The sequence below is a fragment of the Saccharothrix sp. NRRL B-16348 genome (genome assembly GCF_001280085.1).
Lineage (GTDB): Bacteria > Actinomycetota > Actinomycetes > Mycobacteriales > Pseudonocardiaceae > Actinosynnema.
This window is the reverse complement of record NZ_LGED01000195.1, coordinates 57,672-115,342: the sequence shown is the minus strand read 5'-3', so window position 1 is coordinate 115,342 and position 57,671 is coordinate 57,672. Positions and strand designations below refer to the sequence as shown.

The window sequence follows — 57,671 nt, the reverse complement described above, 5'->3', positions numbered from 1 at the left end:
CGGTCCGGGCACACCGGACAGCGCTTCACCCCGCCACAACCCGTGTGCCTGCTCCAACTCGGCCAGGGCGAGCGCCGGGTCGCGGTCGGCCAGCTCCCTGGCCCGTTCGCGGTGGCGTTCGAACCGGTGGACGTCCACGCCGTCCACGGGCACGCGCAGGCAGTACCCGGACCCGGCGGAGGTGAGCACCACCCCGGCGGACCGCTTGGCCCGTTCCGGTTCCAGCGCCCGGCGCAGGCCGGAGATGTAGGTGTGCAGGCCGGCGCCGGCCGTCGCGGGTGGCGAGTCGCCCCACACGCCGTCGATCAGCTCGTCCTTGGACACGGCCTGCCCGGCGCGGAGGGCGAGCAGGACGAACACCGCGCGCCGCCGAGCCGTCCCGAGGTCGACCTCGACCCCGTTCCGCCATGCCCGGACCGCGCCCAGCAGTTCCACCCGGACGGGGACTGGGGCAGCTGTCACCGGTTCCGCCCGCCGCGGCCGGGAGTTGGTGCCGTGGGGCGGACTGTGCGTTGTCGCGGGTGGTGATCACGCGCGCCGCGCCGGGTCGTCACGACACCCGCGCGGACCCGCCACCGGCGCCGAGGGCGGGACGGCGTGCCGCATTCCACACGACCGGGAATGGCGTCCGCCGCGCAGTCGACCGCCGACATCGGATCACCAAACCCCCTCGCCCTTCCGAACCGCGGCAATCGGCCCACGCACCGAACCGACACGATTCCCCACTTCCAACATAACCACAGGGAGCCACTCCTGGTCGCCAACAGTAGCGGTAAACACCGACACGTCCGGAGAGCGAACGGCGGCCACGCGGGTCCGCCGCGACGGCAAGCCGGGCTGCCTGACGTTTCCGACCACCACCCGTTTCGGGCGGGTGGTGAAACCGCGGTGAAACCGCCGTGATCCGGCCCGGCGGCACTGTCGTCGGCATGACCAACAACCCCACTGAGCCCGCGATCGCGGTGACCGGTCTGCGCCGGTCGTACGGCAGTCAGGTGGTGCTCGACGGCATCGACCTGCACGTGCCCGAAGGCACCGTCTTCGCGCTGCTCGGCCCCAACGGCGCGGGCAAGACCACGCTGGTCCGGATCCTGTCGACCCTGCTCCGCGCCGACGCGGGCGAGGCTCGCGTCGACGGGCACGACGTGGCGCGCGAGCCGGACCTGGTGCGGGCCGCCATCGGCGTCACCGGCCAGTTCGCCGCGGTGGACGACTTCCTCACCGGCGAGGAGAACCTGCTGCTCATGGCCGACCTGCACCACCTGGGCCGGGCCGAGGGACGGCGACGCACGGCGGAGCTGGTCGAGCGGTTCGGCCTGCGTGAGGCGGCGAAGAGGGCGGGCGCGACGTACTCGGGCGGCATGCGGCGTCGGCTCGACCTCGCCATGGGCCTCGTCGGCGACCCGCGGGTGATCTTCCTCGACGAGCCGACCACCGGGCTCGACCCGCGCAGCAGGCGCGACCTGTGGCAGATCGTGCGCGACCTGGTCGCCCAGGGCGTGACGATCTTCCTCACCACCCAGTACCTCGAGGAGGCGGACCAGCTCGCCGACCGGATCGCCCTGCTGGACCACGGCAGGGTCGTCGCCGAGGGCACACCGGCCGAGCTGAAGCGGCTGGTGCCGGGCGGGCACGTCGAGCTGCGGTTCGCCGACGAACGCGCCCTGGTCGCCGCCGCCGCGGTCCTGGACGTCGCGCCGGACCCGGCCGACGGGTCGCCGGTCCTGCGGGTGCCCGGCGACGGCGGCGTCCGCTCGCTCAAGGCCCTGCTCGACCGCCTCGACGCGGCCTCCGTCGACGTCGACGGGCTGGCCGTGCGGACACCCGACCTCGACGACGTGTTCTTCGCCGTGACGGGCCGGCCCGCTACCACCACCGCTCCGGAAGTGACCGCCCGATGACCAAGATCACCCTCGCCGTCCGCGACTCGACCACGATGCTGCGCCGCCAACTGCGGCACATGTCCCGCGCCTGGTCCATGACGCTGATGCTGCTCGCCGTGCCGATCGTCTTCCTGCTGCTGTTCGTCTACGTGCTCGGCGGCACGCTCGGCGACGGTCTCGGCGGCGGGGCGGGCGGTCGCGGCGCGTACGCCGACTACGTCACGCCCGGCATCCTGCTCATCACCATCGCCGGCACCGTGCAGGGCACCGCGATCTCGGTCGCCATCGACATGACGACAGGGATCATCGCGCGGTTCCGGACGATGGCCATCGCGCGGGTGTCGGTGCTGACCGGGCACGTGCTCGGCAGCGTGCTGCACACCCTGTTCAGCCTCGCGGTCGTGCTCGGCGTGGCCCTGCTCGTCGGGTTCCGGCCGAACGCCACCGCGGTCGAGTGGTCGGCGGTCGCCGGCCTGCTCACGGCGACGACGTTCGCCCTGGTGTGGTTGGCCGTCGCCATGGGGCTGGTGACGAAGACCGTCGCGGCGGCGAGCAACCTGTCCATGCCGCTGACGCTGCTGCCGCTCGTCGGCAGCGGGTTCGTGCCGACCGACTCGCTGCCGGCCGGGCTGCGGTGGTTCGCCGAGCACCAGCCGTTCACGCCGATCATGGAGACGCTGCGCGGGTTGCTCCTCGGCACGCCGATCGGCGACAACGCCGTGCTCGCGCTCGGCTGGTGCGCCGTGATCGCGCTGGTCGGGTACGGCTGGGCGAAGCGGCTCTACAACCGGGACCGCACCCGCTGACCGGTCCGCCCGCCTCAGCCGCCGATCGGGCGCTCACGCACCAGGTCGAGCGCCGCCGCGCGGACACCGGCCCGGTCCAGGGCGGCGTACGACGACACCGCTTCGTGGTACGCCGCCCGGTCGGCCCGCTCGGCGTCCGCCCGGACCGACGCGGCGGACATGGTCGGCTGGAAGTCGCGCGGGAACGGGAACCGCTCGGCCAGCGTGAGCATCCGCACCGCCGACCGCGCGAGGCACGCGTCACCGGTCCGGCGGGCGCGGGCGAGGTCCGCCATGGCGACGGCCACCAGCAGTGCCCCGCAGATCGCCTGCTCGACCAGGTGCGGTGGCGGCTTGACCAGCGGATGGGTCAGCAGGCGCGCCAACAGTCCGGGCAACGCGTCCGCGACCTCCGCCACCAGCTCCAGCCGCCCGTGCCGTGCGTGCGCGACCACAGCCACCGACCACGCCTGCACCGCCCACGGATCCAGGTCGAACGGGACGCCGGCGAGGACACCCGTGTCGCGCACCCGGTCCACCGCACCGCGCCACAGCCGCAGACCGGCTTCCACCTCGCCGCGCGCGAGCCGCACCTCCGCCCGGATGCCGAGGTCGTAGCCGGCCGACTCCGCCGCCTCCTCCTCGTCGAGCGCGACGTGCGCGAGACCGTCCAGCCACCGCTCGGCCTCGGCGGTGTCACCGAGCTGGAGGTTGGCCAGCACCAGCCACGCCCGCACGCCGACCGCGTCGACCCGCGCGCCGAGCCGCTGGAGCAGCGGCAGCGCGGCGAGCAGGTGGTCGCGGGCCTCCGCGCCCCGCCCCACGCGCAGGCAGATCTCGGCGACCCGACCGTGGCCGAACGAACGCGGCCACGGCAGGTCGCGGTCGGTGAACACGTCGAGCGCCAGCCGGGCCGCCCGCAACGCCGCGTCGACGTCGCCGACGGATTCCCAGTGGTAGCAGGCGAAAGCGTTCGCGACCGCGGCCACCAGCGGTTCGGTGCTGTCGCACAGGCGGCGCACCTCCGGCGGGTCGCCGAGCGCGCCGACCACCCAGCCGATCGCCCGGACCACGGTGTCCGGCCGCCCCAGGCCGAGGCGGCGCAGCGCCACGACCGTCCGCAACGACCCCTGCCCCTCGGCGCCGAACGTGTACGCCACGGCCACCGTCAGCGCGGTCCTGGTCACCTCGACGAACGCGGGCTCCGGCCGGTAGCGCGACAGCGGCCGGGAGGTCTGCCGGATCAGCGCGGTGAGCCGCGGGTAGTTCGACTCCAGGCTCCACCCGCCGCCCAGGACCGCGGTGACGGCCGCGACGGTGGGCCGGTCGTCGCGACCGAGAGCCGACCGGAGCGCCTGGACCAGGTTCTCCTGCTCCGCCTTGACCGCGGCGGCCGTGGCGTAGGGGTCGGCGTCGAACAGGTTCGCGTGCTCGGCCATCCCGAACGCCCGCGCCCACCCCAGGAACGCCGCCGTCACGTCGTCCGCCTCACCCGCCGCCGACCGGCGCGCGGCGCTGAAGTCCCGGACCGTCTCCAGCATCCGCAGCCGGGTCCCCGACGGGGTGTCGGACACCTTGACCAGCGAGTGGTCGACCAGGTGCTCCAGCACCGCGTCCACGTCACGCGTGGTCGACGGCAGCGCGTCGAGCAGCACGCGCGCGGCGTCGGCGGTGAACCCGTCGGTGAACACCGACAGCGCGCGCATCGCCGCCTGACCGGCCGGGTCCAGCAGGTTCCAGCTCCAGTCGACGACGGCGTGCAGCGTGTGGTGGCGTCGCGGCGCGTCCCGGGCGCCGCCGCGCAGCAGGGCGAACCGGTCGTCCAGGCGCCGGGCCAGTTCCCCCACGGACATGGTCCGCACCCGCGCGGCGGCCAGCTCGATCGCGAGCGGCAGCCCGTCGAGGTGGCGGCACAGCTCCCGCACGGCCGCCGCGGGCAGGTCGACGCCGGGCCGCGCCGCCCGCGCCCGCTGCCCGAACAGCTCAACGCTCGTGGTCAGGCTCAGCTCCGGCAGCGGGTGGACCGACTCCGACGACAGGCCGAGCGGTGTCCGGCCGGTGGTGAGGACGCGGACGTCGGCGGTCAGCGCCACGAGGGTGCGGACCAGGTCGGCGACGCCCGCGACGACGTGCTCGCAGTTGTCCAGCACCAGCAGGGACGGGCCGCCGGCGAGCTTGGCCGCGATGGCCGCGGCGACGTCACCCGTCACGTGCCCGCCCCGGTGCTCGCCCGCGCCGAGCACCGTCGCCACCTCGTGCGCCACGTCGTCGTCCGCGCCGAGGGCGGCGAGCGGCACGACGGTGACCACCGGCGCCTCGGCACGGCGGGCGACGGCGTGGGCGAGCCGGGTCTTGCCCAGCCCGCCCGGCCCGACGATCGACGTCACGCGGGACGCGCGGAGCAGCGCCTCCACCGCGGCGACGTCCTCGTCCCGCCCCAGCAACGGATTCGGCTCGTGCGCGACACCGTGCCGGACCACGGGCACGACACCCTGGAGCAGCCGCCGGTGCTCGGCTCGCAGCGCCGGGCCGGGATCGGCGCCGAGCTCCTCGCGCAACGCCCGCCGGTACGCGTCGTAACGGGCCAGCGCCGTGGCCGGGCCGACCGTCGCCGCCTCGCACCGCAGCAGCTCGACCAGCACCTCCTCGTCACGCGGGCTCGCCGCGGCCAGTTCCGCCAACGCGTCCACCGCCTCGGCGGGCCGGCCGAGCCGGGCCAGGGCGAGCGCACGGGCCCGCACCAGCGTGCGGCAGGTGGCCGACCGCTCCGCGCGCAACGCGGTCACGGGCCCGGCGTCGTCACCTGGTTCGACGCCTCCCCACAGGGCCAAGCCCGCGTCGGCGTGCGCGAGGGCGGCGGCGTGGTCGCCTTCCCGCGAGCACCGCGCGGACGCCTCCGCCCGGACCAGCACCTCCGCGCTGTCGACCTGCTCCTCGGCCAGGGTCAGCCGGTAGCCGGTCGGGGTCCGGGCGATGACGTCGGCGCCGAGCGCGGACCGTGCCCGGGACACGAGGACCTGCAGGGCCTTGGCGGGGTTCTCCGGCCGCTCGTCCGGCCACAGCGCGTCGATCAACCGCCCGGTGCCGCAGCCGCCGCGCAGGTCGCCGGCGAGCAGCGCGATCAGGCCGCGCAGCCGCGGGCCCGCGATCTCGCGGCCGCGGAACGACACCCCGGACAGCAGGACGAGATCGGGGGCCACAACGCCAGCGTAACGACCCGGGACCGCCGGCTACGACACCCGGCTCGTCACGCGCATCCGCAGCCGGCGCGGCCGGATCACGGCGGCCGCGGCGGGTCGGACGTCCTCCTCGCCGGGCAGGTGCGCCAGCCGCCACCGGGTGACGATGGACGCCAGCGCCAACGTCGCCTCCATCAGGCTGAACTTGTCGCCGATGCACTTGCGGGCGCCGTTGGCGAACGGCACGAACGCGTGGCGCGCCGGTTTGCGGGCCGGGTCCCAGCGGTCGGGGTCGAAGCGGTGCGGGTCCGGGTGCAGGTCGGCGTCGTGGTGGATGGGGTACGGGCTGTAGGCCAGCACGGTGCCCGCCGCGAGCGGGTGCCCGCCGAGTTCGGTGTCGGCGGTGACCTGGCGGGTGAGGATGTACACCGGCGAGCGCAGGCGCAGGGTCTCGGTGATCACGCGGCCGGTCAGCTCCAACGCGGCCAGGTCGTCGGTCGTCGCGGTCCGCCCGGCCAGCACGGCGTCCACTTCGGCGTGCAGGCGGCGTTCGACGTCGGGGTGGCGGGCGATCAGGTGCAGCGCCCACGCGAGCGTGACGGCGGTCGTCTCGCTGCCCGCGAGGTGGAAGGTGAGCATCTGGTCCACGACCTCGTGGTCCGACAGGGTCCGGTCCGCGCCGGTGGACTCCTCGTCGTACCCGGCGAGGAGCGCGGACAGCAGGTCGCCCCGGTCGCCGCCCTCCGCCCGCCGGGCCGTGACGATGGCCTCGACCTTCCCCCTGATCCGGGCGTGCGCCCGCGCGAACCGCACGTTCACCGGCAGCGGCAGCTTCGTGAGCGCCCTCGGCATCATCATGCGCGGCAGGATGTCGGTGGCGAGCACGTCCGCGTCTTCCTGCGACTGCTTCAGCTCCGCGGGCGACAGCGTGTCGGAGAACATGGTCGCGGTGAGCACGTTCGTGGCGAGCATGCCCATCTCCGCGGGCACGTCGAGCACCTGACCGTCCCGCCACGCGTCGACCCGGTCGGCGATCTGCGCGGCCATCGTGCGCCCGTACGCGTCGAACCTGCCGACGTGGAACGCGGGCTGCAGCAGCCGCCGCTGCCTGCGGTGCTCGTGGTGCGGGCAGGTGGACAGGTTGTTGCCCACCACGTCCCGCACCCGGTCGACGAACGGACCGCCCTTGTCGAACGTGCGGTCGTCGCGGAACACCTGCTGCGCCAGCCCGGCGTCGCAGACGACGACCGCCTTCACCGGGCCGAACGCGATGCGGACCAGCGGTCCCTGGCGGGCGAGGGAACCGAGGAAGCCCAACGGGTCGCGCATCATCGGCCAGGCGTGCCCGACGACCGGCAGCCGACCTCGTGCCATGGGAATCCGCGTTGCCGGGTCCACTGGACGCACCTCCCGCGCTCCACCCCATGGTGGTGGCGGCACGGCGGTCCGTCGAGTACGGATTGCCGATCGGGGCGTTCACACAGTGCGGGTCGACCGTTCGGCCGAGCAGCCCGGCGCCACGGTCAGCGCAGGCGCTGCAGGTAGTCGTTGTCCAGCAACCACATCACGTTCAGCCGCTCCGGCGCACCCGGCACGAGCGCCCCCCGCAGCTGGTACTGGACGCCGCCGCCGGACTGGGCGAACCACGACGCGATGGGGCCCGCGTCCACGTCGAAGTCCCTGATGACGAGGTAGACGTGGTAGTTGCACTGCTCCGCGGGCGTGCCGACGAGGTTCTGCGGCGGGATGGAACGGGTGGTGTACGGCAGGCCCTCGGGCGCGAGGAACGCGCCGTACTCGCTGCCGTAGCGGTCGATCCGCTCGCCCTCGTCCAGGGTCTCCTGCCACTTGACCGGGGCGCCGGACCCGTCGAGCTGGTACCCGTCCGCGGGCGGGTAGCGCCACGAGCCCGCTTCGTCGTCGTAGTAGGTGTCGAGGAACGTCTCCTCGGAGAGGTCACCGGTGCGGCTGTACCCGACGAGCTGCCGACCGACCTCGCCCGCCACGGGCAGGCGCTCGGGCCCGAGCCTGCGGTCGCCGTGGTACAGCTCGGCGGAGCACTCGGTGGGATCGGTCTGCGCCGCGTGGGCGGGTGGGGCGGCGGCCAGGACCGACGCCAGCAGGATTGACGACAAGGCAGTGGCGAACTTGGCGAACCCGCGCATCCGACGACCTCCTGGTGCTCGACGCTCGGGACGCTAGTGCCGTCCCGTGCCCCGGTGGAGGGGTCGACGGCGCGGTTCACCCGATCCATCACGCCATGTGGTCCGGTCGAGTGCACCGTGCCGCTGCGTAGCGGGTGCTGGTCGTGCCGGGCGCCGGCCGCGATGATGGGGGTGTGAGCGAGGTCGAGCAGGCGGTCGTCGCGTCGGGCGCCTCGGTCGTCTTCCAGGCGGCCGGTGACGTGACCGTGCACGGTGACGTCACGGCCGGACGTGGTGCGCCGGCCATGGAGTCGGTGTCGCCGCCACCCGGCGTGGGTCGTGCCCCGCTGGTCTCCGGGCCGTTCGTCGGCCGCGACGACGAGCTGGGACGGCTGGACGAGGCCGTGTCCGGGTCGGGTCGGGCCGCCGTGGTGGCGGTGCACGGGCTCGGCGGGGTGGGCAAGTCGACGTTGGCGGCGCGGTTCGCGCAGGTGCGCGCGGACCGGTTCGCGTTCGTCTGGTGGGTGGTCGCCGACTCGCCCGCCGCGGTGAACGCCGGGTTGGCGGAGCTGGCGGTCGCGGTGGCGCCCGACGCGGCGCGCGTGCCGTTGGAGGAACGCGTCGGGCTGGGTGTGCGGTGGTTGGCCACGCACGACGACTGGCTGCTGGTCCTGGACAACCTGACCGGCCCCGAGGACGCGAAGTGGCTGCTGGAACGCGTGCGCACGGGCACGATCGTGATCACCTCGCGCAAGCGCCTCGGCTGGGGCGCGGTGGCGACCGTCGCGGTGGACGTGCTGCCGGCGGACCAGGCGGTGGAGCTGCTGTCGCGGCTGGTGCGCGCCGAGTGGCCGGAAGCGGACCTCGCGGGCGCCGACGTGCTCTGCACGGAGCTGGGGTGGTTGCCCCTCGCGATCGAGCAGGCCGCCGCCTACATCGCCCAGACCCGCATCACCGTCGCGGAGTACCTGGACTCGCTGGCGAGGTTCCCGGCGCGGATGTTCACCGCGACCGCCGAGGGAGGTGACGCGCAGCGCACGATGGCGAGGGTCTGGCACGTCACCCTCGAACGGCTCGCCGACACCCCGCTCGCGGTGCGGGTGCTGCGCCTGCTGGCCTGGTACGCCCCCGACGCCGTGCCGCGCGCGTTCCTCAGCGGGTCGGCCGACGAACCCGACCTGCGCGAGGCCCTCGGCAAGCTCTCCGCCTACAGCATGGTGACGCTCACCGGCACGACCGTCGGCGTCCACCGCCTCGTCCAGGCCGTCGCCCGCACGCCGGACGCCGACGACCCGTTCCGCCTGCCCGCCGACGTCGCGGAGGCACGCCGGACCGCGACCTCGGTCATCGCGCGCGCCGTCGACGGCCTGGACCACCGCCTCCCGGCGTCCTGGCCGGTCTACGAAGCCGTGCTGCCGCACGCGATGGCGTTGTTCGACCACACCGCGCACGACGACGACACCGCCGCCACCTGCCGCCTGTTCGGCGCGTTGGGCCAGTTCCTGCGGAACCAGGGCGCGGTCAGGGACGCCATCGCCCTGTGCACGCGCGCGGCCCGCGCGGCCGGACGACTGCACGGTCCGCGGCACGTCGAGACGCTCGGCTGCCTGAACAACCTGGCCGGCGCCTACGTGGACAAGGGGGAGGTCAGCCGCGGTGTCGCGCTGTTCGGGGCGGTGCTGCGCCAGTGCGAGGAGGAGCTGGGCGACGACGACGTCGTCACGCTCACCGTCCGCGGCAACCTCGCCAACGCCTGCCGGGTCGCGGGCGACCTGGCCACGGCGATCGAGCTGGAACGCCGCACCCTCGCCGACCGCGAGCGCGTCCTGGGCCCGGACGACCCCCAGACGCTGTCGGCCCGCGGCAACCTGGCCGGCACCTACGAGTCGGCGGGCGATCTCGAGTCCGCGATCCCCCTGTACGAAACGACTCTCGCCGACCGGGAGCGCGTGCTCGGGCCGGACCACCCCCACACGTTGAACTCCCGCAACAACCTCGCCAACGCCTACCACGCGGCGGGCGAGGTGGGCAAAGCGCTCGCGCTGCACCGGGCGACGCTCGCCGACCGCGAACGCGTGCTGGGCGACGACCACCCGCACACGCTCACGTCCCGGGCGAACCTGGCCGACAAGCTCCTGTCCACCGGCGACCTCGCGTCCGCCATCCCGTTGTACGAAGCCACTCTCGCCGACCGCGAACGGGTGCTGGGGCCGGACCACCCCGACACCCTCGTCTCCCGCGGCGACCTCGCCGACGCCTACCTGTCGGCGGGGAGACTCGCCCTGGCGATCCCCCTGCACCGCAAGACCCTCGCCGACCGGGAACGGATGTTCGGTCCCGACCACCCCGCCACGCTCATCTCCCGCGCCCGGGTGGCGAGCACGTACCTGATCGCGGGCGACGTGGCGCGGGCGATCAGTGTGCACGAGGAGGTGGTCGCGGGGTTCGAGCGCGCGTTCGGCCCCGGTCACCCGGACACCCTCGCGGCACGCGGGAACCTCGCCCGCGCCCACAGGTCGGCGGGACACCTGGCGCACGCCGCACGGCTGTACCGCGAGACCCTGACCGGCATGGAGGACGCGGTCGGGCCCGAACACCCCCGCACGGTCTCCGTCCGCGGCGAACTCGCCGGCGTGCACATGGACGTCGGCGACCTCACGTCGGCCATCCCGTTGTACGAAGCCACCTTCGCCACCTGCACGCGGCAGCTCGGCCCCGACCACATCGACACCCTCTCCCACGCGAGCAACCTCGCCGGCGCCTACGAGGCGGCGGGCGACCTGGCCCGCGCCGTCCCGCTGCACGAGCAGACCTACCGGACCGCCCTGACCGCGCTCGGACCGGACCACCCGAGCACCCTCACGCTCCGCAACAACCTCGCCAACGTCCACGAGACAGCGGGAGACCGTTCCCGGGCCATCGCGCTGCACGAGGTCAACCTCGCCGAACGCGACCGGCTGCTGGGCCCCGACCACCCCGACACGTTGAGCTCGCGGCACAACCTCGCCAACGCCCACCTGTCCGCCGGCGATTTCCGCCGGGCGGCGCCCGAGATCGCGGCCGTCGCGGCGGACCGGGAACGCGTGCTCGGCCCCGACCACCCCGACACCCTCGTCTCGCTCGACACGCTGGCCGGGGCACGCCACGCGCTCGGCGACCTGCCCACCGCCCGCGCCCTGTACGAAGCCGTCCTCGCCGCCCGCAGCCGGATCCTCGGCGACGGCCACCCGGACACCCTCATCTCCCGGGTCCGCGTCGCGCACGCCCACCACTCCGCCGGCCACCACGACCTGGCCACCACCCTGTTCGACGCCGCCCTGACCGACTGCCGACGGGCGCTGGGCGAGGATCACCCGATCACCCGGGCGTTCGTGACGAGCTGGCGAGCCGTCACCGGGACCTGACGGGCGTCGGGAGGGCGAGCGAGGCTTGACGCCGGCACTCGCGCACTGCCAGCATTGGGCGCGATGTTTGCGTAAACATTGCGTGCGCACGGAGTCGCCCACGCCGGTTTCTCCTCCCTGTGGTGGGCCCGGACAAAGGAGTCCAGATGTCCCGCTTGTCCCCGAGGCGGTGGCGTGCGGCGCTGACCGCCGCGGCCGTCGGTTTGGCCACCCTGCTGCTGCCCGGCGGCACGGCGAACGCCGCGCCCGTGACCGTCGACGTGGGCGTGCAGTTCACCGACACCGGCGGCAACCTCGTCCAGGCGCACGGCGGTGGCGTGATCAAGGTCGGCAGCTACTACTACTGGTTCGGCGAGAACCGGCACCCGGACAACCTGTTCCGCGCCGTCTCCGTCTACCGGTCGACCGACCTGAAGAACTGGGAGTTCCGCAACAACGTCCTCACCCAGAACAGCCACTCGGAGCTGCGGACCTCCTGGGTGGAACGGCCGAAGGTCATCTACAACGCGTCCACGGGCCAGTACGTGATGTGGATGCACTGGGAGAACGGGCAGCACTACGGCGAGGCGCGGGCGGCGGTGGCCTACTCGTCCACTGTGGACGGCAACTACACCTACCAGGGCAGCTTCCGGCCGCTCGGGCAGCACATGTCGCGCGACATCACGCTGTACAAGGACGACGACGGCACGGCGTACATGATCTCGGCCGCGCGGGAGAACTACGACCTGCACATCTACCGCCTCAACGCCGACTACCGGAACGTCGCGCAACTGGTCGCCAACCCGTGGCCGGGCGGGCACCGCGAGGCGCCGGCGTTGTTCAAGCGCAACGGCGTGTACTTCATGCTCACCTCCGGCGCCACGGGCTGGTCGCCGAACCAGGCGAAGTACGCCACCGCCACCAGCGTCTCCGGCCCGTGGAGCGCGATGCGCAACGTGGGCGACTCCACCACGTACCGCTCGCAACCGGCGTACGTGCTGCCGATCCAGGGCACGCAGACGACCTCGTACCTCTACATGGGCGACCGCTGGGCCGGCGCGTGGAACGGGCCCGTGAGCGACTCCAGCTACGTCTGGCTGCCGATCACGTTCTCCGACAACACCACCATGAACCTGTCGAACGCCGGCCAACTCGTCATCGACACCGCGACCGGCACGATCAACACCGTCGCCCTGGCGTACAACCGGATCACCGTGCGGCACTCCGGCAAGTGCCTCGACGTCGCCAACGCGAGCGGGGCCGACGGCGCGGCGCTGATGCAGTACCCGTGCGGCAGCGGGCAGAACCAGCAGTTCCGCTTGCAGTCCGCGGGCGGCAACTACGTCCAGTTGATCGCCCGGCACTCCAACAAGTGCCTCGACGTGAGCGACGCCAGCACGGCCGACGGCGCAGCGGTGGTGCAGTGGAGCTGCAACTCGGGGCAGAACCAGCAGTGGTCGCTCGTCGACGCCGGGTCGGGCTACTCCCGGCTGGTCGCGCGGCACTCCGGCAAGTGCCTGGACCTGCCGAGCAGCTCGCAGGAGAACCTGCAGTTCAAGCAGTACCCGTGCGGCAGCGGGCAGAACCAGCAGTTCCAGGTGACGCGCGTCTGAGACCGGTACGCCCCGCTTCCGACCCGATCGCACGGCGGTCGAGTCGGAGGCGGGGGCGCTCGGGCGTGGTGGCGTTCAGGCCAGGTGGTGGAACCGGGCCGCGGCCGACGTCAGCGCGTCCACGCAGGCCCTGATCGCGCCCCGGTCGTCGTCCTCGGCGCGGTTGATCGCGTAGATGGTGCGGTTCAGGGCCGGACGGGTGGTGAGGATCCGCACGCCCTCGGGCACGGAGTCGCGGCCGAGGCGCGGGACCACCGCCGCGCCCACGTTGCCCGCCACCAGCGCCAGCTGGGTCGGGTAGCTGCCGATGGCGCAGGCGATCCGCCCGTCCACGCCCTGCTGCCGCAGCACGTGCGCGAGCCAGTCGTGGCAACCCGAGCCCGCGCTCCAGGCGATCCACGGCAGGTCGTCGACCTCGGCCAGGTCGACGGCCTTGCGGTGCGCCAGGCGGTGGCTCGCGGGCAGGGCGAGGTCCGCCACGTCGGCCAGCAGCGTGGTCCGCGAGGTCGACGGCGGCATGGTGACGGGGAGGTGCTCCCAGCTCTCCAGGACCGCCACGTCGAGCCTGCCGTCGACCACCAGCGGCATGGTCTCCTCGGCCTCGCCCTCGTGCAGGGTCACCTCCAGGCCGGGGTGCTGGGCGCGCAGCGTCGCCAGCACGGGCGGCAGCAGGGCGTGCACGGTGGTGGAGATGGCGCCGATCCGCAGGGGGCCGGTGATGTCCTCGCGCAGCAGCTCCAGGTCCGACCGCGCCTTGTCGACCTGGGCCAGGATGGTCGCCGCGTGGCCCGCCAGCACGTGACCGGCGGTGGTGAGGCGGACGGTGCGGCCGTGCGGCTCCAGCAGCCGCTGCCCGGCTTCCCGCTCCAGCTTCGCCAGCTGCTGCGACACGCCGGACGGGGTGACGTGCAGCGCCGTCGCCGCCGCCGCGACCGTCCCGTGGGTCGCCACGGCGTGCAGGGCGCGCATCCGCTCCAGACCGAACACGGTAGAGATGCTACCGGGTTCCGCTGACGACAATTCGCTTGTCCTTGATGGTCGGTGGACCTCAGGGTGGACGGGTGACCACGACCGAAGCCCGTCCGGCGACCGTGCCGTCCCCCACCAGGGTGAACCCGGCGCTGTTGGCGATGGCGGGCAGCCTCTGCATCGCGTTGTCGTCCGTGTTCATCAAGGTGTCCGGCGCCAGTGGGAGCACCAGCGCGTTCTGGCGGTGCCTGTTCTCGCTGCCGGTGCTGGGCGCGTTGCTGTGGTGGGAACGGCGGCGGGGCACCGCGCGGCGGCGGTTGCTGCTGCCGCTGCTGGCGGGCGTCGGGCTCGGCGTGGACTTCGTGCTGTGGGGTGACGCGATCGCGCTGGTCGGCGCGGGCATCGCGACCGTGCTGCTGTCCGTGCAGGTGGTGATCGTGCCCGCGGTGGCGTACCTGGTGTTCCGGGAACGGCCGTCGAACCGCTTCGTGTACGCCGCGCCCGTGCTGGTGGGCGGGATCGTGCTCGCGGGCGGGTTGGCGGGCACGCCGGCGTTCGGCCCGGACCCCGTGCTGGGCGCGGTGCTCGCGTTGGGCGCGGGGGTGGGGTTCGCCGCCTACCTGGTGCTGATGCGGCGGAGCACCGGACCCGGCGCCCGCGACCACACACTGTTCCTGGCCACGGTGTCGGCCGGTGCGGTGGCCGTGGCGATCGGCGTGCCGACCGACCGGCTCGACCTGTCGCCGGGGTGGCCCGTGCTGGGCTGGATGCTCGCGCTGGCGTTGATCGGCCAGATCGCGGGCTGGCTGCTGATCTCCACGGCGTTGCCCCGGCTGTCCAGTGCGACGGGCGCGACGATGATGCTGTTGCAGCCGGTGGGCGCGATCCTGATGGGCGTCGTGCTGCTGCACGAGCGGCCGAGCGTGCCGCAGCTCCTCGGGTGCCTGGTGGTGCTCGGCGCGGTCGCGTTCGTCAGCGTCGGGTCGCGCCGCTGACCCGTTGCGGGAACGTGGACGTCAGCGTGGCGTGGTGTGCGTGAGGCGGATCAGGAACTCGGCGTTGTCGCCGGTCTTGCGCAGGCCGTCGAGGAGCACGTCGACCGCGTCCTCCTTGCCGGCCAGGGCACGGCGCAGCAGCCGGGTGGCCGCGGCGTCGCGGGGCGTGAGCAGGAGGTCGTCGCGGCGGGTGCCGGACTGGTTGACGTCCACGGCCGGGAACACGCGCCGTGCGGCGGCTTTGCGGTCCAGCCGCAGTTCGGCGTTGCCGGTTCCCTTGTACTCCTCGAAGAGCAGCGCGTCGCCCGCGGAGCCGGTGTCGACCAGCGCGGTGGCGATGATCGTCAGCGAACCGCCGCCCTCGACGTTGCGCGCCGCGCCCAGGAACCGCTTGGGCGCGGTGAGGGCGCTCGCGTCCACGCCGCCGGACAGGACCCGGCCGGACGAGGGCGCGGCGAGGTTGTAGGCGCGGCCGAGGCGGGTCGCGGAGTCCAGCAGCACCACCACGTCCCGCCCCAGCTCGACCAGGCGCTTCGCGCGTTCGACGGCGAGTTCGGCGAGCGCGGTGTGGTCCCGGGGCGGGTGGTCGAAGGTCGCCGCGACGACCTCGGCCGGCACCGCCCGGGAGAGGTCGGTGACCTCCTCCGGCCGTTCGCCGACCAGGACGAGCATCAGGTGGCACTCCGGGTTGTTCTTGGCGATGCCGTGCGCGATCGCCCGCAGGACCGAGGTCTTGCCCGCCTTGGGCGGCGCCACGATCAACGCGCGCTGCCCCTTGCCGATGGGCATGAGCAGGTCGACCACCCGCGTGGTCAACTCGTGCGCCTCCGTCTCCAACCGCAGCCGTTCGTGCGGGTGGGTGGGCACGAGGTCGGTGAACACCGGCCGGGACCGCGAGTGGCGTGGGTGCGCGCCGTTGACGGCCTCGACCGTGACCAGCGACGGCGCCTTGCCCTCGCGCGCCGGTGGCGCCACGCGACCGTGCACCTCGTCACCGCGCCGGAGACCGTGTTCGGCCACCAGGTGCGCCGCGACGGTGACGTCGTCCGGTCCGGGCAGGTAGCCGTCGGTGCGCAGCACGGACCGGCGGTCCACGACGTCGAGGACGCCGGAGACGAGCCGGGTGTCGGTGGAATCGTTGTGGTTCAAGGGTTTTCTCCCTGATATCGGGAATGGTGGATACCGCGGCCACGCCGCGAGGTGGGGAACCCGGTGACACGACGGGAAAGGCGACAAGCCACGTCCGGCCGCGGTCAGTGAACTGGCACTGTCCCGGGGATCTGAAGAGAATTCCGTGGGTGGGGCTGGAGCCGCCTACGTCCACGAGAACGAGATGTCACGCAGCATAGCCGTAGTTGTCACGGACGCGCAAGCGCGTCCCGTGTGGACGACCTCTTCAGGCCGGTCCGCAGGTCGAACAGCCTGCTCGGGGCGGTGTCGCGGAGTGCCAGCGCACCTCGCCTGCCCGGATCAGGTCGTAGGGCGCGGCCCAGCCAGGCTCAGGCCTCAACGCCAGAACCGCGTGTTCCCCGGCGAATCGCTGGTCGTGCTGCCCTTTGCCCTGCAGGTGGGTCGCGACCGCGAACTTCGCCGCGAACTGGCCGACCAGGTGGAGGTCCGAGCCCACCGCCGTCATCGGGTGTCCGGCGGAGCCGTACCCGGCGTCCGCGTGGAGGTCGGGAAGCAGACCGCCCGCATCCGCCAACGCCTCCGTCCGGCACGTCAGGCAGCCGTGATGGGGCCACGGCCACAGGCGGACCACGTCACCGTAGGCGCCGTCGGCGAGGACGCACGACAGGATCGCGGGCTTCCCGGCGCGTCGCGCCAGGTGGCTGACCACCCGACGAGGAGCCACGCCGTCCGCGGCGCACACGATCACGTCCACATCGGGCAGCAGGTCGCGAATGTGGTCGGCGTCCTCCACCACGTCGTGGCCGTACGCGTTGACCTTCGTGTCCGGGCGCAGCAGTTCGAGGTCGGCCCGGATCGCCTCGGCCTTCATCCTGCCGACGTGCCGGGCGCCGCAGACGTGGCGTGGCAGGTTGTGCCAACGCAACCGGTCCGGGTCGACGAGGTCGAGGGTGCCTGCTCCCGCGGTGGCGAGCGCGAGCGCGGCCGCGCCGCCGATGCTGCCCAGACCGACCACCAGGAACCGTGCCGCACCGACGATCCCCACCGGCCAGTGCGACTCCAGCAGGGCTGTGCCCGCCTTCTCCCGCTGGACTTCGAGGTCCAGGGGCAGCACGCCGGCGGGAGTCACGCGCCAGGCGGCGAACTCGGGTGTCGCCCACTGACGGTGCCGCTCGTCGAGGTCCGGCGCATGGGTGATCGCGAGGTACGTGACGCCACCTGGTTGGCGAAAGCCCGGGATCATCCCGGCGAACTCGTCGAAGGCGATCACACCTCGTTTCGCCGAGCAGTGCAGCCACCAGTGGTTGACGTCGGCCGCTACGCGGTGCCAGGTGCAGTTCTGCTTGGCGTCACCGACGTTCAGGTAGTGCAGCCGATCCACGATCCCCACCGGTCGAGGGAATCCGCGCCCGTCCGACACCGCGATCACCACACCCACCCCGTCCGCGTCGGACGTCCGGGTCGTGACGAAGCCCCAGCCCGTGCCGGCGCGGATGGCCGCAGCGCCCTCCCTGGTCAGGAGGATGACGGAAGTAGACATGCGACGGCCTCCACCAAGTGGTCGTGGACCGGGTCGTCGACGATCCCGTTCTCGCTCATGGACTTGATCGCACGGGCGGTCATCAACGCGTACTCGACGCGCCAGCCGGCGGCCTTGAGCAGAAGATCCACAATGGACTCACGCCCGGTCCACAGTGCCTCGGATCGGAGCAGGCACAGGCTGCCGTCACCCTGCAAGTGCCAGTCGTGCCGCATCCGGAGGTTCACCTCGGGGCTCGGAGCCAGCGGGAAGACGCGAGGCGGCACCATCGGGTAGCTCTGCCGGTAGCGGAGGTCGAGCAGCAGACCGCTCCCCTCCGTCAGCGCGTCCAGTCGTTCGGGTGGAGGTCGGTCGAAGGGCCAGTCGGGGAGACGGCCGTGCCACCGACCCGCCGGCTCGGACTCCAGGTCGAGCACCAGCTCGGGGAACTTCTCGGCCAGTTCCCGACGATCCCGATCCAGCCGGTCCGGGTCGGACTCCCACCACGGGGTCACCGCGCATTCACCCCTGCGGTCGGTTGATCATCGACAGTGTGCTGAGCGCGGCCGATGCGGTGGACGTCGTCCGGCTTTTCAAGGCCGGGGCGGGGAATTCCGGCCCCAGGACCCTGCCCCACAGCACGAGGGCCTCGTCGGTGTCCCCCCGTCGTGCGGCCACCTGAGCGGACGCCGCGATATCAGCGGCTTCCTCGAGCGCGGTCCGCAGGGCGCCGACGTCGAGGTCGGGTTGGATGGGACCGCAGAGGCCTGCCGGGTCCTCGATCGGCAGGTTGACCTGGGTGGCCGCCGCTTCGAAGAAGGTGGCCAGCGCATCGGCCCTGGTCGACCCGTCGGGCAGGTACTCCCAGGCCAGCACTTCCATCACCAGGGACCTGATCTTCACGGTCCCGGTGACGGACAGGCGCCACGCCTTGAGCACGCGGACCATGTGTCGGTAGTGGCCCCAGTTCTCGTGACGGCGTTGGGCGCACTCGATGAGGTACTCGGGGTTCGCGGTGATCCAGCAGCTCGCCTCGACGTCCGGGATGTGCAGCGCGTCGGCGGACTGCCGGATCACGGGCATGACGTCGACGGTGAAGGCTTCCGGGTCGTCGGGGTCGTCCACGAAGCACTTCGCGGCCCGGTTGCGCCCATCCGCACGCCGCACCAGCTCGGCGAACGTGCCGTCGGGATCGCCGAGCAGTGCCTTGCACCTCGTGCGCGCGTGCTCGACGGCCTCGCCCGCGGAAGGGCCGGGTTGTCCCCAGTCAGGGTGATCGACGAGGTCGTATTCGATCACCATGTCCACGTCGTGCACCGGGTCCAGCTGCGTCGAGCGACGCAAGGAGCCGGACAGCCACGCCTTCCGCACGTCCGGTTCGGACTCGAACGCCGCCTTGAACGTCGCGGCGCGTTCCCGCGCCACCTTGACCAGCTCCGCGTCGGCGTCCACTGCGCGCTGGTACTCGTCGAACGCTGCCTCGATGTCCACCTGTCACCCCCTGGCCCTGTTCACGTTTGACACATGGCCGCACAGTAGCGAGGGGCACCGACAATTTCCGGAGGGCTCGACCGGGGCACGGCTCGCCGGTGTCTGCGCGGTCGTCCTGGGTGAGTCGCCGAGGTGTTCCGGCACGGGTGGGCGCTAGCGGCGCTCTCGGGCCTTTTCCTGCGTCAGCACGAACCGGACGAGTGTGAGCGGGATGTCGTGCCGGCGGTGGGTGTTGCGGAAGTGGGCGTGGATGCGGTCCGGGCCCCACTCGCGGTGGCGGTCGGCGTGGTCCAGGATCAGGGTTCGGACCGTCTTGGACGGTGGGGGCGGTGGCGCCACGCGGTCGGCCGGGCGGTCCTCGGGCCGGATGTCGAGGTGCACACGGTTGCCTGTGTCGTCGTCGTAAGTCATGAGCATCGCCCCCTCCTCACGACGCTACGAACCGGTGCTCCCGCGGGTCCATGACGGATCAGGTGGCAGGGTGCCGACCCGTGCCGGCGTGACCCTGACCGGAGTGCTGCACCTCCCCGCGCCGGAGCGGGATGATCTCCGGGCGGTTGCCGTCCGGCGCCGCCGCCCACCGTCCGGGCGCGGGACGTAGGCGGGGAAGGAATCGTCTGTCACCGTGGTCGTCCGCGTCGCGGTCGTGGATCCGCTGCCCGTGTTCCAGCAGGGCGTCTCCGCAGTCCTGGCCGGCGCGGGCTACGCGGTCGAGACGCCGGCGGACGTGGTGGCGTGGGTGCGCCGCTCGACGTCGTCGGTTGTGCTGCTGACGGTGCTGTCGGAGGACGACTGGGACGTCCTGAGCCGCCTGTGCGGCACGCTGGGCGCCCAGGTCGTCATCGCGGTCCTGGACGGTGACCCCGCCGCGTCGGGAGCCAGGGCCGTGCGGCTCGGCGCACGGTCCGTGCTGCCGCGCTCGGTGAGCGTGGACGCGCTCCGGCAGACGGTGGACGCGACGATCGGTGGCCAGGCCGTGATGCCGGCCGCCGTCGCCGCCGCTCTCGCCGCCGGCTCGCAGACGGACGCGCACAGCCCGCTGTCGGCCGACCAGTTGTCCTGGCTGCGCGACCTGGCGGGCGGCACGACCGTGGCACGGTTGGCGAGCCGGGCCGGCTACTCCGAGCGGGCGATGTTCCGGCTGTTACGGGTGCTGTACCGGCAGATGGGCGTGAGCGGCAGGCTCCAGGCGGTCATGCGGGCACAAGAGCTGCACTGGTTGTGAGCGAACGGGTCTCACAACACGTCGAGCACCGGCCGCAACGCGCCGGCCCCGTCGAGTTGCTCGACCATGAACCGCAGCCGACCGACCAGTGGTGGCGTCGGCGGGGTGAGCAGCCTGGCATCGGCGAAGTCGGCGACGGCCGCGCCGAGGTCGTCACCGTTGTGGAGGTGCAGCCCGCACACCGCGAACCCGCGCAGGTCCCGGGCGGCGAAGTCCCGCTCGTCGCGCGCGATCCGCTTCTCCGCCTCGCCGAACAACCGGCGGAACGCCTTCGACGCCGCCCTGCGGTCCCCGGTCCGGTGGGCCGTCAGCGCGAGGAGCGCCTGCACGATCAGCGACCGGTGCTTGCGGCGGTACGGTCGGGCCAGCTCGACCTCGGTCCGGGCCCGCTCGACCTCCCCGGAGTGGAGGTAGAGCAGGCACAGCGTGGTCCGCGCCTCCAGCAGGATCACCGGATCACGCTGCCGCAACGCCAGGTCGACCGCTCCGAGGGCCGACGCCAGTGCCAGCTCCCGCTCGTCGCGGTAGTGCTGCGCGACCGCGAAACCGTTGAGGTAGGCCGCGCGCAACGGCACGGCGCCGTCCGCGGTCGACGTGGTCCGCGCCAGCTCGACGAACCGGTCGGCGCCCGCCCTGTCCCCGAGTTCGGCGAGCCACCGGGCGAGCTTGAGGGCGATGGTGACGGTCCGGGACGCGGCGAACGCCCGGACCTCGTCCGCGTCGCTCCGCCCGGCCGCGTCCAACGCCAGCTCGGCGTGCCGGATCGCCTGGTCGTAGCGGCCTTGGCGGCGGTGGCAGTCGGCGATGCCCTCGGCGGTGGCGATGTCGATCTTCGGATCGAGCAGCCGGTCGTTCTCCGCCCGGGCGAGTTCGAAGTAGCCGCGGGCACGCTCGGTCTCGTTCATCTCCCAGTACAGCCCGGCGAGGTTGGTGTGCAGCCGCGCCGTGCTCAGGGCGTCCTGTTCGGCGTGCGCGATCCTCAGCGCGTCCCCGAGGCACTTGCCCGCTTCCTCGTACTTGCCGCGCGACCGGTAGATCTCGACGAGCGCGTTGAGGTTCAGCTTCTCCCAGTGGAGGTCGCCGCCGAACTTCCCGACCAGCTTCTTGCGCCGGTGGAACAGCAGGTGGCGACAGTTCCACTCGCCGAGGATGTCGTGCAGCCCGTGCATCGTCTCGACGGCCGCGCCGAACTCGCCGGCGCGCAGCAGCGCGTCCACCTCCGCGAAGTACACGCGCAGGTCGCCGATCTCGCGGGGTTCGGGGTTCCGAAGCGGCGTCAGGTGGTCGGCCGCGAGGACGTACAGCGGCCGCGCCCGCTTGCGGGGCAGTGCCGCCATGATCAACCGGCCGTCCTCGGAGGGCAGGAAGTACCGGTCGTGCTCCGCGCGGTGGACGATCCGCCGGGCGACGAGCGCGTCCAACTCCTCGCTGATCACGTCCGCCCCGGCGCCCTTGACCATGCCGGCCACCGTCTCCGCGGGAACCGGTGTGTCCAGTGCCGCAAGGGCTTCGATGACCCGTCGTCGTACCGGACTCGTCCCCTCGACCAGGAGGTGGGTGAGTTCGTCGGGCACGGCCTTGGCGTCCAGCTGCCGCAGGTGGGCCGTCAACGAGGGCAGGTCGAACCGGTTGTCCTCGACGACGGCGACCGCGTGCGCCAGCTCGCCCAGCCTGGGGATGCCCCGCAACCGGCCGTAGAGCGCGCGGCGGTCGGCCACGGACAGGCTGCCGAGCTTCCCGCTGTCGACGGGGTCGAGCGCGGCGAGGTAGGTGAAGAAGTAGGGCTCGGGCAGCCTGCCCAGGGTGATCGGCTCGGCGTTCGGCCACGTGCCGCCGTTCGGCGAGACCGGCTCACGACGGCTGACCACCAGCACGGAGACGCGGTGCTCGTACCCGGTCGCGAGCATCTCCAGCGCCTCGTCCAGGTCGGGGTCGGCGAGCTCGCCGTCGGCGTCGAGGAGGTTCTCGGCGGAGTCGACCACGAGGACGACCCTGGATCCGCCGAGCCGGCGCAACGCCACCTCCAGCCGCACGAGCGACGACTTGCCGGTCGACCGGTGCGGGTCCGGGCCTCCCTCCAGGTGGTCGACGAGGGTCGCGACGTCGAACACCGCGCCGGGCCGCGCGTCGTGGCGACCGATCCGCAGCAACGCGCCCTCGGCCCGTTGCCGTTCGAGGTCCGCCAGCACCGCTTCCACGAGCTTCGTCTTGCCGATGCCGCGAATCCCTTGCAGCACGGTCACGCCCCACGGGCCTTCGGTGAGCCGCTTCCCCAGGTCGCGGAGGTGGTCGTGCCGGTCGACCAGCCCCGTGTCGGTGGACGGCGCCCGCGGCGGTTCCTCCGCGCGGCCGAGTTCGGCGAGACAGTCCTCCAACTCGGCCTTCGACGCCTGCGTCCTGCCCTGGCCGTCTCCGAACGCGACGAAGGCCATGAGGAGGCCTGCCTTCCGCTCCAGTTCCGACCTGTCCTGGAGGAGGTGCTGCCGCCCGTTGTGGAAGACGGTGATCTTCTTCTTTTCCTCGCTGACGACCGCCACCGGGTGACCGGTCTCGCTGGAGAACCTCTCCGCGCTGTTGTGCCTGGTCCCACCGCCCGTCGCCTGAGTGGTCGGCGAAGTGCGCAGCTCCGTGTGCTTCCGGACGATCCGATTCAGGTCGGCGTCGAGCACCGTCGCGTTGTCGTCCCGGGCGGCACGGAGGATCGCTTCACCGGTGAGGGGCTGGTCGACGACGTCTCCCCTGTCGAGCTGCGACTGGTGGCACGGACCGCAACCCAGCACGACCATCGTGCCGAGGCCGTTCTCGCGGACGAGTTCGAGACCGTCGCGCAGCGGACGGCCGAAGGTCAACGCGTCGCGGAACCTGTCGGGCAGGTCCCGGTACTCGGCCATCGCCCCTCCGCGCGTGCCACGTTCTCCGCACCCGGCAGGCGACCCTGCCGCCGAACGAGCCGGGAACACAGGCTCGCACCGGGCCCGGGCACCGGCAAGGGCCGAGCGGGTTGTCCCGTGGTTGGGAACGGGGGCGCTCAGCCGGGAAGGGCCGTCCGCTCGCCGTCCGGGTCGAACTCGGCGATGCGGGCGCGGACGCGGTCCAGGGCGGGGTCGTCGGGTGGGAACAGGGTCAGGGCGGAGTGGAGCGTGGTCAGGCCCGTGTCGACGTCGCCGGACAGGCACTGGGCGTACCCCATGTCGCTCAACGTGAGCGCGCGGCCGTAGTGGTCGCCGAGTCGGGCGCGTTCGTCGTGTGCCAGGCGGTACAGGTCCAGCGCGGTGTCGAACCGGCGCGCGTCCCGGTGCACGTTCGCCGCGTTGGTCCGGGCCCACGCCAGGCCCCGGCGGTACTCGACGGCCTCGAACTCGGCGATCGCGTAATCCGAGTGGCGCAACGCGTCGTCGAGGCGGCCGGCTTCCCGGTGGATGCCGCTCAGGTTGTTGTGGATGACGCCCGCTTCCTGGCGGTCGCCCGTCCGCTCGGCCGCGGCGAGGGCGCGCAGGCACAGGTCGACGGCCTCGTCGTGCCGGCCGCGTTCCCGGCACGCCTGCGCGTACCGGCTCGCGACCCACGCCAGCCCGCGGTCGTCGTCCAGGTCGGTCCAGATCGCCATGGCCTCGCGGAAGCGCTCCTCGGCCGACTCGTGGTCGCGGCGCTCCCGGTGCGCGACGGCGAGCCTGCCGAGCAGGTTCGCGACGCCGTGCCGGTCGCCGTCGGCCGTCGCGGACGCCAGGCCGGTGACGTGGGTGTCGATCCAGTCCTCCCACGCCTTGGTGCGGTAGAAGAACTCGAACAGGGTCGCGGCCAGCCGCCACGCCAGGTCGTGCTCGCCGAGCCCGGCCGCCTGCCGCACGCACGCGACGAGGTTGACCTGTTCGGCGGCGAACCACGCGGTCGCCTGCGGGACGTCGGCGAACTCCGCGCCCGTGCCGGGGACCGCCGGCACCTCGGGGTTCGCCGCGTCCAGCACGGCGTCGGCGTTCGCGGCGCTCACCAGGTACCACGTCAGCACGGCACGCACCGCGTCGCGCCGGACGGCGTCGTCCTCCTCCTGTCGCACCCGTTCGGCCGCGAAGTGCCGCAGCAGGTCGTGCATGCGGTAGTGGCCCGGTCGCACGAGTTCGAGCAGGTTGGCCTGGCGGAGCGCGTCGAGCGCCCGGCGCGCCTTCCCCGTGCCCAGGCCCGACAGCACCCCGGCGGCCTCCACGCCGATGGTCGTGCCCGCGAACAACCCGAGGAAGCGGAACACCCGGGCCGGTTCGGGCGCCAGGTGGCGGTAGGAGACCGAGAAGACGGACCGGAGGGCCGAGGCGTCGTCGTCGGTGTCGAACAGGTCGAGCACGTCCGCCTCGCGCGTCAGCTCGGCGACGAACTCGGCGGTGGTCGCGTAGTAGCCGCTCGCCAGGCGTTCGGCGGCGATCCGCAACGCCAGCGGCAGGTACCCGCACCACCGGGCCAGGTCGGCGGTGGCGGTGTCCGCGGGCTCGGCGCCGCCGTCCCGGACGAGCAGCGAGACGGCCTCGTCGGGCGGCAGCGGGTCGAGGTCGATCACCGCGGCTCCCTCCCTGACCACCAGGCCTCGCAACGCCGAACGGCTGGTGACCAGGACGACGCTGCGACCACCGGGCAGCAACGGCCGCACCTGGTCCGCGGTCACGGCGTCGTCGAGCACCACGAGCATCCGGCGGTCGCGCAGCGCGGTGCGGTACACCGCCGCCCTGCTGTCCAAGGTGTTCCCCGACGCGCGGCCGGACAACCCCAGGGCGGTGAGGAACGCGTCGAGCACCTCCCCCGGTTCCGCAGGTGACCCGGCCGGGTGGAAGCCCCGCAGGTCGGCGAAGAGGACGCCGTCGGGGAAGTGGTGCTCGTTGAGGTGCGCCCAGTGGACGACCACGGCCGTCTTGCCGACGCCGGGGAGCCCCACCACGCAGTGGACCGGTGGCGCGTCGGGCGTGAGCACCTGCGACAGCCGGGCGAGCGCGTGGACCTGGTTCACGAACCCGCGGGGCGCCATGGGCAGCTGCCGCGGCACGGGTGGCGGCGCGGGCGCTTCGGCGGCGATGACGACCGAGCCGATCGAGCCGGCCTGCACGACGGTGTGCGCGACGCCGGAGAAGTCGTTGTGGCTGCTCGGACCGCCCGCCTGCACCGTCGGCGCGGCGACGGCCTCGCCCGGAGCAGGCACGGTCGCCTCTCCGGGAACCGGAGCCTCTTCCGGAGCGGGCACCGTCCTGGGGAGCGGTTCGAGCAGGCCGGGCAGGGAGCCGCTGGCCGCGGCACGGGAACGGATCCTGATGTCGTCGTGGATCTGCTGTGCCACACCGTAGGGCAGGTCCTCGTCCAGCAGCGCCGCCAGGTTCTCCCGCAACGCGGCGAAGTTCTCCTGCGCCGCCGCCGTCACGAGCAGTCGCGCGTGGGTCTGCGGCATCGTGGGCGCCTGCGCGAGCAGCTCGCGTTGCAGGCCGGGCCTGGCCGCACGCATGATCATCCGGATCGGGGTGCGCAGCTTGTTGGCCAGGCGGTTCTCCTGCTTCGGCTGCAACGGCACGTCCCGCACGACCCCGGTGACGCCCAGCAGGAGGTCGGCGGCGGCACGCGGCGCTCCCTGCCCCGCGAGCCTGCTGATCAGGTACCCGAGCACGGCCAGGTTGTCGGTGGTCGTCGGCGCCGCCGCGGCCGTGGCCACGACCTCCCGCGCGTCGACCTCCGCGGTGGGGCGGCCGACGCACGTCAGCCTCAGCCAGGCGGCCCTGGCGATCACGGCCACGTGACCGGGTTCGCCGTCACGCGCCGACACCACGGCCCCGGCGTCGACCCGGAACAGGTCGCGCAGCAGGCGGTCCGTCGCGTCCAGCCGTGCCGGGTTCCGCAGGGCGACGTCGACGGCGAGGTCCAGGATGTTGCCGCGCGCGGCCTGCGCCGGGGTCGCCCGGAACCGCGCGACCAGCTCCTCGTGCTCCGGCTCGGGCACCGCGCCCACCTGGTGCAGGCGGCGCCAGAGGCTCGCCGCGTCCCGTTGCGCCGCACCGCCTCCGCCGAAGAGCAGGTCGACGAGGTGCGTGAGCCGGGCGGAGTGGGCGCGCAGCTCGTCGAGCAGGCCGCCGGTGAGGTCGTCGACCACCTCGGAGAACGGCGCCGCGGACGTGCGGCGCACGCTCTGCTCGATCAGCAGCGGCAGCAGCCGCGGGTCGGCGCCCAGGTGGCGCACGGCGTCGTACCCGGCGGTCTTGAGCCCCGTCTCGGACAGCACGCCCGGGTCGGCGGCGACCAGCTCGAACGCCTCGCCCGCGACCGGGTGGCCGCCCACCGCGGCGGGCACGAGCAGGACGGCGAGGTGCTCGTCGGACAGCCAGTTCGGCGCCTCGCGCGCGGCCGGGACGTCGGCCAGCAGCGCGGCCAGGCGAGCGGCGGGCAGATCCGCATCGTGCAACGCCTGGCGCACCACGTGGGCCAGGCGCTGCGGTCCGGCGGCAGGCTGGTGACCGGGCGCGGGCAGGCCGTCGAGCAGCCCCAGCAGGAACGGTTCCACGGCGGCGGCGGCGGAACCCGTGCCGTCGGCGGCGAGCAGCGGCGCGAACAACGAGTGGGCGAGCGCGAAAGCGCCGTACCCCGGCACGGCGGCGAGTCGCTCCACGGTCCAGACCGCGCGCGCGGCGTCCAGCACGTCCCACTTGACCAGGTGCGAGATCGCGTGCAACTGGGCGTTGGCGAGCACGCTGTAGTAGTCGGCGTCGAGCCGTTCGCACAGGTCCTCGACGAACGCGGGCCACCACTGGTCGGCGGCCTCACCCGCGGTCAGCCGGTCCCGCCAGTCCAGCGCGATGATCCGCCCGAGCGCGCGGCGGACTTCGCCGGCTGCGGCGTCGTGGTCCTCCTGCGCCCGCAGGACCCGGGCTTCGACCGCGGTGGCCGTGTCGGGTGAGCCGAGTCGCGCCCAGTGGTCGGCCAGCACGTCGAGGAGGTGCAGCGGGAGGGTGCGGTGGGTGTTGCGGGCGAGCATGGCGTCGAGCAGGGCGAGCAGTTGGGCGCGCGCCCACTCCGGGTCGGCTTTGGCGGCGACCACGAGCACGCGGGCGACCAGCTGCACCATCCGCGCGGGCGAGTCCTTCCAGCTCAGGGCCACGGTCACGCAGTCCAGTTCCCGCAGTGCCGAGACGACGACGGCGGGGTCGCGCGCGCCTAGCCGCTCCAGGGACAGCAGCACCGACTCGCGCGCGCCGACACTGCGCTGCCACACCTTGACCAGCATGTCCACCTGGTGGCCGACGTCGGCTTTCAGCACCGTCGGCACGGTTTGCGCGTAACGGCGCAACGCCGCCTCGTCCACCGCGTCGACCAGCCGCTCGGTGGTGGCCTGGAGCGACGGCTTGTGCGCGAGGACGCCCAACGCGATCCGCTGCAACGCGGGCGTGCCGTCGGTGGCGATGCCCTCCAGCAGGGACACGGCGGCGGGCGACACGACGGGGTCGTCCAAGGCCAGGATCAGCGCCTGCTCGACGACCGCGCCGACGAACAGGTCGTCCGGGCGTGCCTTGAGGTGGTCGACCAGGAAGGTCAGCGCCGCGTCGCCGTCGCGGTCGAGCAGGCCGACCGCCGCGGCGTACTCGAACATCGTCTGGTGGAAGAACCGGACGGCCTGCTCGGAGCGGACGAGCACGCCGCGCCGGGCCAGCCCGGTGATGCCCTCGGCGATCTCGGCCGTCACCGCGGCGGCGTCGCGCTCCGCCCGGCGCCGACCCGCGGCGACGGTGGCGGCGGACCGGCGCAGCGGTGGTTCGCCCAGTTCGGTGCGGCCGGCGGCGAGCAGCGCGATGGCGGTGTTCTCGGCGACCTCCGTGAGGTCCGCGCCGTCGTCCAGACCGGTCTCGCCGCGCCGGTCGGTGTGCACGCGCCGTTCCCAGTACATGCGGTAGAGGCTGGACACGTCGTGCTCCAGCGACGGGAAGTCGGGCTGGTAGAGCTCGAACAGCAGGCGCAGCTTGAGCGGGTTCAGCACGACCTCGCGCACCGTCAGCCCCCGTGCGGCGGAGTCGACGATGGCGGCGACCTGCTCCGCCGGACCGCCCGCGGCGGAGTCGGGGCAGAACGCGGCGACGTGCTTGGCCACCGCCACCGGCAGCTCCGCGTCGTCGTACGGGCGCAGGACGACGCCCCGGAACGACGCCTTGGGCAGGGACTGGGCCTCCTCCGGCCGCGAGGTGAGCACGACCTGGCCGCCCGCCTCGGCCAGCGCGTCGCACAGGTCGAGCACCTGCCGGCGGTGCGCCTCGTCGTGCAGCAGCAGGTCGACGGTGTCGACGAGGAAGACCGCGACGCGGCCGCGACCACGCGCGGACTCGGCGGTGGCGCGCAGGTCGTCCACGCCGAGCAGCGCGGGCGCACCGCGGCTCCCGGTCAGCCACGGGGAGTTCAGCAGGTAGGGCACGAGCACCGGGTCGTCCCGCAAGTCCTCGTGCAGGCCCCACAGCAGGCTGCTCTTGCCTTCACCCGGCACGCCGCTCACCAGCACCGGCTTGTCGTAGCCCGCCGGGGCGAGCAGGTCGCGGACGGCGTCCTGCTGGGTCCGGCGCACGTACAGGCCGGTGCTGAGGCGGTGGTCGCCCTCGAACTCGCGGCTGCTCGACAGGTCCAGCTCCACCGCCAGCCGGTCGGACAACGCGCGCAGCCTGCGTTCCGCCGCCGTGGGGCCGTCGGGTGCGGTGAAGGTGGAGGTGCCGAGGTCGGCGGGGACCTCCCACTCGACGCCCAGCTCCGCCGCGATCAACGCGCACTCGGTGTGCAGCGCGCGGCCCGGGGCGCCGAGTTCCACGAGGTGTTCGCCCACTTCGGCGAGCACGGCCCGCAGCCGGTCTTCACCGCTCGCCTGCCGCTCACGGCGGCTCAGGGCGGAGCGGAGCCCTGCCATCAGGTCGCGGATCTCGTCACGCAGTTCGTCGCGGGTGCGCAGGAGGTACTTCCGCTCACCGTGGAAGACGGTGATGGTCTGCCGTTCCTCGCTGACGACCGCCACCGGGTGGCCGGTCTCGACGGAGAACCGCTCACCGTTCTTGTGCCTCGTCCCGCCACCCGACGCGCGCGTGGACAGCGACGTGCGCAGCTCCGTGTTCTTCCGGACGATCCGGCCCAGGCCGGCGTCGAGCACCGTCGCGTTGTCGTCCCGGGCGGCACGGAGGATCGCCTCGTCGGTGAGCGCCCGGTCGACGACGTCTCCCCCGTCGAGTTGCGACTCGTGGCACGGACCGCAACCCAGCACGACGATCGTGCCGAGGTGCGACTGCCCGCGGACCAGTTCGAGACCGTCGCGCAGCGGACGCCCGAACGCCAAGGCGGCGCGAAGTCCCAACGGAGGCTCTTGGGGCGGCAGCGACAAGCAGACCTCCGTGCGCGGCTGGTGCCGACAGCATAGCCGGCCCGGCGTCGTGCCACTGCCGTGCCGCGGCGCGGTGTGACGGTGGGCTGTTCGGCTTAATCGCTGGTATACCGTTGGGCGAGGGGTCCGGTCGACAGCGAGGAGTCCCAGCGGTGCCGCGGTTGTTGCTCGTGGAGGACGACGCGACGTTGGCCGAGGCGCTCGCGCGGGCGTTGCGCGGACTCGGGCACGAGGTCACGGTGGCGGGCAGCGGCGAGCAGGCCCTGGAGGTCCTGGGCGAGCGGCGGGCGGCCACGGACCTGGTGCTGCTGGACGTGATGCTGCCCGGTGTCGACGGGTTCGAGGTGTGCCGCCGCATCCGCGCCGACGACACCGTGCCGGTGATCCTGTTGACCGCGCGCGGTGACGCGGTGGACGTCGTGGTCGGGCTGGAGGGCGGCGCGGACGACTACGTGGTGAAGCCGGTCGAGCCGCGGGTGCTCGACGCCAGGGTGAAGGCGATCCTGCGCCGGTCCGCGCCCGCACAGCCGCCGAGGCCGCACGTGCACGCCATCGGCGACCTCGAACTCGACACGGCCGCCATGGCGGTGACCCGGGACGGCGTCGAGCTGAGCCTCACGTCGACCGAGCTGCGGCTGCTGGTCGAGTTCGCCGAGCACGCGGGCCAGGTGCTGAGCAGGCAGGCGTTGCTGAAACGGGTGTGGGACTACGGTTTCGCGGGCGACTCGCGCCTGGTCGACGCCGCCGTGGCCCGCCTGCGGGCGAAGATCGAGCCCGAACCGGCCAACCCCGTGCTGCTGCGCACCGTCCGGGGGTTCGGCTACCGCCTGGTCAAGCCGTGAGGTGGCGGCCGAGCCTGCGCGCCGCCATCGTGCTGACCGTCGCGGCCGTCAGCCTCGTCACGACCGCCGCCATGGCGTTGACGACCTACCAGCTCCAGGCCGGCTCGGCCCGCGAGCGGTTCACCGCCTCCGCGCAGGCCGCGTTCGACTCCGACGCCCAGCAAGCGCACCAGTTCCTCGTCCGCGGCGCCGGGTTCGAGTCCGCGGTGGGCGGTGTGGCCGAGTACATGCGCGCCCGGCTCGGCCTGACCTGGGCGTTGGTCAACTTCACGCCGACGTCCGGCCCCGTCTCCACCGCCGAGGACGGCCGGTACGTCCCGGTCGCCGGCACGGGCGGGTCGTTCGCCGGGCAGCTGCCGGTGTCCGAGGTGGACGCGGCGCGGGACCGCCGGGGCTCCGTGCGCTACACCGCCGACACCCCGGACGGACCGCAGCTCGTCATCGTCGGCGAGGTCGAGCCGGGGTTGCTCCTCGCCGAGTTCTACAACGCGCGCAGCATCGACCGCGAGCTGGCCGGCCTGCGCGACCGGCTCGCGGTCGTGGCGGCGGTGATCGCCCTGCTCGGCGGCGCGCTGGGCGTGCTGGCGGCACGGGCCGTCCAACGCCGGGTGCGCACCGCCGCCGTCGCCGCGCGCAGGTTCGGCGACGGCGCGCTGGACACCAGGCTGCCGGTGCGGGGGCGGGACGAGCTGGCCGACCTCGCCGGGTCGTTCAACGCGATGGCGCAGCGGCTCGGGGAGTCCATCGAGCAGCTGCGGCTCAAGGACCGGCAGCAACGGCGGTTCGTCGCGGACGTGGCGCACGACCTGCGCACGCCGTTGGCGTCGATGGTCGCGGCCGCGGACGGCCTGCACAGCCCGGACGCCGCGGACCGCGCCCGCTCCGCGGAGCTGCTCGGCGGCCAGGTGCGGCGCCTCGGCGCGCTGGTCGAGGACTTGCTGGAGGTGTCGCGGTTCGACGCGGGCGCCGCCGAACTCCGGCCCGAGGCCGTCGACCTCGAAGCGCTGGTCGCGGACGCCGTCCAGGTGAGCGCGCCGGACGCGGACATCACCGTCCGGCGCACCGGGGACGTCGCCCTGTTCGGCGATCCCCGCCGCCTGCACACGATCGTGCGCAACCTCGTGACCAACGCCGTCCGGCACGGCGAAGCGCCGGTCACGGTGACCGTCGACGGCACCGCGCCCGACGCCGTGCGCGTCACCGTCGCCGACTCCGGACCCGGCCTGCCCGACGAGCTGGCACCGGTCGTGTTCGACCGCTTCGTGCGCGGCGACCGCGCCCGCAGCCGCACGGAAGGCAGTGGCCTCGGCCTCGCCATCGCCCAGGAGAACGCCCGCCTGCACGGTGGCCGCCTGGACGTCCGCAACGACGACGGCGCGGTGTTCACCCTCACCGTGCCGCGAGGTGAGCCGCCGCTCGTCGACTGATCGGCGAGCCGCTGTCACACAACGCGCACACAACGCGCATGGGCCCGGGACATCGCGCGGGCAGTGTCGGACGTGTCCGGATCCGGCACTACCAGCGAGGAAGAACATGGTCTGCCAATCGGCACGCGCACGGGTGGACGGCGACCGGCGATCGGGTCGGCGGGTGGTGGCGGCGGTCTGCGGGATCGTCGTGGCGCTGTCCGCGTGCTCGGCGGGGGTGGCGGTCGACCCGGCCGGGCACGCCAAGGGCCGCGCGGAGGAGGACGGCAGCATCCCCGACCACACGAGCATCTCCCCCGACGACTCCGGGCACGCCGCCATCGCGAAGCTGGACCCAGACCTGCTGGCGGCGGTGCGGAAGGCGGCGGCGGACGCGCGGGCGGCCGGCGTCGAGCTGAGGGTGACCTCGGGGTGGCGGAGCAAGGCCTACCAACAACGCCTGCTCGACGAGGCCGTGGCCACGTACGGGAGCCTCGAGGAGGCGCGGCGGTTGGTCAGCACGCCGGAGAAGTCGGCGCACGTCACCGGCAAGGCCATCGACATCGGCCCGACCGACGCCGCCGACTGGCTCGTCCGCAACGGCGCGGACTACGGCCTCTGCCAGACGTACGCGAACGAGATGTGGCACTTCGAGCTGTCGACCGAACCGGGTCGCGAGTGCCCCGTGCCGCGCAGCGACGCGGGCGGCTGACCGACCGCCGTCACCGATCGACAACCGTCATGAAACGGCCAGCGCGGCTTCGGCGCTGCACGGCTTCTCCATGGGCCCCAGCTCACGCCAGTTGAGCGACCACACCCGGACCGCGCCGCCGACGCGACTGCCCATCACGCACTGCTTGCCGTCGCCGCCGGTGTTCGCGGACAACGCCACGCCGACATCGGAGCCCCGGACGTGGACCAGCACCCTCGGCGGGATGCTCGCGAGGTTCGTCTCCGGGTCCACCTTCGGTGCGGGCAGACCGGCGGCCAGGGCGGCGCGCACCTCGGCCTCGCCGGGCGCGGCGGGCAGCGCGCCGAGGGTGGCTTCCAGGGCCGGGGTGAAGTCCGGCGTGATGCCCCGCTTCGGCAGGGGTGGCGGCGTGATCGGGGTGGCGTTCTCCGGGCAGGTGACGCGGGACGGCTCCGCCATCACGCCGTAGTAGTTGAAGTCCACCTCGTAGCAGGCGTCGACCGCCGGGGTCTGCTTCCAGCCCGAGTCGTACGCGTCGTGGTGGATCCGCCAGACCAGGCGTGCCATCGGCTCTTCCGGGCCCTCGTGCGGCAAGTCCTCGGCCACCAGGACGCTGAAGCCGGCCGACTTGCCGAGCGGCGTGGCCAACGCGGCACGGGCGAGACCGGCCGCGTCCGACTGCCTCGGGTAACCGATGGCGTCGGCCAGCGTCTGGGACTGCCGAGCCGTGTCCCCCTCGACCGCGCCCGAACCGCTCAGGAACCCGCACGAGGTGAGCAGCAGACCCGCGCACGCGACCGTCACGACCCGTTGTAAGGGGACCATGTCCGCCACGCTAGCCGCGCCGGTCGCCGGGCCGCATGAGTAGTTCCACACAGGGGCAGCGCCGACTGCCCCTGTGGACGCCCTCGCGGTCCTGACCCCGGACGCCCGCCGCGTGCTGACGTTGGGTCGACGCCAGGAGGGTCGATGCGACGCCACCGAGAGTCGTCCCAGCCGTCCGACGGCACGCGGCCCGCACCGGTCGCCGTCCGCCGGGGCGCCGGCCTGCTGGTGCTGCAGCGCTCGGCGGGCAACGCGGCGGTCGCGTCGCTGTTCGGCCCACCGACCGCCCGGCACGACGTCGAGCCGCCGCCCGAGGTGGCCGTCGAGATCCCCGACCGCGGCACGCCCGGCGACCTCGTGCGAGAAGCCGACCAGCGCGAACTGCTCGTGAACGAGGCCGCCGAACGCGCCGCGACCCGGGTCGACGAGTCGGTCGTCGCCCACCGCGCGCGGATCGCCGCCACGGCGGACGCGCAGGAAGCCACCGCCACGGCGGCGCTGCGCACGTTGCGCACGTCCGTCGACGCCCAGTCCTCGGCCCAGGCCGCCGCGACCCGGGCCGCGGCGGCCGGGACGCGTGCGGCGATCGAGGCCAAGGCCGCGGCCACCACGACCGCCACCCGAGCCGGGGTCGACGCCTTGGGCGACGAGGCCCGCGCCACCGGTGAACGGGAGGCCGGCCGCGCCGTCCAGGAGTCCCCCGGTCCGGAGTCGGCACGTCCCGCCGCAGGCTCCGCCGAACCGGAGGTCGCGGCCGGGCAGGAACGCATCGCGCAGGCCGTGGCGGGCAAGGCGCGCACGGAACTCGCCAGGTCCGGCGACCAGGCCGCGGGCCAGGTCCGGGCCGGGGTGGCGGCGGCCAGGACCAGCCTGTACGAACCGGCGAAAGCGGGCGCGGCGGAGCAGATCCGGACGGGCGCGCGTGAGGCGGACCAGGCCGTCAGCGAGGGCGCGGCGGCCACGACGACCGCACTGCGCGCCACCGCCACGCGTGCCACCGAGTCGGCCGTGGCGGGGCACCAGCGGTTCGTGGCGGCGCTGCGGGCGGGACGGCGGACCGCCGAGGCGGACCTGGAGGCGTGGGCGGCGGAGAGCCGGACCCGGTTGCGCGAGACCGCGACGAGGCTCGGCGCGAACCTGGTGGCGCAGGCACGTGCGCTGGCCGGGCTGGTCGCGGGCGCCGGGCACGCGCCCTCGGCCGGCGAACAGGCCCTGGCCGCGGTCCGCACGGCCGGTGACGAGTTGGCGCAGGGCATCGGGGACGCCGCGGGCGGGCTGGAGGAGGGCGCGGGACGGCTCGCGACCGACCACGGGCAGGCCGTCGGCGGTGTCGGCGAGCAGGCCGCCGCGGCGCTCGGTCGGACCGGCGAGGCGGCGGGCGCGGCACTGCGGCAGGGCGCCGCGGCGTTCACCGGGCAGGCGGACCAGACCCGGGACGCCGTGGCGGGCGAGCTGGACCGCCTGCCCGCCAGAGCGTCGGAGGCGTTGGCCGCGAAGCACCGGGAGGGCGTGGCCGGGCTGACCGGCACCGTCGACCGGGCGGGCGAGGCGCAGCGGACGTGGGTGTCGGACGCGCGGTCGCGCGGCGAGGGCGGCGCGACCCGGTTCGAGGGCGAGGCCGAGCGGCTCGCCGCGCAGGCCCGCGACCAGCAGCCGGTGCAGCGGTGGTTCGCCGAGCTCATCGGGTCCATGCGGTCGTGGCTGCGGGACAAGTGCGGCGACGTCCTCGGCGGCATCCTGTCCGGGCTGATCCTGTCCATCCCCACGATCCTCATCGGCGTCGGGCTGCTGATGGCGGGCCCGATCGGGTGGGGCGTGCTGGCGGGTCTGCTGGTCCTGGGCGCCGGGTTGGGCATCTACGGGCGCTGGCAGGAGTTCAAGGCCGACCACGGCGGGAACGGGCCGGGCTTCCTCGAAGGGCTCGGCCTGGTCGGGCTGGGCATCGCCGACCTCACCGGCATCCCGTACATCGTGGAGGCGGCCGTCGGGCGGCGGGCGTTCTCGCCCACCGAGATGACCCCGTTCGAGCGGTGGGAACGGGGCACGCAGGGCGTGGTGAACCTGGCGCTCGTGGTCGCGGGCGGGGTGAAGAAGCTGTTCTCCGAACGCGCGCCCGTCCGCGAACCGGTGCGCACGCCGGCGGACGTGCCGCCGGAGCCCGTGCCGCGGCCGCGCGTCGACCCGCACACCGTCCCGATCGCGGGAGAGAACAACAACGCCAGGTTCGAGGCCGCGCGGCAGATCATCCTCGACCTGCCGCCCGCCGACCGCGCCGCCGCGACCCGGGTCCTGTTCGCCCGGCTGACCGAGCTGAGCGGCAACTCGTGGAACTTCCGGGCCACGCCGACCAGGGGCGGTGGCGTCCACTTCACCGGCGAGGGCGCGCCGTTCATCTTCGCCGTCGACGGCGCGGGCAACGTGTTCCAGGGCAAGATCGGCCCCGGCACCATCACGATCCACCCGGACCGCACGGTGACCATCGACTACAACACGCTCCGGCCGCTCAACCCCGAACCGCCGCCGCCCCCGGCGCCCGTCCCTGCCCCGGCCCCGGTTCCCGCCCCGGTCCCGACCGGCTCGCCGCTGCCACGCATCCCACCGCACCTGCCCGCGCCGCCGCACGAACGCGAGCCCGAACCGGTGCCGTGACCCGCCGGACAGTCCACTGAGGACGGACCATCGCCGACCGCGATCACCCTCGACGACCGGTCGGCCGGGCGCCCGTGATCACGGGCGGTTGATCGGTCGGTCGCGGAATTGTCGGTGTCGCTCGATAGCGTGCTCCCAGATCACGTGATGAAGGAGCGAACGCATGTCTGCCACGACGTACCTGGAGCTGTCTGAGGCCGACGGTGGCGCGCACAAGTTCTACGAAGTGCGGGTCGACGACACCGAGGTCACCATCACCTACGGGCGGATCGGGGAGCAGGGGCAGGTCAGGAGCGCCACCTTCGCCGACCACGCCAAGGCGCTCAAGGCCGCCGAGAAGAAGATCGGCGAGAAGGTGCGCAAGGGCTACGCGCCCGCCGTCAAGGGCATGCGCCAGCGCCGGTCGGTGAGCAGGCGGCAGATCGTCAGCACCCGCTCCACCGCCACCCAGGCGCCGGTGCTGTGGCGGTTCGCGTCCGGCGCGCCGGCGTTCGGGATCTTCATCGGCGAGGACCGCGCCTGGGTCGGCAACGAGGACGGCGACGTCTACACCCTCACCCACGACGGCCAGGTCACCGGGCGGTTCGGGTTGCCCGACGCGGTGAAGTGCATCGTGGCCGACGACTTCTGGATCTACGCGGGCTGCGACGACGGCCAGGTGTACGACCTGGGCGCCAAGGTGCCGCGGGTGGCGTACGAGATCGCCGAGGACGTCGACATCTACTGGCTCGACATCCACGACGGCGTGCTCGGCGTGTCCGACCGGCAGGGCCGGGTGACCGTGGTGGACCACGAGGACGAGTTCCAGTGGTCGGTCCCGGCCAGCGGCGACAGCGCCTGGATGGTCCGCTGCGCGCCGGAAGGCGTGTTCCACGGCCATTCCCGGGGCGTCACCCACTACACCGGGCGCGGGCACCGGGCGTGGCACGCCGACACCGTCGGCTCGGTGCTGTTCGGCTGGCAGGAGCGCGACGCCGTGTTCGCGGGCACCAGTCGTGGCCGGGTGCACCGGTTCGCCAAGTCGGACGGGCGCATGACCGGCGACTACCGCTGCGACGCGGCCGTGTTCTCCTGCGCGACGTCACCCGACGGCGAGTTCGTCTTCGCGGGCGACAACCAGTCCTCGGTGTACTGCTTCGCCGCCGACGGCACCCGGCTGTGGAAGCTCGCCACCGGGTGCGGTTCGGCGTTCTCCATGCAGTACCGCGACGAGCGGCTCTACCTGGTGACCACGGACGGTTCGCTCGCGTGCCTCGACGCCAGCCCGGCCGCCGTGCGCGCGGCGGAGCAGGGGCAGTTGCCGCAGCGCCAGGACATCAAGGCCGGCGCCATCGCCCGCGTGGAGGCGACCGCGGAGGTCGAGGTCGTGTCGCACGCCGCGCCGGGCGAGGGCGTCGTGGTCGAGTGCGTGCAGGAGGGCGGTCGGATCAGGGTGCACGTCGTCTCCGACGGCTACGACCGGTCGTGGGGCGTCCAGTTCCCCAAGAACATCCGCGTGCCCGGCGCCCGTTACCTGGTCACGGAGGTGGTCACGTCGGCAGGCGGCTCGTTCTACCGGACGCGCGGCGAGATCAAGCGCCTGCGCTGAACGCCCACGCCGGCGGCGACCGATCGACGCGGTCGCCGCCGGCGTGCGGTCGGAGGGGTCGGACAACCACGAGTCGGAGAACGGCGGTGGGTCGTCCGACGTGACTCCGGGGTGTTGCGCCGACCAGACCAGCCTGCCTACCTCGCCGCCCGAGAACGACTTGCGGTCCGGGGTGGGCGTCCCCACTCGCCCGCACGCCACGGCGGTCAGCGGAGGGCTTCGCGGACCGCCGGGACCACTTCGGCGGCGAACGTCGCCAGTTGCCGTTCGTGGTCGTCCGCCGGCCAGTAGACGAAGCCGTTCATGCCGTGCTCGGTCACCAGGGCGACGAGCCGGTCCACCCAGTGGGCGACCGGACCGCGGAACGCCTCCACCTCCGAGGGCTCGATCAGCCCGGAGATGTTGTAGACCTTGCGGATGGCCGCCGGGTCCCGCCCGGCCTCGACCGCCGCGTCGTCCACCCGCCGCACGGCGTCGCCGAGCCGGTCGAGGCCGAGGAAGGCGTGCGAGGGCAGCCAGCCGTCGGCTCGCGCACCGGTGAGCGCCAGCATCCGCGGACCGTAGGCGCCGAGCCAGAGGCCGAGGTCGGCGCCGGGTCGCGGTCCGGGGTGGACGCCCGCCAACGCGTAGTGCTCGCCGTCGACGCGCGCGCTCCGCTGCCCGCTCCACATGGCCCGGATGACCTCGATCGCCTCCGCCAGGGCGTCCACGGCCTCCCGCGGACCGCGACGTGGACCTCCCATGGCCCCGACCGCCTCCCAGAACGCGCCAGCGCCCAACCCCAGCCGCACTCGGCCTCCCGTGAGCAGGTCGAGGCTGGCGGCGGATTTCGCGAGCACCGCGGGCGGCCGGAGCGGGAGGCTCGCCACGGTGGGCACCAGGATCACCCGTTCGGTGCGCGCCGCCAGGAAGCTCAGCAACGTCCAGGTGTCGTAGAACGCCTTCTGGTACGGGTGGTCCTGGATGGTGGCCAGGTCGAGGCCGAGGCGTTCGGCGGCGAGCGCCGTCCGCTCGGGTCCGTCGACCGGCTCCCACGTCGGGTCGACGTTGGCGCCGAAGAGCACCGGCAGGTCCATGTCTCCTCCTCCTGCGTGACGGTTCCGCTCAGCCTCGCAGGTGGCCGTTGCCCAGCACGCTCCAGACGCGCAGGACGATCGCGACCGCCAGGGCGGTGCGCTCACCGTCCGCCAGTCCGGGATCGGGCCTGACCAGGGCGGGGTGCCGGGTTTTCAGGTAGCCGAGCAGCATCGCCGCCGCGTACGTGCCGCACACCGCGACCAGGCGGAAGCCCGGCAGCCGGTCGAGCGCGAACACCAGGACGTCGAGGTCGCCGAAGTCGTCGGTCGACACCCGGTCGAGGGCGTACGTCATCGTGACGTCGCCCCGGGCGAGCCACTCGTCGAACGTGCGCGCCACCCGCCCGTCCAGCAGCACGCACACCTCCTCGCCGCGCAGCACGTCCTGCACGCCGGTGGTGGTCAACGTCGTCTGCGTGGTCAGCACGGACGCGTCGATCCCCCGGTCACGCAGCTCCGCGGGTGTCGTGGTCGACGGCAGCAGGCCGACGACCGCCCGGCCGTCGGGCGTGCGCAGCCCGTTCAGGAGCGCGACCACCACGTCCGGCAGCTCCACGTCCGGAGGGAACCTGAACTGCCGCCGCGCCGCGTCCCGCGACAGCCACACGGCCACCCGCAGGCTGGTGTCCAGCAACGGGCTGTCGACCGGGACGACCCGCACCTCCAACGGCTCGCGCAGCCGCACCGCCTGCCGGTCGAACTCGGCCGGGTCCTCGACCGGGCTGATCCGGGTCGTGCGCACCGCCAGCCCGGCCGCGAGCTCGGGGTCCTCGGCGCGGACCGCCTCCGTCAGCCGCCGCACCAGCACCTCCTCGTCACCCCACCCGATCGTGTCCCGACCGGTCGAGGCGAGCACGTCCCGCACGTGCTCGTGGCAGCGGCGCAGCAGCACGTCCTCGGTGAACTCCCTGAGCCGCCGCACCTCGTCCGCCGGCCTCGACGGCACGTCGCCGTCCAGCCGCACCCAGCGATCCGGGTACAGCGCGGTGAGCGCGGCGATGTCGTCACCGTGCTCGGCGAGCAGTTCGGCGTACACGGCCGACCACCCGGCCGGACCGCCCGCGGCCTCGAACGCCGCCAGCCGGTCGTCCGGCCGGTCCACCCGGAACGCGGCCCGCGTGTCCAGCCTGGTGAGGCCGCGGTCCAGCAGCGCAGGCACCGAGCCGGGCGACATGAAGCACCGCGCCGCCGCCTCCAACGCGGCCTCCCGCAACGCCCACGGCGCGGTCTCGTCGCCGGTCAGCGCCAGCCCGCGGGTCAGGTGCGCGGTGTACTCGGCGTTGCCCGCGAGCAGTTCCCGGACGGCGCCGACGCCGAGCAGGGCGGCCGACATCGTGGTGGCGAAGCACTCCTGGGTGTCCTCCGACAGCGCGGCCATCCAGCGGAGCGCCTCGCGCGGCGCGCCGCGGCGGTCGCCGACCGCCGTGCTCAACGCCGCCACCAGCCCCCAGCCGCTGGACGCCTGCAGCTCGCGGTGCAGGCTCTCGTGCTCCTCGACCATGATCCTCAGCCGACGCCCGCGGGTGACCGGCGCGGCCACCTCCCACGCGTCCACGCCGTCGTAGCCGCCCTGCGCGCCGTGGCGGAACGCGGCGCGGAACCCTTGGCAGCCGATAACATCCGGCATGCCGCCCCCTCGCTCCTCGGGTCTCCTGCATACCAGGCGGTGGCACGGCGCCGGTTCGACCACGCGACGGAGGACCTGCTTGTCACCCGAACGGATCGTTTTCCGGTGTGCGCGGGACGGGCTGGCGGCCACGCTCGAAGGCGGGCTGCTCGGCGGTTACGACGGCGCGGGCGCGTGGTCGCTGATCCTGGGCAACATCGCGCCCGGCGACGAGCAGCTGATGGTCGAGACGCACGAAGGGCTGCACCACGAGCTGCAGGCGTCCACCGCCTACGGTCGGGTCACCGCGTCGGCGCGGTTGCTGGCCCGCCGCGGCTTCCGCTCCTCCGCGCTCACCGAGCTGTTCTTCGACATGGTGGACCGCTCGCACGGCACGCACGAGGCGTTCGCCACCACGGTGTCGGCGTCCGTCGTGGGCGTGGCCCGTGCCCGTGAGCTGCTCACCGGCAACACCGACTACCTCGGCCACCTCGATCGCGGCCACGGGCTCGCCGGACCGGCGACCCTGCCGTGGCGGATCCGGGAGACGGCGTCGGCCTCGGTGCTGCGCGCCGTGATGTCGCCGGAAGCCCTGTTCGACGTCCTGGCGCGGGGCTTCGACCGGCTGACCCGCCGGGCGTTCGACGAGGGTGACCACCCGGACGTCCGGCTGGCCGCGTTCGAACGCGCCGGCGGCCCCGACACGTGGGCGGACCTGGTCCGCGACCTGGCGGCGGAGTTCCCGGACCACGCGCTGGACGCGGGCGACCCGGACCGCCGGGAGCTGCCGGACGACGCCGATCTCGACCGCGTGCGCGCGTTCGAGGAGGACGTCGTGCTGCGCAGGTGCTACGAGCACGTGTCCGACGTGCTGGCCCGCGAAGGACTGCGCACCATCCCGTGGGACCGGCAGCTGGAGGCCGCCGAGCTGTTCAAGGACGAGGTCGGCCGGGTCGACCCGGAGCTGGGCGAGCGGCTGGCCGTCGTCGCCGAGCGGAGGCCGGTGCTGGACGACGCGCTGGAGTACGACCGGCAGGGGATCGAGCTGCGCGGCCCGCTGCCCGCGCGGACCGTCGACGTCGACACCACCCTGGCGTCGCTGCGGGCGTTCCAGTCGTGGGACGTCGACGGCGACCCGCACGTGTGCGGCGTGTGGCTCGGGCGTCGGGTGGCGCGCAAGCAGTTCGCGTTCCAGGACGAGCTGCCCGACCCGGTGGTGGCGCTGATGGCGCCGATGCGGTTCCCGGACGGCGAGGTGCTGGTGTTCGGCCTGCTGCCGTCGGACTGGACGCCCCGCCAGGTCCAGGACGTGCTCGGGGACGTGCCGCTGCTGGTGCTGACCACCCACCACACCCTCACGGACGACGGCACGACGGCGTTGTTGCGCACGGTCGAGCCGGTGTTCGTGCTCATGGACCTGCCCGTCGCGTGGCACGTCGAGGACTGGTTGCGGCAGGATGCGGCGGTGCGGATGGCGCTCGTGCCGCTGGACGGGTTCGAGGGCGGCGACCTGCTGCTGCTCGCCTTCGACGTGGACCGGTCGCCCGGCTTCCGGTTCGTCCACGTCGGCGGCCGGACGGCGGTCTCGCTGCTCGCCGAACGGCTGCGCCTGCGGCACGGCGACCGCCTGGAGATCACCGCCGAGGTGCTCCGGGAGGACGCCGTGGCGTTGAACTACGCGCTCAACCACGTGCTGGGCGCGTGGCGGGTCCTCGACCAGGACGGGGTGGAATGACCGGGGAGCAGCTCGGCGAACGGCTCACCGCCGTGATCCGCGGCGAGGCGCGGGAGCCCGTCGTCCTCGACTCCGCGTTCGTGGCCGAACTCGCCGAGGCGTTCGCGACCGACCTGCGGGAGTTCACCATCGCGATCCGGGTCCTGGTGGACCGGCACGCGGGGCCGACGCCCGCCTTCGAGGTCCGCACCGGCACGTGGCGCATCGACCTGGCGCCCGCCGCGGCCCGTGCCGTGCTGACCGGCGCGGTGACCACGGCGGCGATGTGGCTGATGGAGATCGACCACCTCCCCGCCGGCGCCCTGGCCGCGGTGGCCGCGCTGCTGTGGTCGGTCGAGTCGGTCCGCGTGGACGCGGGCGAGGTCGTGCTGCACGCGCGGCTGGCCCGGTCGGCCGGCGGCGGGCCGCGGACGTTGGCCGAACTGCACGAGGCGCTGCCCGACGACCTCCGGGCGGAGCTGCCCCCGGAGGAGCTGGCCGACGTCGTGGAGCGCTTCCACCGCGCCGGGCTGGCCGAGTGGACCGAGCAGGGCATCACGCTCACGCCGCCCGGCACGCGTCGCGCGGTGCGGCTGCGGTTCGCCGAGCCGTCCTACGCGGCCGTCGCCGCCCAGGCCTCCGAAACGACCGAGCCGACCGAACGGGGTGGACCGCGGGTGGACCAGCGCAAGGTGTTCGTCGTGCACGGACGTGACGAGCAGGTGCGGCGGGCGGTGTTCGAGTTCCTGCGCGCGCTCGGTCTCGACCCGCAGGAGTGGGAGCCCCTGGTCGCCGCGACCGGCAGCGCGACGCCGTTCCTCAACGACGTGGTGGCCCAGGGGCTCGCGCCGGGCAGCGCGCAGGCCGTGGTCGTGCTGCTCACGCCCGACGACGTGGTGACGCTGCACCCGAGCCTGCGCGCCCCGCGCGACCCGGCCGACGAGACCGGCCTGGCGCTCCAGTCCCGGCCGAACGTGCTGATCGAGCTGGGCATGGCGCTGAGCGCCTACCGGGACCGGACGGTGATCGTGGAGTTCGGCCGGCTGCGGCGGATCGCCGACCTCGACGGGCTCAACGTGGTCCGGTTCGACGGCACCGAGGTCTCCCTGGCCAAGATCGCGGGCAGGCTGAAGAACGCGGGCTGCGCGGTGGACGACCGGGGCGCCGACTGGCGGCTGGTGGACCGCTTCGCCGGCCTCGCCGCGGACGAGCGCGCGCCCGAGCTGGGCTGACCGTCACAACCGCCGCAGGAACGCGGCCACCTCCGCCAGGTCGACCCCCGGCGCGTCGTCCGGGTGCACGACGATGGTGAGTTCCTTGCAGAGCAGGTGCTCCCGCGAACGCGCGACGTAGGACAGCAGGATCAGCTTGATCAGGTTCTCGCGGTCGAGCAGGTCGATGCGGGCCAGCTCGGAGCCCAGCACGGGCAGCGCGACGGGCCGCCGCTGACCGTGCTCGGCCAACGCCGCCCACAGCAGGCCGAGGCTCGTCCACAGCGCGTCGACGGTCGAGCGGGCGACCAGGTCGTCGCCCATCGTGCTGTACGCCGAGCAGAACACCTTGCCGTCGCCGGCGGGCAGCACCGCCACCGTGCCGATCGGGTAGCGGGTCAGCTTGCCGAGCCGCTTGTCGCCCGCGGCGATCACGGCGTGCGGCTCGACGCCGTCCAACGCCTCGGCCAGGTCGCGGTCGAGGCGGTCCACGTCGCCCGCGTACCGGCGGCTCAGCAGTTGGCCTTGGACGCTGCGCCCGCTGATCACCAGGTCGCCGGCGGTGTCGGTGTCGAAGGTGTCGGTGAAGCCGACGACGAGGTGCCCCGGCTGGTCGAACAGGTCGCCGACCACCACCCGGACCGCGGTCGCCGGGTGCCGGAAGTCCCGGTGCGCGCCGACCGGCCGCAACCCCTTCCGCACGCCCCACGCCACGCCCACCGCGGCCGAGACCGCCATCGCCTGCCACGACTGCCGGACCGCCGTGTCGAGCAGCACGTCGGCGAGCGCGGTGGCCGCGACCGCGACGCCGAAGGCGGACAGCGCGTGCACGGCGAACCTCGGGGGCGAGACGCGGCGGGTGAGCGCCCGTCGCCGCGGCGCGGGCCCGGTGCTCGCGGCGGACCCGGTGCTCGGGGCGGGCTCGGGCAGCCGGGGCACGCGCAGCCACGCGTGGGCGGAGGTGCGCTTCACGTGCACCGGGATCTGCCGGTACTCCTCCGGCGCGGCGGCCGGGTCCTGCTCGACCACGTCGTGGAAGAACGAGTCCGAGACGACCAGCGACAACGGCGTCCCGGCGCGTTTCAGGGCGGCACGCGCCGCGCCGGCGTCGAGGATGCGGAACGCGAAGCTGATGGCGGGGCTCACCGCTCCCCTGCTGTTGAGCCGCACCTCACCCGCGTGCAGCGCGACCCGCAGCCTGATCGCGGCCTGCGGGGAGTGCACGGCGTTGTGCCGGTGCAGGGCGCGGAGCAGCCCGTCGGGCAGCCGGTTGGCGAACGCGCTCTTGGAGATGTCGGACGGGACGAGGATCAACGCGCCGTCGCCGCGGTTCTCGGTGAAGCACCGTTCGAGGTCCACGCCGGCGTCGGCGAAGGCCGAGCCGAGGATCCGGTAGAGGCCGTCGTGCGCCGCGGCCTGGTGCGCGGCGGTGCGTGCGGGGTCGGTGTAGTCGGCGATGTCGACGACCACGATCGTGCGGTGGTGCGCCTCGGGTTGCGTCATGAAACCTCCGTACCGGTCGGCGGCCCCGATCGCCGGCGCCCGGACCGGTCAGGAATCGAGAAGCACCGGTCACGGGGTCGGACCTAGCGTTCTCCCCATGGCAACCATCGAATCCGTCACCCTCGACGTGGCCGACACCGCGGCCGCCCGACGCTTCTACACCGCCGCCTTCGGCCTGGACGGGCAGATCCGGCTGCGGGCCTCCGAGGCGCCCACGACCGGCTTCCGCGGCTTCACGCTGGCGCTCACGGTGTCCCAGCCGTCCACCGTCGACAGCCTCGTCGCGACCGCCCTCGCCGCCGGCGCGACCACGCTGAAGCCCGCCGCGAAGTCGCTCTGGGGCTACGGCGCCGTCGTGCAGGCGCCGGACGGCGCGATCTGGAAGATCGCGACCTCCGCGAAGAAGGACACCGGCCCCGCCACCCGGGAGATCGACGAGATCGTGCTCCTGCTCGGTGTCGCCGACGTGGGCGCGAGCAAGCGGTTCTACACCGGGCAGGGCCTCGCCGTCGGCAAGAGCTTCGGCCGCGTGTACGTCGAGTTCGCCGCCGGGTCGGGCCCGGTCAAGCTCGCGCTGTACCGGCGGCGCGCCCTGGCCAAGGACGTCGGCGTGCCGCCCGAGGGCACCGGGTCGCACCGGCTCACGATCGGCGGCGACGCCGGCGCCTTCACCGACCCGGACGGGTTCGCCTGGGAGGCGTCGGCTCAACTCCCCACGACCGTGTGACGGCCGTGCCGCCGCGCGGTCTCGACCTCCGCCGGTGTCACACCCAGCCGTCACCAGGCGAGCGGCCCACCCGATCGTGGCGACCGGAAGTTGCAATGCTCCGATGATCGGTATATACCGATCACATGACAGACGGGGCCTTGAGGGAACCGACGTTCCTGATCCTCACGGCGTTGGCCGCGCGCCCGCAGCACGGCTACGGCATCCTGCTCGACGTCGAGGAGATCTCCGAGGGCCGGGTCAAGCTGCGCGCGGGCACCCTGTACACCGCGCTGGACCGGTTGTCCGCGGACGGCTGGGTGGCTGTCGACCGGGAGCAGGTCGTGGACGGCAGGCTCCGTCGCTACTACCGGCTGACCGACGAGGGGGCAGCCAGGCTGGAGATCGAGGTGCAGAGGTTGCGGTCGCAGACCCGAGCCGCGGAGCGACGCTTGCGGCTACGGCCGGCGGGGGGCACGGCGTGAGCGAGTTGGAGCGGCGCTACCGGCGGCTGTTGGCGCGGTACCCGCGCGATCACCGCGAACGCCACGGCGACGAGATGCTGGCGGTGCTGATGTCGGCCGCCGGCGACCGGGACCGGCCGAGCACGCGGGAGACCGCCGACCTGATGTGGGCCGCGGTGCGGTTGCACCTGCGGCGGGTGGTGGTGGCCGACGGCGGCGTCGACGCCCGGGACGTGCTGGCGGTCGTCAGCCTGCTCGCGCCGCTGGCGCTGCTGGCCGGCGCCACGACCGGCGTGCACGAGATCGCGTGGTTCGTGAAGGCGGGCGCGATCGGGAGCATGCCGTGGACCACGCAGTTCCCGGACGCGCCGGTGTGGGTCCTCTGGGGTGTGGTGGCGGTGCTCGTCCTGCGCGGGCGGTCGCGTGCCGCCGCGGTGGTCGCGTGGCCCGCCGTGGTCTTGTCCGTGCTGGTCGCGGCGTTCTACCCGCACCAGCACTGGTGGACCGGGATGGACGCGGGGTGGATCCTGGTCGGCCTGCTGACCGCGGTCGCGCTGACGTGGTCGCCGGGGCCGGCGCGCGGCCGGGAACTGGTCGGCCGCAAGGCGGTCCTCGTGATGGCCGTGACGGTCGCCGCGACCGTGGCGCTGGGCGTGCTCGGCTCCCGCGAGCCGGTGGTCGAGTTCCTCCGGCTGGCCGCGGTGATCGGCGGCACGCTGGTGGCGTGCGGCCACCGGTCGAGGGTCGGCCGCCGGGCCGCGCTGATCCTGCTGCTGCCGACCGTGACCATGGTGCTGGGCTACGCGCAGCTGCTCGTGTCGCTCCGCATGCCGACGTCCTTGGAGGTGGCGGTCTTCTACGGCCTGCCGGTCGTGGCGCTGCTCGCGTTGGGCGGCCTGCCGCGCCGCGTCCGCCGGCGCCCCGACCGACCGGTCACCTGATCGGACGTCCCACCACGTCGACGAGGTCGTCCGGCCGGCACCGGCGCACGACCTCGTCGGGCGGCGTTCGGGTGCCGTCCCGAAGAATTCGCCTCGTCGGGTGATCTTCCGCGACAAGCGGTGAAGCCTGCACCGGTCCGACGGGTTCCACGGCCGTCCGACCACTCGTCGTGTGACGGAACGCAACCTCTACGGAGGACACCGCCCTGACAGCGCGTGACCCACGAGGCGACGCGGAGCACGCCGGACGCGATTGCCGCCCCCGGAACCGGCGCATACGCTCGGTGCACAGGACGGCCTGTTGATGCCGCCGGCGACGATCGGCCGCCCGCACGGGGCGACACCGGATGGCGAGACCCGGCAGCGGGTCGAGGTCCACCGCGTCTCACCGCGACTTCCGCGCAGGAGCGACCCATGCCAGAGGTGCCACCCCAGTCCACGAACGGCGACGAGAGCGACGGGCACGTGCCCGTCGCCGTGATCGGCGCGGGGATCGGGGGCCTGGTCACCGCCTTGGCGTTGCGCCGCCAGGGTGTCCGGGTCGTGGTGTTCGAGCAGGCCGACGCGCTCACCGAGGAGGGCGCGGGGCTCGCCCTCGGCGCGAACGGCACCAGGGCGTTGGTGCGGCTCGGACTGGGCGCGGAGCTGCGGCGGATCGCCTTCCAGCCGGAGCACGTGGTGTTCCGCCACTGGCGCACCGGCGCGGTGCGGCAGGCACTACCCCTCGGCCGCGACTACGAGGAGCGGTTCGGCGCGCCGTTCTGCACCTTCCACCGCGCGGACCTGCGACGGCTGCTCGCCGACCGGTACCTCGACGAGGGCGGCGAGCTGCGCACCGGGCACCGCTGCGTGGCCGTCACCCCGCTGGGCGACCGGGTCGACGTCGAGTTCGACGGCGACCGGCGGGTCGAGGCCGGTGTGGTGGTGGGTGCGGACGGCGTGCACTCCGCGGTGCGGACGGGCGTCGTCGGAGCCGATCGCGCGGTCTACTCGGGCCGGTCGGGCTACCGCGGCCTGGTCGCGGCCGAACGGGTCGGCGGCGTGGCCGACGAGCTGTCGTTCCACCTCGGCCCGGGCAAGCACATGGTGGTCTACCCGGTGCACGGTGGCGAGACGGTCAACTTCCTCGCCGTGGTGCGCGACCCGCGGTGGACCCGGGAGTCGTGGGTGCGCCGCGGCCGGGTCGCCGACGTGCTGGCCGCGTTCGCCGACTGGTCGCCCGCGGTCACCCGGATCGTCGGCGCCGCGGACGAGGTGTCGCACTGGGGCCTGTTCGACCGCGAACCCGTCGACCGCTGGAGCCGGGAACGGGTGACGCTGCTCGGCGACGCCGCGCACCCGATGCTCCCGCACCACGGCCAGGGCGGCAACCAGGCGATCGAGGACGCGGTGGTGCTGGCGGCCTGCCTCCGCAGGTGGCCGGCGCAGCCCGCCCTGGCGCTGGACCGCTACGAACGGGCCAGGCGCACCAGGACCCGGATGCTGCAACGGGGTTCGCGGCGCAACGGCGAGTGCTTCCAGCTCCCCGACGGGCCCGCCGCCGACGCGCGGGACGACGCGCTGCGCCGGCTGCCCGAAGACCTGGCGTGGATCCACGGCTACGACGCGGACACCGCGCTGGCGACCCTGGAGGAGTCCCACCATGGCGAACTCGTCTGAGGTCGACGGCGCGGCGCCGGCCGTGCCGCGGCAGGTCCAGCGCGGAAACGCCCGCGTGCCCGCCCTCCCGCCGCTGGTGCTGCCGCAGCAGTGCGACCGGCTCACCGCGGAACTCGGCCAGGTCGCCGACGGGCGGGCGCTGCTCCTGCACAGCGGATCAGGCTCGGAGCCGTCCCACGACACGGGCGCGTACCGGTTGTCGCGCGAGCTGGCGCTGGTCCTCGGCCACGCCGCGTGCCTGCCGGTGGTCACCGTCGGCCGGGTGGACGCCGAGGGCCCGGACGTCCGCCGCCGGTACCGGAACTCGGCCCGGCGCTTGGAGGAACTGCGCGTCCTGGTGTCCGACCCGGCCACCGCGGAGCTGGTGCGGGCCTCGCTCGACCGGCGCCTCGCCACCGCGGGCGCCGCGACGCACCACGCCGAGGTGGTCGCCCTCGTGCGGTCACGGCTGACGGGACCGCACCCCGGGCCGCCGGACCTCTTCGTCAGCCACGAGGCGGTCCTGCCGGACTACGAGGTCGCGCTGGTCCGGGTCGATCCCCGCACCGGACGCCGGTTCGGCGCCTCCGGGCACCTGCTGTGGGCGGGCGACCGCACCCGCGCGCACCTCGACTTCCTGACCGAGGTCGACAACCCGGTGGCGGTGGCGCTCGGCCCGAACGCCACCGCGCGGAACGCGGCCGGGCTGGCCCGCAGGCTCAACCCCGGTCACGTCCCCGGACGGCTGACGTTCATCACCCGGTTGGGCGCGGGTCGGGTGCGCCGGGAGCTGCCGCGGTTGATCGACGCCGTGACCGACACCGGCGTCCCGGTGGCGTGGGTGTGCGATCCGCTGCACGGCAACACGTCCGGCTCCCGGGCCGGTGACTTCGCGGACGTGATGGCCGAGGTACGCGGCTTCCACGACGCGCACCAGGCCGCCGGCACCCACGCCGGCGGCCTGCACGTGGAACTGGTCGACGATCTCACCGGGACCGGCGGCGGCCCGCGCCTCAACCGCGATCAGGCGCTGGCACTGGTCCTGTGGACCGCCGAACGGCGTGCGCGGTGACGTTCGGCCCGGTCACAGGTAGCCGAACAGCGGCGGGAACAGCAGCACCACGACCCACGCCCACACCGCGAACACCGGGAGGTACGCGGTCTGCCAGCGTTCGAGCGCGGTGAACGGCTTGCGCCGGCGGATCAGGGAGAACAGCAGCCAGGCCGACCACGCGAGGTTGGCCAGGAGGACGACGTTCTCGCCCAGCGCCGCCGCCTTGTTGGGCGTGGTGCCGAACTCGGTGATGCGGCCGGTGATCTCCAGCAGCACCAGCACGTCGATCACCAGCGCGCTGACCACGAGGGCGAGTTGCAGCTTGTCGAACGCGCCGGGCGGGGCCAGCGGGTCGCGGGCGGAGAACGAGTAGAGCAGCAGGCCCAGCACCACGACCAGCAGCAGGTCGAACAGGATCAGCGCCTCGCGTTCGACGTCGATGCCCGAACTGGTGACGACGAGGGTCACCAGGAACGCCAGCAGCACCGCCGTGAACAGCGGGGTGAACAGCCGCGTCAGCACCGGGGCGATGTTCTCCACCACGCTCTGCTTGGCCTCGACCAGCCACCCGGCCACCACCACCGCCGCCGCGGCGCCGCACGGGAGCACCCACTGCGCGATGACGGTCTCCGGCGAGATCCCGATCGCCTCGAACGTGCCGAACACGAAGCCGGTCAGCACACCGCCGCCGAGCGCGATGAGGACGTAGTAGATGAACCACTCGCCGGTGAAGCGGACGAAGTCCATGCGCCGCCGTGACGACCGCACGTCGTCGGACACGTAGGACAAGCCGACCACGAACCACAGCGCGATCGGCAGGTGGATGCTCGTCAACACCACCGACTGGGAGTCCTCGGCGAGCGGGTAGGCGTTGGCGGCCACGGCGCCGAGGGCGAACAACGCCACCAGCACGCCGACCAACCCGGCCGCGGCACGGCGGCGCCAGGCCAGGAAGCCCGCCAGCCACGGCAACGCGAACAGGCCGACGTTGGGCCCGTAGAACGCGGCGTCGTCCTCCAGGCTCAGGCCGAACAGCTCCGGCGCCTTCACCGACGCCGCCGCGCCCACCGCGCAGGCCACCATCACCCACAGGTCCCGCCGCGACCGGCCGCCCGGCGCCGGGCCGTCGGGTCCGCCGGTCAGCACCAGCTGCTTCCACAGCCGTTCCGAGTGCTCCCGGGCGAACTCGCGGGACAGCTCGTCCAGGCTGCCCATGCGCTTGACCGCGACCAGGAACGCCTCGTCGGCGTGGAGCCCGGCGGCCACGAGGTCGTCGACCGAACCGCGGAGGTGGTCTTCGAGCTCCTCCACGTCGGTCTGCCGCAGCTCCCGGCGACGCTGCACGTAGTGCCGCCACTGGGCGAACTGCGCCTCGAGGTCGCCTTGATCGTCGGTCATGCGAAGTCTCCCAGCGGGAACGTGGTCAACGGCCGCGCGTCGTCCGAACGGGGCCAGATCTCCTTGAGCGCGCCCACGACCGCGGCCCACTGCCGACGTTGCTCGGCGAGCTCGGCCAGGCCGCCGGGCGTGATCCGGTAGTACTTGCGCCGCCGCTCACCGGCGACCGACCGCCAGCTCGACTCCACGTGCCCGAGGCGTTCCAGCCGGTGCAGCAACGGGTAGAGCAGCCCTTCGGTCCAATCCAGCTCCCCGCCGGACAGCTCGTTGATCCGCCGGAGGATGGCGTACCCGTAGCTGTCCTCCTCGGCCAGGATGCCCAGCACCATCGGCGTCGCCGACGCGGCCACGAGGTCCTTGGTGACCTTCAACGACACCTCCCCTCACGACGTACCCTAGATGTGCAAGGCATAGTACTTCTAGGTATCGCGCGGTCGCAACCGGGGCGGGACCGACCATCTGGGACGCAGCCGGCGGAACTCCGATGGTCGGCGCTCTCATCACGTTGACCGAACACCCGGAAGTGGGATTCTGGTGGCGTGCAGGGCAACTCCAGATCCTGGCCGGCCAACTGCTTCCGGTTGCTGCTGGTGGAGGACGACCGCGAGCTCGTGGAGTTGCTCGCCGCCGCGTTGCGCGACGAGGGGTACACCGTGGACGTTGCCCTGGACGGGCAGCGCGGGCTGCACCTCGGCCTCACCCGCCCGTACGACGCGGTGGTCATCGACCGCGGCCTGCCCGACCTGGACGGGCTCGACCTGCTGGTGCGGCTGAGGGCGAGGTCGGTGCGGGCGCGGGCGTTGATCCTCACCGCGCTGGGCACCGTCCACGACCGGATCGACGGTCTCGACGCAGGCGCGGACGACTACCTGGTGAAACCGTTCGACCTGGACGAGTTGAGCGCGCGGCTGCGGGCGCTGTGCCGGCGGGCGCTGGAACTGGCCGACGTGCTGCGGATCGGCTCCGGGCACCTCGACGTCGGGCAGCGGGAGGTGGTGCTGCCCGACGGCGGGCGGGTGCCGCTCACCACCCGGGAGTTCACGCTGCTGCGCGTGCTCGCCACCTACCCGGGCACGGTGCACACGCGGGCGTCGTTGCGGCGCGTGGTGTTCCCGGACGCTTCGGCAACATCCATTGTGGACACCTACGTGTACTACCTGCGGTCCAAGATCGACCGTTCGGTGGTGCACACGGTGCAAGGACTCGGATATCGCTTGGGGGCGTTGTGAGCCGTTCGTGGGCCGAGGCGGAACGCGCGGTGGTCCGGCGGGCTCGCCTGCGGATCAGCGTGCTGGTCGGGCTGGCGATCACCGTGCTGGTCGCGTTCGTCGGCGGGATCGCCTACGCCGTGATGGTGCACGCGCAGGACGCGCAGGTGACGCGCGAGCTGCAGTACAACGCCCGGTTCGGCGTGCCGTCGACCCCTCCGGGGTGCACGTGGCTGTTCATCCTCGACGACGGCGTGCTGGACGACGGCGTGCTGAAGGTGCCGCCGGGTTTCCCGCTGCGCGAAGACCTCGACGCGGTCGCGGCGTCCGGCGGGGTCATCGAGCGCGAACTCGACCTGAACGGCACCGAGTACCTGGTGCTGACCCAGCGCGGCGCCGGCGACAGCACCGTGCAGGCGGTCTTCGACACGCGCTACCAGCTCGCCGACCGGCGGCACCTGCTGCTGGCGCTGGCGATCGCGGAGGTCGGCGGCCTGCTCGCGGCGGCGTTGATCGGGCTGGGCGTCGGCCGCCGCACGGTCGCGCCGCTGGCGGAGGCGCTGGCCAGGCAGCGGCGGTTCGTCACGGACGCGAGCCACGAGCTGCGGACGCCGATCGCGCGGGCGTACACGCGGGCGCAGCTGCTCGCCCGGTGGGCGAAGGCGGCGGACCTGCCCGACGACCACCGCGACGGTCTCGACAAGCTCGCCAGCTCGATCCGCGGGCTCGGCGACGTGGTGGACGACCTGCTGCTGTCGGCGCGGCTGAACCGCCGGTCCGAGGGCGTCGACGGTCACGCGGTGGACCTGGCCGCGTTGGCGGAGTCCGCGGTGGAGACCGAGGGCGACCGGGCGGACGAACGGCGGATCACGCTGACCGTCGAACGCCCCACCGGCCCGCTGATCGTCACCGGTGTGGAGACCGCGTTGCGGCGCGCGGTGGACGAGCTGCTGGCGAACGCCGTGCGCCACACGCCGGAAGGCGGTCGGATCGACGTGCGCCTCGGGCTGCGGGGCGGGCACGTCGAGCTGACCGTCGCCGACACGGGCGAGGGTTTCGACCCGGTCGAGGCGGACCGGCTGTTCGACCGGTTCCACCGCGGCGCGGGCGGGGCGGAGCGGCGGTTCGGGTTGGGGCTGGCGCTGCTGCGGGAGGTCGTGACGAGCCACGGCGGCACGGTGGAGGCCGCGGGCCACCCGGGCCAGGGCGCGCGGTTCACCCTCCGAATCCCCGCCGCCGCCAGCTCCGCCGACACCACCACCGAGGCCGGCTCGGTCACGGGAAAGGCGATCAGCACCGGGCCGGCGGTCACCGAGCCGATCGACCCCGCCGCCGAAGGCAAGATCGGCACCGGACGGCGGTGACCACCCGGCCGCAGCCGCCGCAGCCATCGGGCCTTGGCCGAACCAGCCACCGCAGCCGCAGCCATCGGGCCTTGGCCCACCCGGCCGCCGAGGCCATCGAGCCTTGGCCGAGCCGGCCACCGCAGCCGAGGCCATCAGCGCCGCACAGCGGTGGCCGAACCCGGCCGTCCGCACCGGACAGCCGCAGCCGAGCCGGCCCGAAGAGGATCAGTACCGGCCCCCGGTGACCAGGTCGGCGGCCGCCCGCACGTCCGCGTCGAGCGGGCGGTCCGGGTCGACCGGGGCGATCGCGTCGGCGAGGGCGTCGAGCAGAGCGGCGCAGCGGGGCGCGGTCGGTCGGCGGCCTCCCACGTGGACCGCCTGCCGCAGGCCGAGCGCCAGCGAGCCGCACAGCAGCCGGAGCAGTTCTGCGACGTCGTAGGCGCGCAGCGCGGCCTGCGTGCCGAACGGCACGACGTCCTGGTTGTGCAGGTTCGTCGGCAGGCTCTGGGTGCTCGCGGGCAGTGCCGCGCGGCGGATCTCCACGACGAACGCGGTCGTGGCCAGCTGCACGCCCTGCAACCCGTGCTGACGTCCGGGTCCGGCCGCCAGCATCGGCGGCAGGCCGGTGTTGCGCACCGGGTCGACCAGCAGGTCCAGCTGCCGTTCGGCGAGGTTGCCCAACGACGCCGTGACCATGGCCAGCACGTCGGCGGCGAACGCGGCCGGCTGGCCGAAGAAGTTGCCGCCGTGCGCGACGAGGTCGTCACCGGGGAAGAACAGCGGGTTGTCGCTGACACCGCCCAGGTCGGCCGCCACCACGCCGTCGACGTAGCGCAACGCGTCCTCGGCCGCGCCGAGCAGCTGCGGCGAGCACCGGATGCTGTAGGGCTCCTGGAGCGCACGCTCACCGGTCGGCACCGTGCCCGCGAGGGTGGCGCGCATGCGCTCGGCGACGGTGGCCGCGCCGGGGTGCCCGTACGCGGAGATCAGCCGTGGGTCGAGGAAACCGGGGTCACCGCCGACGACGTCCACGAGCAGGCAGGTCAAGTCCTGGATCGCACGGTGCGAGGCGCGCACGCTGTCCAGCGCGAGAGCCGCGGCGGCGGTCGTGACCGACGTGCCGTTGACGAGCGCCAGCGCGTCACGCCCGTCGAGGGTGAGCGGCGTGAGGCCGGCACGGCGCAGGGCGTCGTCCGCGGGCATCCGCTCGCCGTCCAGGTAGGCGTGACCGCGGCCGCGCAACGCCTGGGTCGCGTAGGCGAGCGGGATGAGGTCGCCGCTCGCGCCGACCGAGCCGTAACGCGGGATCGCCGGCACGAACGTGGTCGCGAACATCGCCGCGAGCCCGTCCAACACGTCCGCGGACACGCCCGAGACGCCCTGGGCGAGCGACCACGCCCGCACGAGCAGCGCGGCGCGGGCGATGTCGGCGGGCAGGTCGGGCCCTTGGCCCGCGCCGAGGTGTGCGAGGGTGTTGTCGCATTGGTCGGCTTCGTCCTCACGGCCCGCGAAGCCGATCAGGGCGCCGAACCCGGTCTTGGCGCCGTAGACGGGCCGATCGTCGTCGGCCAGCACCGTGCGCAGGTACTCGCGGCCCCGGTCGACCCGTTCCCGGACGACGGGGCTGACGAGCACCGGTAGCGGCGCGGCGGCACGGTGGAGGTGGTCGCTCCTCAGCGGTGCGCCGAGGTCCACGGGGGCGTCGGTCACGGTCGTGGTCACCGCACTGACGGTAGGCAGTCGATCTCAGAGAGTTCTGAGATCCGGTGCGTAGCTTCCTGGCTCATGGCGCACGACTACCTGATCATCGGGGCGGGACCGGCCGGTTTGCAGCTCGCCGCCCTGCTGGAGCGCGACGGTCGCGATTACGCCGTCCTCGAACGCGGCACCGGACCGGGCACCTTCTTCACCCGCTACCCGCGGCACCGGACCCTGATCTCCATCAACAAGGTGCACAGCGGCTACTCCGACCCGGAGCAGCGGCTGCGCATGGACTGGAACTCGCTGCTGTCCGACGATCCCGAGCTGCTGTTCACGCGCTACAGCCCCCGGTACTTCCCCGGCGCCGACGACCTGGTCCGGTACCTGGCCGACTTCGCCGCGGCCACCGGGGTCCGGGTCCACTACGGCACCGAGGTCGCGCGGATCTCCCGTGACGACGAGGGGTTCGCCGTGCTCGACGGCGGTGGGCGGACGTGGCGTGCCGCGCGGGTCGTGGTGGCGACCGGGGTCTCGCAACTCCACGTGCCGCCGATCCCCGGCATCGAGCACGCCGAGCGCTACGACACGTTCGACACCGACCCGGAGTCGTTCACCGACCAGCGGGTGCTGGTGATCGGCAAGGGCAACTCGGGGTTCGAGACCGCCGACGCCCTGGTGGAGCACGCGGCGGTCATCCACGTGGCCGGCCCGCACTCGGTGCGGCTCGCGTGGCAGACGCACTACGTCGGCCACCTGCGCGCGGTGAACAACAACTTCCTCGACACCTACCAGCTCAAGTCGGAGAACGCGGTCATCGACGGCGCGGTGGAGCTGATCGAGCCGCGGCCCGGCGGCGGTTTCCGCGTCCGGTTCCGCTACGCCCGCGCGGCGGAGTCGTCGCGGGAGGTGGAGTACGACCGGATCGTGGCGTGCACCGGGTTCCGGTTCGACGCCTCGGTGTTCGACGACAGCTGCCGCCCGGCGCTGGTGATCGACGACCGGTTCCCGGAGCAGACGCCCGCGTACGAGTCGACCACCGTGCCGGGCCTGTACTTCGCGGGCACGCTCACGCAGCAGCGCGACTTCAAGAAGTCCACCAGCGGGTTCATCCACGGCTTCCGGTACGGGGTCCGCGCCCTGCACCGCATCCTCGCCGCACGCCACCACGACACCCCGTGGCCGTCGACGCAGCTGGCGCCGTCACCGGAGGCGATCGGCGACGCGCTGGTGGCCAGGGTGAACCGGTCGTCCGCGCTGTGGCAGCAGTTCGCGGTCATCGGCGACGTGGTCACGGTGTCCGGCGACACCGCGCGGTACGAGGAGGAGGTGCCGGTGGCCTACGTCGCCGACGGCGGCCTCGGCCCGGCCGAGCACCGGTTCGTCGCGACGCTGGAGTACGGGCCCGACCACGACACGGTGGACCCGTTCGACATCGCCGTCCCGCGCGTGGTCGAGAACGACGCGGCCAACGCGCACGACGCGAGCTACCTGCACCCGGTGGTGCGCTACTACCGCGACGGCACGCTCAACGCGACCCACCACCTGGCCGAGAACCTCGAGAACCAGTGGGACCTGCCGGCGGTGCACCAGCAGCCGCTGACCGCGTTCGTGAAGGAATGCCTTGCCGGCGCGTGACACCGAGCCGTTCCCGCGCGCGGTGCTCGACGTGCTCGAGACCGCCGGGGGCCGGCCGGTGTTCGAACACGGCTCGCGCGTGGTGAGCGGCGCGGAGATGCTCGACCTGGTCGCGAGGATCGCCGCCGGTCTGCGCGGGAGAGGTCTGGGACCGGGTGACGGCGTCGTGCTCCTGCTCGGCGTCAACCCGGAGGCGTTCGCCACGATCCTCGCCGCGCACGCCGTGGGCGCGCGCGTGCTGGGTGTGCGGCCGGGGCTGCCCGACGACCAGGTGCGCCACCTGCTCTCCCTCGACGTCGCCGCCGTGATCACGGACACGGTCCCGCACGAGCCGGGCCCCCGCGCGCTGACCGTCGACGCGTTGCTCAAGACCCGTGCCGACGGTCGGCCCCGGTGCGCGGGCAGGCCCGCGGACGTCGCCCGGCTGATCCACACCAGCGGCAGCACGGGCACGCCCAAGGCCTGTGCGCAGACCTACGCCGCGATGACGGCCGCGTGGACCGCGCGACCGGACGCGTGGCCGCCCGCGATCCGCGAGCTGGCCTCCCGGCTGGACCGCTTCCTGGTGTTCGGGTCGCTGTCGAGCCAGGTGATGTTCGAGTACGCGGTGGTGGCGATCACCGCCGGTGGCGCCGCGGTCGTCGCCGACCCGCCGGGGTTCCCCGACGCGATCACCCGCCATCGCGCCTCGGCGAGCGTGATCACGGTGCCGCGGTTGGCGAAGCTCGTCGCCGCGCAGCGCCGCGACCCGGCCGACCTGTCGTCGTTGCGGGCGCTGATGGTGTCCG

At 73.6% G+C, this 57,671-nt stretch carries 41 protein-coding genes (2 of these 41 cut by a window edge); 22 read left to right on the top strand and 19 right to left on the bottom strand.

Going from position 1 to position 57,671, the window contains the following annotated elements:
• A protein-coding gene (locus tag ADK67_RS19115; protein WP_063797647.1) for a BTAD domain-containing putative transcriptional regulator crosses the window boundary here: on the bottom strand, window positions 1-462 show its beginning. 2,952 nt of this gene lie to the left of the window's left edge; only the first 462 of its 3,414 coding nucleotides appear in the window; the start codon lies at window positions 460-462; its stop codon lies off the left edge, out of view.
• 467 nt (window positions 463-929) lie between these two features.
• Here ADK67_RS19115 and ADK67_RS19110 point away from each other — a divergent pair, with 467 nt between their 5' ends.
• Both ADK67_RS19110 and ADK67_RS19105 read left to right on the top strand, forming a co-directional pair.
• Window positions 930-1,901: an ATP-binding cassette domain-containing protein gene (locus tag ADK67_RS19110; protein WP_053717811.1), complete on the top strand. Its 972-nt coding sequence runs from the start codon at window positions 930-932 to the stop codon at window positions 1,899-1,901.
• Complete coding sequence (locus ADK67_RS19105) at window positions 1,898-2,689, top strand: ABC transporter permease (protein ID WP_053717792.1); 792 nt, start codon at window positions 1,898-1,900, stop codon at window positions 2,687-2,689. The genes ADK67_RS19110 and ADK67_RS19105 overlap by 4 nt, the downstream gene beginning before the upstream one ends.
• Before the next feature lie 14 nt (window positions 2,690-2,703).
• Here the strand turns inward: ADK67_RS19105 and ADK67_RS19100 are convergent, their stop codons facing one another.
• The 3 genes from ADK67_RS19100 to ADK67_RS19090 all read right to left on the bottom strand — a co-directional run bounded on the left by ADK67_RS19100 (window position 2,704) and on the right by ADK67_RS19090 (window position 8,012).
• Window positions 2,704-5,868, bottom strand: a complete 3,165-nt coding sequence (locus tag ADK67_RS19100; protein ID WP_053717791.1) for an ATP-binding protein — start codon at window positions 5,866-5,868, stop codon at window positions 2,704-2,706.
• 30 nt (window positions 5,869-5,898) lie between these two features.
• On the bottom strand, window positions 5,899-7,221 hold the full coding sequence (locus ADK67_RS19095) for a cytochrome P450 (protein WP_053717790.1): 1,323 nt from the start codon (window positions 7,219-7,221) through the stop codon (window positions 5,899-5,901).
• A 149-nt stretch (window positions 7,222-7,370) separates the two neighbouring features.
• Window positions 7,371-8,012, bottom strand: a complete 642-nt coding sequence (locus tag ADK67_RS19090; RefSeq protein ID WP_053717789.1) for a TNT domain-containing protein — start codon at window positions 8,010-8,012, stop codon at window positions 7,371-7,373.
• 173 nt (window positions 8,013-8,185) lie between these two features.
• Here ADK67_RS19090 and ADK67_RS19085 point away from each other — a divergent pair, with 173 nt between their 5' ends.
• On the top strand, window positions 8,186-11,395 hold the full coding sequence (locus ADK67_RS19085) for a tetratricopeptide repeat protein (protein ID WP_053717788.1): 3,210 nt from the start codon (window positions 8,186-8,188) through the stop codon (window positions 11,393-11,395).
• Between the two features lie 146 nt (window positions 11,396-11,541).
• Complete coding sequence (locus tag ADK67_RS19080) at window positions 11,542-12,987, top strand: RICIN domain-containing protein (RefSeq protein WP_053717787.1); 1,446 nt, start codon at window positions 11,542-11,544, stop codon at window positions 12,985-12,987.
• Window positions 12,988-13,062: 75 nt separating this feature from the next.
• On the opposite strand, the gene ADK67_RS19075 is transcribed toward ADK67_RS19080, so the two are convergent.
• Window positions 13,063-13,974 carry a LysR substrate-binding domain-containing protein gene (locus ADK67_RS19075; protein ID WP_053717786.1) on the bottom strand — a complete coding sequence of 304 codons (912 nt, stop codon included), beginning with the start codon at window positions 13,972-13,974 and terminating at the stop codon, window positions 13,063-13,065.
• A gap of 47 nt (window positions 13,975-14,021) precedes the next feature.
• Here ADK67_RS19075 and ADK67_RS19070 point away from each other — a divergent pair, with 47 nt between their 5' ends.
• A complete protein-coding gene (locus ADK67_RS19070; protein WP_157620584.1) occupies window positions 14,022-14,951 on the top strand; it encodes a DMT family transporter in 930 nt (309 codons plus the stop codon).
• Between the two features lie 21 nt (window positions 14,952-14,972).
• Here the strand turns inward: ADK67_RS19070 and ADK67_RS19065 are convergent, their stop codons facing one another.
• From ADK67_RS19065 to ADK67_RS19045, 5 genes are all read right to left on the bottom strand, one after another.
• On the bottom strand, window positions 14,973-16,100 hold the full coding sequence (locus ADK67_RS19065; RefSeq protein WP_053717784.1) for a transcription termination factor Rho, short form: 1,128 nt from the start codon (window positions 16,098-16,100) through the stop codon (window positions 14,973-14,975).
• Between the two features lie 247 nt (window positions 16,101-16,347).
• The gene (locus ADK67_RS19060; protein WP_082403580.1) at window positions 16,348-17,622 is read right to left on the bottom strand and encodes a ThiF family adenylyltransferase; all 1,275 of its coding nucleotides are present in this window, start codon (window positions 17,620-17,622) and stop codon (window positions 16,348-16,350) included.
• Complete coding sequence (locus tag ADK67_RS49105; RefSeq protein ID WP_053717782.1) at window positions 17,598-18,116, bottom strand: hypothetical protein; 519 nt, start codon at window positions 18,114-18,116, stop codon at window positions 17,598-17,600. The genes ADK67_RS19060 and ADK67_RS49105 overlap by 25 nt, the downstream gene beginning before the upstream one ends.
• 7 nt (window positions 18,117-18,123) lie before the next feature.
• The gene (locus ADK67_RS19050; RefSeq protein ID WP_053717781.1) at window positions 18,124-19,092 is read right to left on the bottom strand and encodes a hypothetical protein; all 969 of its coding nucleotides are present in this window, start codon (window positions 19,090-19,092) and stop codon (window positions 18,124-18,126) included.
• Window positions 19,093-19,245: 153 nt separating this feature from the next.
• A complete protein-coding gene (locus ADK67_RS19045; RefSeq protein ID WP_053717780.1) occupies window positions 19,246-19,509 on the bottom strand; it encodes a hypothetical protein in 264 nt (87 codons plus the stop codon).
• Window positions 19,510-19,717: 208 nt separating this feature from the next.
• On the opposite strand from ADK67_RS19045, the gene ADK67_RS19040 reads away from it, so the two are divergent.
• Entirely contained in the window at window positions 19,718-20,317 is a 600-nt protein-coding gene (locus ADK67_RS19040; RefSeq protein WP_053717779.1) for a response regulator transcription factor, read from the top strand.
• A gap of 11 nt (window positions 20,318-20,328) precedes the next feature.
• Here the strand turns inward: ADK67_RS19040 and ADK67_RS19035 are convergent, their stop codons facing one another.
• A complete protein-coding gene (locus tag ADK67_RS19035; RefSeq protein ID WP_053717778.1) occupies window positions 20,329-23,208 on the bottom strand; it encodes a tetratricopeptide repeat protein in 2,880 nt (959 codons plus the stop codon).
• A 137-nt stretch (window positions 23,209-23,345) separates the two neighbouring features.
• On the bottom strand, window positions 23,346-29,654 hold the full coding sequence (locus tag ADK67_RS19030) for a tetratricopeptide repeat protein (RefSeq protein ID WP_053717777.1): 6,309 nt from the start codon (window positions 29,652-29,654) through the stop codon (window positions 23,346-23,348).
• A gap of 179 nt (window positions 29,655-29,833) precedes the next feature.
• Here ADK67_RS19030 and ADK67_RS19025 point away from each other — a divergent pair, with 179 nt between their 5' ends.
• The 3 genes from ADK67_RS19025 (at window position 29,834) to ADK67_RS19015 (ending at window position 32,641) form a co-directional block, all read left to right on the top strand.
• The gene (locus tag ADK67_RS19025) at window positions 29,834-30,523 is read left to right on the top strand and encodes a response regulator transcription factor (protein ID WP_053717776.1); all 690 of its coding nucleotides are present in this window, start codon (window positions 29,834-29,836) and stop codon (window positions 30,521-30,523) included.
• Window positions 30,520-31,950, top strand: coding sequence for a sensor histidine kinase (locus tag ADK67_RS19020; RefSeq protein ID WP_053717775.1), 1,431 nt, complete (start codon window positions 30,520-30,522; stop codon window positions 31,948-31,950). Before ADK67_RS19025 ends, ADK67_RS19020 begins: the two co-directional genes overlap by 4 nt.
• Before the next feature lie 106 nt (window positions 31,951-32,056).
• Window positions 32,057-32,641 carry a M15 family metallopeptidase gene (locus ADK67_RS19015; RefSeq protein ID WP_053717774.1) on the top strand — a complete coding sequence of 195 codons (585 nt, stop codon included), beginning with the start codon at window positions 32,057-32,059 and terminating at the stop codon, window positions 32,639-32,641.
• A 27-nt stretch (window positions 32,642-32,668) separates the two neighbouring features.
• Here ADK67_RS19015 and ADK67_RS19010 read toward each other — a convergent pair whose 3' ends face one another.
• Window positions 32,669-33,445 carry a hypothetical protein gene (locus tag ADK67_RS19010; RefSeq protein ID WP_157620582.1) on the bottom strand — a complete coding sequence of 259 codons (777 nt, stop codon included), beginning with the start codon at window positions 33,443-33,445 and terminating at the stop codon, window positions 32,669-32,671.
• A gap of 144 nt (window positions 33,446-33,589) precedes the next feature.
• Here ADK67_RS19010 and ADK67_RS54700 point away from each other — a divergent pair, with 144 nt between their 5' ends.
• Together ADK67_RS54700 and ADK67_RS19000 are read left to right on the top strand one after the other, a co-directional pair.
• Window positions 33,590-36,094, top strand: coding sequence for a hypothetical protein (locus ADK67_RS54700; protein ID WP_053717772.1), 2,505 nt, complete (start codon window positions 33,590-33,592; stop codon window positions 36,092-36,094).
• Between the two features lie 163 nt (window positions 36,095-36,257).
• Window positions 36,258-37,682 (top strand): WGR domain-containing protein, encoded by a 1,425-nt coding sequence (locus tag ADK67_RS19000; protein ID WP_053717771.1) that lies wholly within the window; start codon window positions 36,258-36,260, stop codon window positions 37,680-37,682.
• 206 nt (window positions 37,683-37,888) lie between these two features.
• Here the strand turns inward: ADK67_RS19000 and ADK67_RS18995 are convergent, their stop codons facing one another.
• Both ADK67_RS18995 and ADK67_RS18990 read right to left on the bottom strand, forming a co-directional pair.
• Complete coding sequence (locus ADK67_RS18995; protein ID WP_053717770.1) at window positions 37,889-38,758, bottom strand: LLM class flavin-dependent oxidoreductase; 870 nt, start codon at window positions 38,756-38,758, stop codon at window positions 37,889-37,891.
• A 28-nt stretch (window positions 38,759-38,786) separates the two neighbouring features.
• The gene (locus ADK67_RS18990) at window positions 38,787-40,385 is read right to left on the bottom strand and encodes a hypothetical protein (RefSeq protein ID WP_053717769.1); all 1,599 of its coding nucleotides are present in this window, start codon (window positions 40,383-40,385) and stop codon (window positions 38,787-38,789) included.
• A 79-nt stretch (window positions 40,386-40,464) separates the two neighbouring features.
• On the opposite strand from ADK67_RS18990, the gene ADK67_RS18985 reads away from it, so the two are divergent.
• A complete protein-coding gene (locus ADK67_RS18985) occupies window positions 40,465-42,099 on the top strand; it encodes a hypothetical protein (RefSeq protein WP_053717768.1) in 1,635 nt (544 codons plus the stop codon).
• On the top strand, window positions 42,096-43,310 hold the full coding sequence (locus tag ADK67_RS52615) for a nucleotide-binding protein (RefSeq protein ID WP_053717767.1): 1,215 nt from the start codon (window positions 42,096-42,098) through the stop codon (window positions 43,308-43,310). The genes ADK67_RS18985 and ADK67_RS52615 overlap by 4 nt, the downstream gene beginning before the upstream one ends.
• A gap of 3 nt (window positions 43,311-43,313) precedes the next feature.
• Here ADK67_RS52615 and ADK67_RS18975 read toward each other — a convergent pair whose 3' ends face one another.
• Window positions 43,314-44,792, bottom strand: coding sequence for a macro domain-containing protein (locus ADK67_RS18975; protein WP_053717766.1), 1,479 nt, complete (start codon window positions 44,790-44,792; stop codon window positions 43,314-43,316).
• A gap of 97 nt (window positions 44,793-44,889) precedes the next feature.
• Between ADK67_RS18975 and ADK67_RS18970 the strand changes: the two genes are divergently transcribed.
• The 5 genes from ADK67_RS18970 (at window position 44,890) to ADK67_RS18950 (ending at window position 49,613) form a co-directional block, all read left to right on the top strand.
• Window positions 44,890-45,519, top strand: a complete 630-nt coding sequence (locus ADK67_RS18970) for a glyoxalase (RefSeq protein WP_053717765.1) — start codon at window positions 44,890-44,892, stop codon at window positions 45,517-45,519.
• A gap of 125 nt (window positions 45,520-45,644) precedes the next feature.
• Entirely contained in the window at window positions 45,645-45,983 is a 339-nt protein-coding gene (locus ADK67_RS18965; protein ID WP_197289515.1) for a PadR family transcriptional regulator, read from the top strand.
• Window positions 45,980-46,903: a hypothetical protein gene (locus ADK67_RS18960; RefSeq protein ID WP_053717763.1), complete on the top strand. Its 924-nt coding sequence runs from the start codon at window positions 45,980-45,982 to the stop codon at window positions 46,901-46,903. The genes ADK67_RS18965 and ADK67_RS18960 overlap by 4 nt, the downstream gene beginning before the upstream one ends.
• A gap of 414 nt (window positions 46,904-47,317) precedes the next feature.
• Complete coding sequence (locus ADK67_RS18955) at window positions 47,318-48,562, top strand: FAD-dependent monooxygenase (RefSeq protein ID WP_063797645.1); 1,245 nt, start codon at window positions 47,318-47,320, stop codon at window positions 48,560-48,562.
• On the top strand, window positions 48,546-49,613 hold the full coding sequence (locus tag ADK67_RS18950) for a 3-deoxy-7-phosphoheptulonate synthase (RefSeq protein WP_053717762.1): 1,068 nt from the start codon (window positions 48,546-48,548) through the stop codon (window positions 49,611-49,613). The genes ADK67_RS18955 and ADK67_RS18950 overlap by 17 nt, the downstream gene beginning before the upstream one ends.
• A gap of 12 nt (window positions 49,614-49,625) precedes the next feature.
• Here the strand turns inward: ADK67_RS18950 and ADK67_RS18945 are convergent, their stop codons facing one another.
• Both ADK67_RS18945 and ADK67_RS18940 read right to left on the bottom strand, forming a co-directional pair.
• Entirely contained in the window at window positions 49,626-50,993 is a 1,368-nt protein-coding gene (locus ADK67_RS18945) for a permease prefix domain 1-containing protein (RefSeq protein ID WP_053717761.1), read from the bottom strand.
• Window positions 50,990-51,370, bottom strand: coding sequence for a PadR family transcriptional regulator (locus ADK67_RS18940; protein ID WP_442974167.1), 381 nt, complete (start codon window positions 51,368-51,370; stop codon window positions 50,990-50,992). The genes ADK67_RS18945 and ADK67_RS18940 overlap by 4 nt, the downstream gene beginning before the upstream one ends.
• A gap of 204 nt (window positions 51,371-51,574) precedes the next feature.
• On the opposite strand from ADK67_RS18940, the gene ADK67_RS18935 reads away from it, so the two are divergent.
• Window positions 51,575-52,222 (top strand): response regulator transcription factor, encoded by a 648-nt coding sequence (locus tag ADK67_RS18935; protein WP_053717808.1) that lies wholly within the window; start codon window positions 51,575-51,577, stop codon window positions 52,220-52,222.
• On the top strand, window positions 52,219-53,565 hold the full coding sequence (locus ADK67_RS18930; protein ID WP_063797644.1) for a sensor histidine kinase: 1,347 nt from the start codon (window positions 52,219-52,221) through the stop codon (window positions 53,563-53,565). The genes ADK67_RS18935 and ADK67_RS18930 overlap by 4 nt, the downstream gene beginning before the upstream one ends.
• Window positions 53,566-53,772: 207 nt before the next feature.
• On the opposite strand, the gene ADK67_RS18925 is transcribed toward ADK67_RS18930, so the two are convergent.
• Complete coding sequence (locus tag ADK67_RS18925; protein WP_197289514.1) at window positions 53,773-55,269, bottom strand: aromatic amino acid ammonia-lyase; 1,497 nt, start codon at window positions 55,267-55,269, stop codon at window positions 53,773-53,775.
• 63 nt (window positions 55,270-55,332) lie between these two features.
• On the opposite strand from ADK67_RS18925, the gene ADK67_RS18920 reads away from it, so the two are divergent.
• Together ADK67_RS18920 and ADK67_RS18915 are read left to right on the top strand one after the other, a co-directional pair.
• A complete protein-coding gene (locus ADK67_RS18920; protein WP_053717760.1) occupies window positions 55,333-56,883 on the top strand; it encodes an NAD(P)-binding domain-containing protein in 1,551 nt (516 codons plus the stop codon).
• Window positions 56,870-57,671, top strand: partial view of a class I adenylate-forming enzyme family protein gene (locus ADK67_RS18915; RefSeq protein ID WP_063797643.1) — the 5' portion only. It continues 659 nt past the right edge of the window; 802 of the gene's 1,461 nt are visible here — the first part of the coding sequence; its start codon is at window positions 56,870-56,872; its stop codon lies beyond the right edge, outside the window. Before ADK67_RS18920 ends, ADK67_RS18915 begins: the two co-directional genes overlap by 14 nt.

Excerpts from the sequence above, each read along its gene's own strand:
- ADK67_RS19110 (WP_053717811.1), top strand. The coding sequence starts at position 930 with ATGACCAACAACCCCACTGAGCCCGCGATCGCGGTGACCGGTCTGCGC.
- ADK67_RS19105 (WP_053717792.1), top strand. The coding sequence starts at position 1,898 with ATGACCAAGATCACCCTCGCCGTCCGCGACTCGACCACGATGCTGCGC.
- ADK67_RS19095 (WP_053717790.1), bottom strand. The coding sequence starts at position 7,221 with ATGGCACGAGGTCGGCTGCCGGTCGTCGGGCACGCCTGGCCGATGATG.
- ADK67_RS19090 (WP_053717789.1), bottom strand. The coding sequence starts at position 8,012 with ATGCGCGGGTTCGCCAAGTTCGCCACTGCCTTGTCGTCAATCCTGCTG.
- ADK67_RS19080 (WP_053717787.1), top strand. The coding sequence starts at position 11,542 with ATGTCCCGCTTGTCCCCGAGGCGGTGGCGTGCGGCGCTGACCGCCGCG.
- ADK67_RS19070 (WP_157620584.1), top strand. The coding sequence starts at position 14,022 with ATGGTCGGTGGACCTCAGGGTGGACGGGTGACCACGACCGAAGCCCGT.
- ADK67_RS19060 (WP_082403580.1), bottom strand. The coding sequence starts at position 17,622 with ATGTCTACTTCCGTCATCCTCCTGACCAGGGAGGGCGCTGCGGCCATC.
- ADK67_RS19045 (WP_053717780.1), bottom strand. The coding sequence starts at position 19,509 with ATGCTCATGACTTACGACGACGACACAGGCAACCGTGTGCACCTCGAC.
- ADK67_RS19035 (WP_053717778.1), bottom strand. The coding sequence starts at position 23,208 with ATGGCCGAGTACCGGGACCTGCCCGACAGGTTCCGCGACGCGTTGACC.
- ADK67_RS19015 (WP_053717774.1), top strand. The coding sequence starts at position 32,057 with ATGGTCTGCCAATCGGCACGCGCACGGGTGGACGGCGACCGGCGATCG.
- ADK67_RS19010 (WP_157620582.1), bottom strand. The coding sequence starts at position 33,445 with ATGGTCCCCTTACAACGGGTCGTGACGGTCGCGTGCGCGGGTCTGCTG.
- ADK67_RS54700 (WP_053717772.1), top strand. The coding sequence starts at position 33,590 with ATGCGACGCCACCGAGAGTCGTCCCAGCCGTCCGACGGCACGCGGCCC.
- ADK67_RS19000 (WP_053717771.1), top strand. The coding sequence starts at position 36,258 with ATGTCTGCCACGACGTACCTGGAGCTGTCTGAGGCCGACGGTGGCGCG.
- ADK67_RS18995 (WP_053717770.1), bottom strand. The coding sequence starts at position 38,758 with ATGGACCTGCCGGTGCTCTTCGGCGCCAACGTCGACCCGACGTGGGAG.
- ADK67_RS18990 (WP_053717769.1), bottom strand. The coding sequence starts at position 40,385 with ATGCCGGATGTTATCGGCTGCCAAGGGTTCCGCGCCGCGTTCCGCCAC.
- ADK67_RS52615 (WP_053717767.1), top strand. The coding sequence starts at position 42,096 with ATGACCGGGGAGCAGCTCGGCGAACGGCTCACCGCCGTGATCCGCGGC.
- ADK67_RS18975 (WP_053717766.1), bottom strand. The coding sequence starts at position 44,792 with ATGACGCAACCCGAGGCGCACCACCGCACGATCGTGGTCGTCGACATC.
- ADK67_RS18970 (WP_053717765.1), top strand. The coding sequence starts at position 44,890 with ATGGCAACCATCGAATCCGTCACCCTCGACGTGGCCGACACCGCGGCC.
- ADK67_RS18965 (WP_197289515.1), top strand. The coding sequence starts at position 45,645 with ATGACAGACGGGGCCTTGAGGGAACCGACGTTCCTGATCCTCACGGCG.
- ADK67_RS18955 (WP_063797645.1), top strand. The coding sequence starts at position 47,318 with ATGCCAGAGGTGCCACCCCAGTCCACGAACGGCGACGAGAGCGACGGG.
- ADK67_RS18950 (WP_053717762.1), top strand. The coding sequence starts at position 48,546 with ATGGCGAACTCGTCTGAGGTCGACGGCGCGGCGCCGGCCGTGCCGCGG.
- ADK67_RS18945 (WP_053717761.1), bottom strand. The coding sequence starts at position 50,993 with ATGACCGACGATCAAGGCGACCTCGAGGCGCAGTTCGCCCAGTGGCGG.
- ADK67_RS18920 (WP_053717760.1), top strand. The coding sequence starts at position 55,333 with ATGGCGCACGACTACCTGATCATCGGGGCGGGACCGGCCGGTTTGCAG.